The sequence below is a fragment of the Streptomyces sp. NPDC058086 genome, assembly GCF_042885015.1.
Lineage (GTDB): Bacteria > Actinomycetota > Actinomycetes > Streptomycetales > Streptomycetaceae > Streptomyces.
In genome coordinates this window covers 55,932-113,602 of the sequence record NZ_JBHVST010000008.1, presented here as the reverse complement: position 1 = coordinate 113,602, position 57,671 = coordinate 55,932, and the positions used below count along the sequence as shown (strand labels likewise).

47 protein-coding genes and 2 pseudogenes (2 of these 49 cut by a window edge) are annotated in these 57,671 nt (G+C 69.9%); 34 read left to right on the top strand and 15 right to left on the bottom strand.

The window, feature by feature from the left end:
• Window positions 1-732, top strand: partial view of a cytochrome P450 gene (locus tag ACFVWD_RS08905; protein ID WP_389594618.1) — the 3' portion only. Its footprint begins 441 nt before the window's first position; 732 of the gene's 1,173 nt are visible here — the last part of the coding sequence; its start codon lies off the left edge, out of view; it ends in the stop codon at window positions 730-732.
• 72 nt (window positions 733-804) lie between these two features.
• Here ACFVWD_RS08905 and ACFVWD_RS08900 read toward each other — a convergent pair whose 3' ends face one another.
• The gene (locus ACFVWD_RS08900; RefSeq protein WP_389594617.1) at window positions 805-1,815 is read right to left on the bottom strand and encodes a Gfo/Idh/MocA family oxidoreductase; all 1,011 of its coding nucleotides are present in this window, start codon (window positions 1,813-1,815) and stop codon (window positions 805-807) included.
• Between the two features lie 127 nt (window positions 1,816-1,942).
• Here ACFVWD_RS08900 and ACFVWD_RS08895 point away from each other — a divergent pair, with 127 nt between their 5' ends.
• From ACFVWD_RS08895 to ACFVWD_RS08850, 10 genes and pseudogenes are all read left to right on the top strand, one after another.
• Window positions 1,943-2,680 (top strand): GntR family transcriptional regulator, encoded by a 738-nt coding sequence (locus tag ACFVWD_RS08895; protein ID WP_351429909.1) that lies wholly within the window; start codon window positions 1,943-1,945, stop codon window positions 2,678-2,680.
• 169 nt (window positions 2,681-2,849) lie between these two features.
• Window positions 2,850-2,960 (top strand): annotated as a pseudogene (locus ACFVWD_RS08890) (sugar ABC transporter substrate-binding protein); the annotation flags it as partial.
• A 271-nt stretch (window positions 2,961-3,231) separates the two neighbouring features.
• A complete protein-coding gene (locus ACFVWD_RS08885) occupies window positions 3,232-4,236 on the top strand; it encodes a sugar ABC transporter substrate-binding protein (RefSeq protein WP_389594616.1) in 1,005 nt (334 codons plus the stop codon).
• A complete protein-coding gene (locus ACFVWD_RS08880) occupies window positions 4,233-5,294 on the top strand; it encodes an ABC transporter permease (protein WP_389594615.1) in 1,062 nt (353 codons plus the stop codon). The genes ACFVWD_RS08885 and ACFVWD_RS08880 overlap by 4 nt, the downstream gene beginning before the upstream one ends.
• A 17-nt stretch (window positions 5,295-5,311) precedes the next feature.
• Window positions 5,312-6,136 (top strand): ATP-binding cassette domain-containing protein, encoded by an 825-nt coding sequence (locus ACFVWD_RS08875; protein ID WP_389594696.1) that lies wholly within the window; start codon window positions 5,312-5,314, stop codon window positions 6,134-6,136.
• 173 nt (window positions 6,137-6,309) lie between these two features.
• Window positions 6,310-7,455: an ROK family glucokinase gene (locus ACFVWD_RS08870; protein ID WP_075032911.1), complete on the top strand. Its 1,146-nt coding sequence runs from the start codon at window positions 6,310-6,312 to the stop codon at window positions 7,453-7,455.
• Entirely contained in the window at window positions 7,452-8,033 is a 582-nt protein-coding gene (locus ACFVWD_RS08865; protein ID WP_389594614.1) for a sugar kinase, read from the top strand. The genes ACFVWD_RS08870 and ACFVWD_RS08865 overlap by 4 nt, the downstream gene beginning before the upstream one ends.
• 106 nt (window positions 8,034-8,139) lie before the next feature.
• Complete coding sequence (locus tag ACFVWD_RS08860; RefSeq protein WP_389594695.1) at window positions 8,140-10,998, top strand: SNF2-related protein; 2,859 nt, start codon at window positions 8,140-8,142, stop codon at window positions 10,996-10,998.
• A 44-nt stretch (window positions 10,999-11,042) separates the two neighbouring features.
• Complete coding sequence (locus tag ACFVWD_RS08855) at window positions 11,043-13,163, top strand: SWIM zinc finger family protein (RefSeq protein WP_389594694.1); 2,121 nt, start codon at window positions 11,043-11,045, stop codon at window positions 13,161-13,163.
• Between the two features lie 486 nt (window positions 13,164-13,649).
• Window positions 13,650-13,881: pseudogene (locus ACFVWD_RS08850) on the top strand (transposase); the annotation flags it as partial.
• A 136-nt stretch (window positions 13,882-14,017) separates the two neighbouring features.
• Here ACFVWD_RS08850 and ACFVWD_RS08845 read toward each other — a convergent pair.
• The 11 genes from ACFVWD_RS08845 to ACFVWD_RS08795 form a co-directional block, all read right to left on the bottom strand.
• Window positions 14,018-15,193 carry a TfuA-like protein gene (locus ACFVWD_RS08845; protein WP_389594613.1) on the bottom strand — a complete coding sequence of 392 codons (1,176 nt, stop codon included), beginning with the start codon at window positions 15,191-15,193 and terminating at the stop codon, window positions 14,018-14,020.
• Window positions 15,194-15,196: 3 nt separating this feature from the next.
• Entirely contained in the window at window positions 15,197-16,447 is a 1,251-nt protein-coding gene (locus tag ACFVWD_RS08840; RefSeq protein ID WP_389594612.1) for a YcaO-like family protein, read from the bottom strand.
• Between the two features lie 179 nt (window positions 16,448-16,626).
• Window positions 16,627-17,820 carry a cytochrome P450 gene (locus tag ACFVWD_RS08835; RefSeq protein ID WP_389594611.1) on the bottom strand — a complete coding sequence of 398 codons (1,194 nt, stop codon included), beginning with the start codon at window positions 17,818-17,820 and terminating at the stop codon, window positions 16,627-16,629.
• A gap of 60 nt (window positions 17,821-17,880) precedes the next feature.
• Complete coding sequence (locus ACFVWD_RS08830) at window positions 17,881-18,567, bottom strand: phytanoyl-CoA dioxygenase family protein (RefSeq protein ID WP_079174205.1); 687 nt, start codon at window positions 18,565-18,567, stop codon at window positions 17,881-17,883.
• Window positions 18,564-19,247, bottom strand: a complete 684-nt coding sequence (locus tag ACFVWD_RS08825; protein WP_075029620.1) for a phytanoyl-CoA dioxygenase family protein — start codon at window positions 19,245-19,247, stop codon at window positions 18,564-18,566. The genes ACFVWD_RS08830 and ACFVWD_RS08825 overlap by 4 nt, the downstream gene beginning before the upstream one ends.
• Complete coding sequence (locus ACFVWD_RS08820) at window positions 19,234-20,043, bottom strand: aldo/keto reductase family protein (RefSeq protein ID WP_389594610.1); 810 nt, start codon at window positions 20,041-20,043, stop codon at window positions 19,234-19,236. Before ACFVWD_RS08820 ends, ACFVWD_RS08825 begins: the two co-directional genes overlap by 14 nt.
• Window positions 20,044-20,050: 7 nt before the next feature.
• Complete coding sequence (locus ACFVWD_RS08815) at window positions 20,051-20,911, bottom strand: radical SAM protein (RefSeq protein WP_389594609.1); 861 nt, start codon at window positions 20,909-20,911, stop codon at window positions 20,051-20,053.
• Entirely contained in the window at window positions 20,908-22,089 is a 1,182-nt protein-coding gene (locus tag ACFVWD_RS08810; protein ID WP_266640849.1) for a radical SAM protein, read from the bottom strand. Before ACFVWD_RS08810 ends, ACFVWD_RS08815 begins: the two co-directional genes overlap by 4 nt.
• 226 nt (window positions 22,090-22,315) lie before the next feature.
• A complete protein-coding gene (locus ACFVWD_RS08805; RefSeq protein WP_351428660.1) occupies window positions 22,316-22,666 on the bottom strand; it encodes a hypothetical protein in 351 nt (116 codons plus the stop codon).
• A 247-nt stretch (window positions 22,667-22,913) separates the two neighbouring features.
• On the bottom strand, window positions 22,914-25,901 hold the full coding sequence (locus ACFVWD_RS08800) for a BTAD domain-containing putative transcriptional regulator (protein ID WP_389594608.1): 2,988 nt from the start codon (window positions 25,899-25,901) through the stop codon (window positions 22,914-22,916).
• Window positions 25,902-26,194: 293 nt separating this feature from the next.
• Window positions 26,195-29,227 (bottom strand): glycine--tRNA ligase, encoded by a 3,033-nt coding sequence (locus ACFVWD_RS08795; RefSeq protein ID WP_389594693.1) that lies wholly within the window; start codon window positions 29,225-29,227, stop codon window positions 26,195-26,197.
• A 984-nt stretch (window positions 29,228-30,211) separates the two neighbouring features.
• Here ACFVWD_RS08795 and ACFVWD_RS08790 point away from each other — a divergent pair.
• From ACFVWD_RS08790 to ACFVWD_RS08710, 17 genes are all read left to right on the top strand, one after another.
• Window positions 30,212-32,407 carry a peptidase domain-containing ABC transporter gene (locus tag ACFVWD_RS08790; RefSeq protein WP_389594607.1) on the top strand — a complete coding sequence of 732 codons (2,196 nt, stop codon included), beginning with the start codon at window positions 30,212-30,214 and terminating at the stop codon, window positions 32,405-32,407.
• A complete protein-coding gene (locus ACFVWD_RS08785; protein ID WP_389594606.1) occupies window positions 32,395-33,723 on the top strand; it encodes a condensation domain-containing protein in 1,329 nt (442 codons plus the stop codon). The genes ACFVWD_RS08790 and ACFVWD_RS08785 overlap by 13 nt, the downstream gene beginning before the upstream one ends.
• A 78-nt stretch (window positions 33,724-33,801) precedes the next feature.
• Window positions 33,802-34,050, top strand: coding sequence for an acyl carrier protein (locus tag ACFVWD_RS08780; protein WP_075029626.1), 249 nt, complete (start codon window positions 33,802-33,804; stop codon window positions 34,048-34,050).
• A 6-nt stretch (window positions 34,051-34,056) separates the two neighbouring features.
• Window positions 34,057-35,469 (top strand): class I adenylate-forming enzyme family protein, encoded by a 1,413-nt coding sequence (locus ACFVWD_RS08775; RefSeq protein WP_389594605.1) that lies wholly within the window; start codon window positions 34,057-34,059, stop codon window positions 35,467-35,469.
• The gene (locus ACFVWD_RS08770; RefSeq protein WP_389594604.1) at window positions 35,456-37,201 is read left to right on the top strand and encodes an AMP-binding protein; all 1,746 of its coding nucleotides are present in this window, start codon (window positions 35,456-35,458) and stop codon (window positions 37,199-37,201) included. The genes ACFVWD_RS08775 and ACFVWD_RS08770 overlap by 14 nt, the downstream gene beginning before the upstream one ends.
• Window positions 37,198-38,133: a JmjC domain-containing protein gene (locus ACFVWD_RS08765; protein WP_389594603.1), complete on the top strand. Its 936-nt coding sequence runs from the start codon at window positions 37,198-37,200 to the stop codon at window positions 38,131-38,133. Before ACFVWD_RS08770 ends, ACFVWD_RS08765 begins: the two co-directional genes overlap by 4 nt.
• Window positions 38,134-38,360: 227 nt before the next feature.
• On the top strand, window positions 38,361-39,092 hold the full coding sequence (locus ACFVWD_RS08760; protein ID WP_389594602.1) for a LuxR C-terminal-related transcriptional regulator: 732 nt from the start codon (window positions 38,361-38,363) through the stop codon (window positions 39,090-39,092).
• 114 nt (window positions 39,093-39,206) lie between these two features.
• A complete protein-coding gene (locus tag ACFVWD_RS08755) occupies window positions 39,207-40,064 on the top strand; it encodes a BTAD domain-containing putative transcriptional regulator (RefSeq protein ID WP_389594601.1) in 858 nt (285 codons plus the stop codon).
• 187 nt (window positions 40,065-40,251) lie between these two features.
• Window positions 40,252-40,464, top strand: a complete 213-nt coding sequence (locus ACFVWD_RS08750; protein ID WP_389594600.1) for a hypothetical protein — start codon at window positions 40,252-40,254, stop codon at window positions 40,462-40,464.
• A gap of 524 nt (window positions 40,465-40,988) precedes the next feature.
• On the top strand, window positions 40,989-42,284 hold the full coding sequence (gene pcaC, locus ACFVWD_RS08745) for a 4-carboxymuconolactone decarboxylase (RefSeq protein WP_389594599.1): 1,296 nt from the start codon (window positions 40,989-40,991) through the stop codon (window positions 42,282-42,284).
• A gap of 70 nt (window positions 42,285-42,354) precedes the next feature.
• A complete protein-coding gene (locus tag ACFVWD_RS08740; protein WP_389594598.1) occupies window positions 42,355-42,990 on the top strand; it encodes an MBL fold metallo-hydrolase in 636 nt (211 codons plus the stop codon).
• Window positions 42,991-43,060: 70 nt separating this feature from the next.
• Complete coding sequence (locus ACFVWD_RS08735; protein WP_143628782.1) at window positions 43,061-43,840, top strand: exodeoxyribonuclease III; 780 nt, start codon at window positions 43,061-43,063, stop codon at window positions 43,838-43,840.
• Between the two features lie 55 nt (window positions 43,841-43,895).
• Window positions 43,896-44,336 (top strand): DUF6278 family protein, encoded by a 441-nt coding sequence (locus ACFVWD_RS08730; RefSeq protein ID WP_067362458.1) that lies wholly within the window; start codon window positions 43,896-43,898, stop codon window positions 44,334-44,336.
• A gap of 140 nt (window positions 44,337-44,476) precedes the next feature.
• Window positions 44,477-45,220, top strand: a complete 744-nt coding sequence (locus ACFVWD_RS08725) for an amino acid ABC transporter ATP-binding protein (RefSeq protein WP_389594597.1) — start codon at window positions 44,477-44,479, stop codon at window positions 45,218-45,220.
• Between the two features lie 16 nt (window positions 45,221-45,236).
• Window positions 45,237-46,154, top strand: a complete 918-nt coding sequence (locus ACFVWD_RS08720) for a glutamate ABC transporter substrate-binding protein (RefSeq protein ID WP_389594596.1) — start codon at window positions 45,237-45,239, stop codon at window positions 46,152-46,154.
• 11 nt (window positions 46,155-46,165) lie between these two features.
• Window positions 46,166-46,810, top strand: a complete 645-nt coding sequence (locus tag ACFVWD_RS08715; RefSeq protein WP_168497270.1) for an amino acid ABC transporter permease — start codon at window positions 46,166-46,168, stop codon at window positions 46,808-46,810.
• Complete coding sequence (locus tag ACFVWD_RS08710; protein WP_389594595.1) at window positions 46,807-47,697, top strand: amino acid ABC transporter permease; 891 nt, start codon at window positions 46,807-46,809, stop codon at window positions 47,695-47,697. Before ACFVWD_RS08715 ends, ACFVWD_RS08710 begins: the two co-directional genes overlap by 4 nt.
• Window positions 47,698-47,748: 51 nt before the next feature.
• Here the strand turns inward: ACFVWD_RS08710 and ACFVWD_RS08705 are convergent, their stop codons facing one another.
• Together ACFVWD_RS08705 and ACFVWD_RS08700 are read right to left on the bottom strand one after the other, a co-directional pair.
• Window positions 47,749-49,317, bottom strand: coding sequence for a CocE/NonD family hydrolase (locus ACFVWD_RS08705; protein WP_389594594.1), 1,569 nt, complete (start codon window positions 49,315-49,317; stop codon window positions 47,749-47,751).
• 116 nt (window positions 49,318-49,433) lie between these two features.
• Window positions 49,434-50,192 carry a hypothetical protein gene (locus ACFVWD_RS08700; protein WP_180362160.1) on the bottom strand — a complete coding sequence of 253 codons (759 nt, stop codon included), beginning with the start codon at window positions 50,190-50,192 and terminating at the stop codon, window positions 49,434-49,436.
• A 104-nt stretch (window positions 50,193-50,296) separates the two neighbouring features.
• On the opposite strand from ACFVWD_RS08700, the gene ggt reads away from it, so the two are divergent.
• On the top strand, window positions 50,297-52,108 hold the full coding sequence (ggt, locus tag ACFVWD_RS08695; RefSeq protein ID WP_389594593.1) for a gamma-glutamyltransferase: 1,812 nt from the start codon (window positions 50,297-50,299) through the stop codon (window positions 52,106-52,108).
• Between the two features lie 45 nt (window positions 52,109-52,153).
• Here the strand turns inward: ggt and map are convergent, their stop codons facing one another.
• Entirely contained in the window at window positions 52,154-52,921 is a 768-nt protein-coding gene (gene map, locus ACFVWD_RS08690) for a type I methionyl aminopeptidase (RefSeq protein ID WP_389594592.1), read from the bottom strand.
• 32 nt (window positions 52,922-52,953) lie between these two features.
• On the opposite strand from map, the gene ACFVWD_RS08685 reads away from it, so the two are divergent.
• The 5 genes from ACFVWD_RS08685 to ACFVWD_RS08665 all read left to right on the top strand — a co-directional run.
• Window positions 52,954-53,226: a helix-turn-helix domain-containing protein gene (locus ACFVWD_RS08685; protein WP_067362435.1), complete on the top strand. Its 273-nt coding sequence runs from the start codon at window positions 52,954-52,956 to the stop codon at window positions 53,224-53,226.
• 56 nt (window positions 53,227-53,282) lie between these two features.
• Complete coding sequence (locus ACFVWD_RS08680; RefSeq protein WP_389594591.1) at window positions 53,283-54,914, top strand: hypothetical protein; 1,632 nt, start codon at window positions 53,283-53,285, stop codon at window positions 54,912-54,914.
• 308 nt (window positions 54,915-55,222) lie between these two features.
• Window positions 55,223-56,065, top strand: coding sequence for a nitrilase-related carbon-nitrogen hydrolase (locus tag ACFVWD_RS08675; RefSeq protein WP_389594590.1), 843 nt, complete (start codon window positions 55,223-55,225; stop codon window positions 56,063-56,065).
• Window positions 56,062-57,345, top strand: a complete 1,284-nt coding sequence (locus tag ACFVWD_RS08670; protein WP_389594589.1) for an aspartate aminotransferase family protein — start codon at window positions 56,062-56,064, stop codon at window positions 57,343-57,345. Before ACFVWD_RS08675 ends, ACFVWD_RS08670 begins: the two co-directional genes overlap by 4 nt.
• A 25-nt stretch (window positions 57,346-57,370) precedes the next feature.
• On the top strand, window positions 57,371-57,671 hold the beginning of the coding sequence (locus tag ACFVWD_RS08665; protein WP_389594588.1) for a PucR family transcriptional regulator. 1,262 nt of this gene lie beyond the right edge of the window; 301 of the gene's 1,563 nt are visible here — the first part of the coding sequence; it begins with the start codon at window positions 57,371-57,373; the stop codon falls past the right edge of the window.

Below are 57,671 nucleotides of genomic sequence, written 5' to 3'. Positions count from 1 at the left end.
GGCGTTCCGGACATCGACCGGGTGACGTTCCGCGCGCTGTCGAACGAGATCGTGACGCCGACCGATGGAGATTCCGAGCTGGCCGCCGTCCGGCAGCTGGCCGCCTATCTCGATGAGCTGATCGAGGACAAGCGGTGCACGGCACCTGGCGACGACCTGCTCAGCGACCTCATCCGCACCCGGGCCGAGGACGGCGACCGGCTCTCCCGGGACGAGTTGCGCGGGATGGCGTTCATCCTGCTGGTCGCGGGCCACGAGACCACGGTCAATTTGATCACGAACGGCGTGCATGCTCTGCTCACCCACCCCGGCCAACTCGCCGCGCTGCGGGCCGACATGACGCTCCTCGACGGCGCGGTGGAGGAGGTGCTGCGCTTCGAGGGACCGGTCGAGACGGCGACGTACCGCTATGCGGCGGAGCCGTTGGAGATCGGTGGCAGGGCCATCGCGGCCGGTGACTCGGTGATGATCGGGCTCGATGCCGCCAACCGTGACGCGGCGCGCTGCCCGGATCCGGACCGCTTCGACATCCACCGCGCCCCGCAGGGCCATCTCTCCTTCGGGCACGGCATCCACTACTGCTTGGGTGCGCCGCTGGCCCGTCTCGAAGCCCGGGTCGCGCTGCGCTCCCTGCTGGAGAGATGCCCGGACCTCGCGCTGGACGGGCCCCCTGGTGACTGGCTCTCCGGCATGCTGATGCGCGGTCTGCGCAGCCTGCCGGTGCGCTGGTGAGTGGTGGTGCGTGGGGGAGTCGGGGGTGACGATGGTGTGGCTTCGGGTGGGGAGGGGCACCGACGTGCTCGCTCAGTCCCGTCTGCCGGGGATCTCCGCCAGGTACACCGGGCGTCTCTCCAGCCGCGACAGCTCGCAGGCCTCGGCGATGCGCAGTGCGTGCAGGGCCTCCTGCCCGTCGCAGGGGTTGGCGCGTTCGCCGCGCACGACGTCGACGAAGGCGGCGAGCTCGGCCTCGTAGGCGGGGCCGAAGCGCTCCAGGAAGCCGGTCCACGGCTTGTCGGCGGCCGGCGGTCCGGCCGGTTCGGTGGAGGCGATCGGCGTACGGTCGTCCAGGCCGACGCCGATCTGGTCCAGCTCGCCGGCCAGCTCCATGCGCACGTCGTAGCCCGCGCCGTTCAGCCGGGTCGCCGTCGTCGTGGCGAGTGTGCCGTCGTCCAGGGTGAGGACGGCGGCGGCCGTGTCGATGTCATGAGCCTCACGGAACATCGAGGGCCCGGCGTCGGAGCCCATCGCGTACACCTCGACGACCTCGTGGCCGGTGATCCAGCGCAGCATGTCGAAGTCGTGGACGAGGCAGTCGCGGTACATGCCGCCGGAGATCGGGAGGTACGCGGCCGGGGGCGGCGACTGGTCTGAGGTCATCGCACGGATCGTGTGCAGCCGGCCGAGCCGTCCCGAGCGCACCGCCTCGCGCGCGGTCGTGTAGCCCGTGTCGAAGCGGCGCTGGAAACCCAGCTGCAGGACCGTGCCGGCCGCGTCGACCTCGGCAAGCGCGGACAGCGTGCCCGGCAGATCGACCGCGATGGGCTTCTCGCAGAACACCGGGAGCCCCAGGCGCGCTGCCCGACCGATCAGTTCGCCGTGCGCCGAGGTGGCCGCCGTGATGACCACGGCGTCCACGCCCCAGGTGAAGATCTCGTCCACGCTGGGCGCCGCCGTCGCGCCCAGCCGGTCCGCGACCGCATGCGCCCTCACCGTGTCCGCGTCCGTGACGATGAGGGAGCCGACCTCGCGGTGGCGGTTGAGAACGGTCGCGTGAAATGTGCCGATACGACCCGTTCCGATAAGTCCGATGCGCATGGGAACAAAGTGAGGCCCACCAGGCACGCTGTCAATGCTTTGTCCGGACAATCGAACTACACAACTTCCCGTCAACATCTCCCAGAGCTACGCTCGGCCCGTGCCGAAACCAGATGAGGATCCGACCGTGTCGCTCCAGCTCAGCGTCGACCGCAGCAGTCCGGTCCCGCTGTACTTCCAGCTGTCCCAACAGCTGGAGGCCGCGATCGAGCACGGGACCCTGACCCCGGGCAGCCTTCTCGGCAACGAGATCGAGCTCGCGGGGCGGCTCGGGCTGTCCCGGCCCACGGTCCGCCAGGCCATCCAGTCCCTCGTCGACAAGGGCCTGCTGGTGCGCCGCCGCGGCGTCGGCACCCAGGTCGTGCACAGCCAGGTCAAGCGGCCCCTGGAGCTCAGCAGCCTGTACGACGACCTGGAGGCGGCCGGGCAGCGCCCCGCGACCCGGGTGCTCGTCAACACCGTCGTACCGGCGTCCGCCGAGGTCGCGGCCGCTCTGGGCGTGGCCGAGGGTAGTGACGTACACCGGGTGGAGCGGCTGCGGCTCGCCCACGGGGAGCCGATGGCGTACCTCTGCAACTACCTGCCCCCGGAGCTGTTGGAGCTGGACAGCGAGCAGATGGAGGCCACCGGTCTGTACCGGCTGATGCGGGCCGCGGGCATCACGCTGCACAGCGCCCGCCAGTCCATCGGCGCCCGCGCGGCCACCGCGGAGGAGGGGGAGCGGCTCGGTGAGCCCGAGGGGGCACCGCTGCTCACGATGCAGCGCACCACCTTCGACGACACCGGACGCGCGGTGGAGTTCGGCAGCCACATGTACCGTGCCGCGCGCTACTCCTTCGAATTCCAGCTCCTCGTACGGCCGTGAAGCGGTCGTGAAGGGGTGGTGAATCGACTTCGGCGAGGCCGAATTTGAATCGTAAGAATGTTCTAAAAAGTCCATTGACTGGTGTGCGGGCGCAAAGCTGGAACTCCCCTCAGCCGCAAAGGAGCGGCGGAAAAGAGGGCGTTCCGACCAGGCGTACAGCCCGAACGGCAGCGGCGGCAAGGCCGCGAGTACGCCCCGTCTGAAGACCGCGATGGTGACGCACTCGGGCGAGGGTGACACCTTCCGGGACATCGTGCAGAGCGGCGCCAAGCAGGCGGCGAGTGTGGGGGAACGCCCAAGACCAACGGCGACATCCTCGGCGGCGGCAAGACGGTCCTGACCAGCCCGGCCATCATCACCGAGAAGGACGCCTCGACCCTCGAGAAGTACACCGCGCGCGGGACCCGCTGATGGGGTGCACGATCCCAGTGTTCGATACTTGGGCGTTTGGGGCCGGCGAGATGTCGGCCCCCGGGGCCTGCGGAACGGCCCGCCGGGCCGCTTCGCGGGCCCCGGCGCACCAAAGAACACAGCAAGAAGGGCACGGCCTCGTGGCACGGACTCGGACCTGGGTAAGCATCGCGCTCGCAGGGGCGCTGGGGGTGTCCCTCGCGGGATGCAGCAGCACCGGCGGGAAGCGGGCCGAGGATGCCCGTAAGGCGGCCGCGGCCCAGGGCAGGGCCGCGGTGAACACGCCCAAGTGGACCTTCGCGATGATCACCCATTCGGGCGATGGCGACACGTTCTGGGACATCGTGCAGAACGGCGCCAAGCAGGCCGCGGTCAAGGACAACATCAACTTCCTGTACTCGCACAACGCCGAGGCGCAGCAGCAGGCGCAGCTCGTCGACGCCGCCGTGGACAAGCAGGTCGACGGCATCATCGTCACGCTGGCCAAGCCGGACGCGATGAAGGCCGCCGTCGCGCGCGCCGAGAAGGCCGGCATTCCCGTGATCACGGTGAACTCCGGCTCCGAGCAGTCCAAGGCGTTCGGCGCGCTCGCCCACATCGGGCAGGACGAGACGATCGCCGGCGAGGCGGTCGGCGAGGAACTGAACAAGCGGGGCCGCAAGAAGGCCCTGTGCATCCTGCATGAGCAGGGCAACGTCGGCCACGAGCAGCGCTGCGCGGGTGTGAAGAACACCTTCCACGGCACCGTGCAGAACCTCTACGTCCAGGGCACCAGCATGCCGGACGTGCAGTCGTCCATCGGCGCCAAGCTGCAGGCCGACAAGTCCATCGACACGGTCGTCACGCTCGGCGCCCCGTACGCGGACACCGCGGTGAAGGCGAAGGCCGACGCGGGCAGCAAGGCGGAGATCGACACCTTCGACCTGAACGCGAAGGTGGCCGCGGAGCTCAAGGACGGCACACTCGGCTTCGCGGTCGACCAGCAGCCCTACCTCCAGGGTTACGAGGCCGTGGACCTGCTGTGGCTCTACAGGTACAACGCCGATGTCCTCGGCGGCGGCAAGCCGGTCCTCACCGGCCCGCAGATCATCACCAAGGATCAGGCCGCCGCGCTCGAGGAGTACACCAAGCGGGGTACCCGATGAGCGCCACCGCGCCTGCACCCGCGCCGTCGCCCGACACCGAGGTCGACGAGCGCCTCCTGAAGACCTCGCCACTGCGCAGACTCATGGGCCGGCCCGAGCTCGGCTCCGTGGTCGGCGCGATCGCGGTCTTCCTCTTCTTCGCGATCTTCGCGGACAGCTTCGTACGGGCCGCGAGCCTCAGCACGGTGCTGTACGCCTCCTCGACGATCGGCATCATGGCCGTACCGGTCGCGCTGCTGATGATCGGCGGCGAGTTCGACCTCTCCGCGGGCGTCATGGTGACCAGCTCCGCGCTGATCTCCTCGATGTTCAGCTACCAGATGACCGCGAACGTCTGGGTCGGCGTCATCGTCTCGCTGGTCGTCACGCTGGCGATCGGCGTCTTCAACGGCGTCATGCTGACCCGTACGGACCCGCCGAGCTTCATCATCACGCTCGGCACCTTCCTGATGCTGACCGGCATGAACCTCGGCTTCACCAAGCTGATCAGCGGCACGGTGTCCACGAAGTCGATCTCCGACATGCAGGGCTTCTCCTCGGCCAGGGACGTCTTCGCCTCGACGTTCACCATCGGCGGCGTCGACTTCAAGATCACCATCCTGTGGTGGCTGGCCCTGGTCGTCGTCGCCACCTGGATCCTGCTGCGCACCCGCTTCGGCAACTGGATCTACGCCGTCGGCGGCGGCGAGGACGCGGCCCGCGCGGTCGGCGTCCCAGTCAACAAGACGAAGATCGGCCTCTACATGGGTGTCGCCTTCGGCGCCTGGATCTCCGGGCAGCACCTGCTGTTCTCGTTCGACGTCGTGCAGTCCGGCGAGGGCGTGGGCAACGAGCTGATCTACATCATCGCGGCCGTCATCGGCGGCTGTCTGATCACCGGCGGCTACGGCTCCGCGGTCGGCGCGGCGGTCGGCGCGCTGATCTTCGGCATGGTGAGCAAGGGCATCGTGTTCGCCGAGTGGAACCCGGACTGGTTCAAGTTCTTCCTGGGAGTGATGCTGCTCCTGGCGACCCTGCTCAACCACTGGGTCCGCAAGCGCGCGGAGGCGACGGCATGACGACGGACGGCGACGGCATGACGACGGACGCGGGAAAGACGACCGGCGCGGCCGCCACGGAACGCACGGCGCTCGTCGAACTCGACGACGTCAGCAAGTACTACGGCAACATCCGCGCCCTCGAAGGCGTCTCGCTGGTGGTGCACGCGGGGGAGATCTCGTGTGTGCTCGGCGACAACGGCGCGGGCAAGTCCACACTGATCAAGATCATCGCGGGTTTGCACCAGCACGACGCCGGCACCCTGAGCATCGAGGGCGAGGAGACCCGGCTCACCTCCCCGCGCGGGGCCCTGGACCGGGGCATCGCCACCGTCTACCAGGACCTCGCCGTGGTCCCGCTGATGCCGGTGTGGCGGAACTTCTTCCTCGGCTCCGAGCTGTCGAGGGGCACGGGCCCCTTCAAGCGCATGGACGTCGACCGCATGCGCCGGACCACTCACGCGGAGCTGCTGCGCATGGGCATCGACCTGCGTGACGTCGACCAGCCCATCGGCACCCTCTCCGGCGGTGAGCGCCAGTGCGTGGCGATCGCCCGCGCGGTCCACTTCGGCGCGAAGGTCCTCGTCCTCGACGAGCCCACCGCCGCGCTCGGCGTGAAGCAGTCCGGCGTGGTCCTCAAGTACGTGGCCGCCGCGCGGGACGCCGGTCTCGGCGTGGTCCTCATCACCCACAACCCGCACCACGCGTACCTGGTGGGCGACCGTTTCGTCCTCCTGAAGCGCGGCGCCATGTTCGGCAGCCACACCCGCGACGAGATCACCCTCGACGAGCTGACCCGCCAGATGGCGGGCGGCAGCGAGCTGGACGACCTCCGTCACGAGCTGGAGCGGAGCGCCTCTTAAGGGGCGCGGGGCTGTGAAATGTCCGACTCCGCTGCGTTGGCGCGACCAGCCACATACAGCCCACGGTTCACATACGGCCCAAGGCTCTTCGGGACGCTCCGGCGGAGCGTCCCGAAGAGCGCGGTGGGACTCCGCCATGCGCTCCCATGGCACGGTGAGGCAGAATCGGCCCGATGAGCACCTACCGCGACCTCGCACACCGCGGCTCCGCGCGGGCCACTGTCCTGCGGACCGTAGGGACGCGTGAACGCCGTTCCCACCTGACGGCGCCCCGCGTCCCCACCGTCGGTATCGACATCGGCGGCACGAAGGTGATGGCGGGCGTCGTCGACGCCGACGGCAACATCCTGGAGAAGCTCCGCGCCGAGACGCCGGACAAGTCCAAGAGCCCCAAGGTCGTCGAGGACACCATCGTGGAGCTGGTCCTGGACCTCTCCGACCGGCACGACGTGCACGCAGTCGGCATCGGTGCGGCCGGCTGGGTCGACGCCGAGCGCAACCGCGTCCTCTTCGCCCCCCACCTGTCCTGGCGCAACGAGCCGCTGCGCGACCGCCTCGCCGGACGGCTCGCCGTCCCGGTTCTGGTCGACAACGACGCCAACGCCGCCGCCTGGGCGGAGTGGCGGTTCGGCGCGGGGCGTGGCGAGGACAACCTCGTCATGATCACGCTCGGCACCGGCATCGGCGGCGCGCTGCTGGAGGACGGCCAGGTCAAGCGCGGCAAGTTCGGCGTCGCGGGCGAGTTCGGTCACATGCAGGTGGTCCCCGGCGGCCACCGCTGTCCGTGCGGCAACCGCGGCTGCTGGGAGCAGTACAGCTCCGGCAACGCGCTGGTCCGTGAGGCCCGCGAACTCGCCGCCGCGGACTCCCCGGTCGCGTACGGGATCATCGAGCACGTCAAGGGCAACATCGGCGACATCACCGGCCCGATGATCACCGAGCTCGCCCGCGAGGGCGACGCCATGTGCATCGAGCTGCTCCAGGACATCGGCCAGTGGCTCGGCGTCGGCATCGCCAACCTGGCGGCGGCCCTGGACCCCTCCTGCTTCGTCATCGGCGGCGGCGTCAGCGCGGCCGACGACCTCCTCATCGGGCCCGCGCGCGACGCCTTCCGCCGCCACCTGACCGGCCGCGGCTACCGCCCCGAGGCCCGTATCGCCCGCGCCCAGCTCGGCCCCGAGGCGGGGATGGTCGGCGCCGCCGACCTCGCCCGCCTCGTCGCCCGCCGCTTCCGCCGCGCCAAGCGCCGCCGTGTGGAGCGCTACGAGCGGTACGAGCGCTACTCCGAGTCCCGCCGTACGACCCAGGGGACGCTGTGACGGCCTCGCTGCCGCGCCAGGCCTCACCTCCGGACGAGCCCCAGCGCCCGCCGGAGGACCCGCGCCGCAAGTTCCGCCGCCGTGCCCTGACGCTGCTGATCATCGTGCTGCTCATCGGCGTCCCGGCGGGCTACCTGGTCATCTCCGCCAACCAGAGCCGCGACAGCGGCAAGCAGAAGGAGGAGAAGTACTCGGCGACCGGCCTCACCGTGGGCTGGCCCTCGCGCGTCCAGCGCCGCCTCTACCAGGTGCCGATCCCGCTGAACGCCGTCGCCGTCGCCTCCTACGAGACGAACAACTGGAAGACCAGCCGCTTCTACGTACAGTTCGCCACCAACGGCCCGGGCCTGGAGCAGTTCCTCGCGGAGATCGGCACCAGCCGGGACAAACTGCGCAAGAACGACATCGCCATCAGTACCCGCGACCAGAAGGTCGTCGGCTGGAAGTTCACGGGCCCCGGCTCGTGGTGGGGCCTCGTCCACGAACAGAAGGACCCGGCGCCCACCCAGGACATCGTCGTGAACTGGCCCCGGCCCGGGCGCGCCATGGTCTACGTCGTCTCCCGCACGGTCCCCTGAGCCGCCCCGGCCCCGCGCCGGCGCCACCGTCGGGACCGATTGTCAGAGCCCGCCCGTAGAGTCGAAGACAACTGATTCGGCCGAGGGGCGGGAGGTGACCGGACGTATGGGCGACGAGGCCGTGAGGACCGATACGGCCGTGCCGGTGCGGCTTGCCGCCGTCTTCCTGCCCGCACCCGTGCCCCGTCAGGGGCGCGTCGCCTTCTGGGACCCGGAGGGCGGGCCGCTGCCGTCCGGCGACGGCGCCGGGAGCGTGCCGCCCGCCGAGAGCACGACGTCCGCCGAGCCGACCGAGCTGACGGTGGTACGACCGCACGGCTCCGGAGCCCGCCGCGGCACCGTCCCCGCGCTGACCCTGCCGATCGCCGAGGCGCTCCCGCTGCTCGCCGGGGCCCGCCACGACCGCGCAGCGCATCCGGCCACGACCTGCTGGGGCGCGGCCGCGCTGCACGCGCTGCGGCTCGTCGCGCGGGGCCGGTTGCTGCCCGGGCTCACCCCCGAGGGCCACGACGCCTGGCGCGCGGGCCCACTGGACCCGGACGACATCGCCCACCTGCGGGCCGTGGCCGCCGCCCTCCCGTACGAAGGGCATGCCGTCCCGCTCCCCGGCAAGGGCCCCCTCCGGCTGCCCGACCCGGAAGCGCTGATGCGCTCCTTCCTGGACGCGGTCGCCGACACCCTGCCGCGCACCCCCGCCGCTCCCCACACCTCAGGGAAACCCTTCGCGGCCAGCGAGCCGCAGAGGCTGCCCGGAGCCCACGACTGGGCCGCCGAGGTCGCCGCGGGCATGGACGCGGGCGTACGGATCTCGCTCCGCCTGGACCTGTCGGCGTACCAGCTCTTCGACGACGGCGAGGACGCGCACCGCGCGGGCGCCGCCGTCGTCCAGGTGCACAGCCTCGCCGACCCCACCCTCGTCGTCGACGCCGCGGCCCTGTGGTCGGGCGACGCCGACACGGCCTTCGGCCCCCGCGCGCGCGTGGACGCGGCGCTCGCCGTGCGCCGCGCGGCCCGCGTCTGGCCGCCCCTGGACCGCCTGTCCGAACAGGATGCGCCCGACGTCCTCGCACTCTCCGAAGAGGAGCTCTCCGACCTGCTGGGCATCGCCGCGACCCGCCTCGGCGCGGCCGGAGTCGCCGTCCACTGGCCCCGCGACCTCGCCCACGACCTCAGCGCCGCCGCGGTGGTGCGCCCCGCGCCCGGCTCGGCCACGGACGGCACCGGATTCTTCGAGAGCGAGGAACTGCTCCAGTTCCGCTGGCAGTTGGCCCTCGGCGGTGACCCGCTCACCGAGGCCGAGATGGACGCCCTCGCCGAGGCCCACCGCCCGGTCGTCCGGCTGCGCGATCAGTGGGTCCTCGTCGACCCCGCGCTCGTCCGCAAGGCCCGCAAGCGGGAGCTGGGCCTGCTCGACCCGGTCGACGCCCTGTCCGTGGCGCTCACCGGCACCGCGGAGGTCGACGGCGAGACGGTCGAGGCGGTGCCGGTCGGCGCCCTCGCCACGCTGCGCGACCGCCTGACGGCCGGCATCACCCCCGTGGACCCGCCCCCGGGTCTCCAGGCCCGGCTGCGGGACTACCAGCTGCGGGGCCTCGCCTGGCTCGACCTCATGACCTCGCTCGGCCTCGGCGGCTGCCTCGCCGACGACATGGGCCTCGGCAAGACCATCACCGTCATCGCCCTGCATCTGCGCCGGGACCGCGGCGAACCCACCCTGGTCGTCTGCCCGGCATCGCTCATGGGTAACTGGCAGCGGGAGATCACCCGCTTCGCGCCCGGCGTCCCCGTCCGCCGCTTCCACGGCCCCGACCGCACCCTGGAGGACCTCGACGGCGGTTTCGTCCTCACCACCTACGGCACGATGCGCTCGGCCGCGCCCCGGCTCGCCCAGCAGACGTGGGGCATGGTCGTCGCGGACGAGGCCCAGCACGTCAAGAACCCCTACTCGGCGACGGCGAAGGCCCTACGGACGATCCCGTCACCCGCGCGCGTGGCCCTCACCGGCACCCCCGTGGAGAACAACCTCTCCGAGCTGTGGGCCCTGCTCGACTGGACGACCCCCGGCCTGCTCGGCCCCCTCAAGTCCTTCCGGGCCCGACACGCGCGCGCCGTGGAGAACGGCGAGGACGAGGAGGCGGTCGCCCGCCTCGCCCGGCTGATCCGCCCCTTCCTGCTCCGCCGCAAGAAGTCCGACCCCGGGATCGTCCCCGAGCTCCCGCCCAAGACGGAGACGGACCACCCGGTCCCCCTGACCCGCGAGCAGGCCTCCCTCTACGAGGCCGTGGTCCGCGAGTCGATGCTCGCCATCGAGACGACCGAGGGCATCGCCCGCCGCGGCCTGGTCCTGAAGCTCCTCACCTCCCTCAAGCAGATCTGCAACCACCCGGCGCTGTTCCTGAAGGAGGACGCCCGGGCGGCCGCCCACGGACCTTCCGCCCGCTCCGGCAAGCTCGCCCTGCTCGACGAGCTGCTGGACACACTGCTCGCCGAGGACGGCTCGGCGCTGGTCTTCACCCAGTACGTGGGGATGGCCCGACTGATCACCGCCCACCTGGCCGCGCGCGCCGTCCCGGTGGAGCTCCTGCACGGCGGCACCCCGGTCGCCGAACGCGAGCACATGGTGGACCGCTTCCAGAGCGGGGCCACCCCGATCCTGGTTCTGTCCCTCAAGGCCGCGGGCACCGGCCTGAACCTCACCCGGGCGGGCCACGTCGTCCACTTCGACCGCTGGTGGAACCCGGCCGTCGAGGAACAGGCCACCGACCGCGCCTACCGCATCGGGCAGACCCAGCCCGTCCAGGTCCACCGCCTCATCACCGAGGGCACGGTCGAGGACCGCATCGCCGAGATGCTCGAAGCGAAGCGGGCGCTCGCCGACGCCATCCTGGGCTCCGGAGAGGCGTCCCTGACCGAACTGACCGACCGCGAGCTGTCGGACCTGGTGTCACTGCGGAGGCCGTCGTGAGCGGTGCCGAGGAGGAGACGCGACCGGTGACCGGGGGCGTGGACGTGCCGGACGCCGAGCCGTCACGTCCGGCGGCCGGGCCGCGCCCCGCCGACGTGGCGCGTCGCGCGCTGCGAGCCGCGCGGGAGCGCGACACCCGGGCGGCGGCGGCAGGCGACGAGCAGGGTTCGCGGTCCGACGGCGTGACCTCCCCGGCGGCCCGACCGGGCGACGTGGCCAGGCAGGCCCTGCGCCGGGCCGCCACGCGGGGGAGCGATCCGCACCCGGGCCCGAGTTCGGGTGCGGTCACCGTCCCGGATCCGGAGACCGACTCAGGTGCCGAACCCGGCCCGGTACGGCCTCCCGCCCGAGCGGAGACGGCGGAGGCCCCGTCCGCCGACGTGCCCGCAACCGGCACGCGTCCTGGTGACATCGCCCGCGAGGCACTGCGCGCGGCGCGCACGGAGGCCAGACAGGCGCGGACGGCGGCGGAAATCAAGGGAGTCGAGAGCGCGCACCGGTCCGCCGACCGCGCGTCGGATGCTTCGCGAGCCCGGCGCGACCGACGGGACCACGACCGGGGAGGCCGGGTCCGGGACGTACGAGAGGTGCTCGCGGAGGCCTTCGACCTGCCCGGCTCCGAAACGCCGCGCGAGGCAACCGCCACCGGACGTCCGGCGCACGTCGACACCGAGCCCGATACCAAGACCGACACCGAGCCCGATACCAAGACCGACACCGAGCCCGACGCCAAGACCGACACCGAGCCCGACGCCAAGACCGACACCGACACCGGCACCGGCACCGAGCCCTACGCCGAGAAGGGGCACCGCAGGTCGACGCACCCGACGCACCCGACGCACCCCCGGCTCGGCGAGCCGAGCATGCTCCCGTCGGCCGCCGCCCTGCCACGCTCCATGGCCTCCCCGCGCCGTGACGGCGAGCTGCGCCGCACGTTCGAAGCGCTCCCCGCCCGCACCTCGCACGCGGACGCGCATACCTTCGCGGAGACCTGGTGGGGCAACGCCTGGGTGAGCGCCCTCGAAGAGGGAGCCCTGGACGCGGCGCGGCTGGCGCGCGGACGGGCGTACGCCGACCAGGGGCACGTCGACGCCATCACCGTCACACCGGGACTCGTGCTGGCCTATGTCCACGGGAGCCGCCCGCGGCCGTACCGCGTCCAGGTCCGGCTGCGGACGCTGGGCGACGGCGACTGGGACCGGTTCCTCGACGCGGCCGCCGAGCGCCCCGGGCACATCGCGGCGCTCCTCGACAAGGAGATGCCCAAGTCGCTCGCGGACTGCGGAGTCGACCTGCTCCCCGGCCCCGGCGACCTCGCACCCCAGTGCAGCTGCCCCGACTACGGCCACCCCTGCAAACACGCCGCCGCCCTCTGCTACCAGACGGCACGTCTGCTCGACGAGGACCCCTTCGTACTGCTTCTGCTGCGCGGCAGGGGCGAGCGCGACCTGCTGGACGCGCTGTCCCGCCGCAACGCCACCCGCGCGGCCCGCGCCGCCCAGGAACACCAGTCGGCGCCGCTGCCCGGTGTACGGGCCCGTGACGCCCTCGCGCGCCGGGCGCTGCCGCCCCTCCCGGCGCCGCTGCCCGGCCCCGCGCACCCCGAACAGCCGCCGACGTACCCGGGCGCGCCGGGCGGCCCCGACCCGTTCGCACTGGACCAGCTCGCCACGGACGCGGCCGCCCGCGCGCACGCGCTGCTCACCACGGGCCGCGACCCGGTCGCGGAGCTGACGCTCTGGCAGGACGCGGTACGGCTGGCCGCCGCCCGCCCAGGTTCCGGCCTCACCGGCGCGACCCGCGCCCTGTACTCCTCGCTGGCCTCCGCCGCCGGCCGCACCCCGGCCGACCTGGCACGCGCGGTCGCCGCCTGGCGGCAGGGCGGCCTCGAAGGGCTGACCGTCCTCGAAGAACCCTGGGACCCGCCCGCGGGCCGCTTCGACCGCGCCCGCCCCCTCCTCCTCGCCGCCGACCTCCCCGCCTTCCGCCCCTGGCGCAACCACCTCACCCACCCCCGCGGCCACGCCCAGCTCCGCCTGGGCCACGACGGCCTCTGGTACGCCTACGAATCGGAACCGGGCCACGAGGACTGGTGGCCCCGGGGCACCCCCGACCTCGACCCGGTCGGCGCCCTGACCGGCCTCGGCGCACCGGGCGAGCTCTGACCCGCCCGCCCGCGCCGACCGAGTCACACGGCACCCCGGTCAGTCACCACAGGCAGGCTGACCACGTTCGTGAACATGTGACGGGCCGGTGTGGGCGGAGTGGACACCCGGGGCCCATGTCCGCGCCCACAGCCGCGGTGTTGTAAAGACCGTCCAGGGGCGTATACGTCAGTCCGGTGCGGGCATGAAACCACAGGTCAGGGCCTCCTGGTCCCGGAAGGCATGCCCAGTTGGTGATGGCTGTGTGACAGGCGGGTGATACGGCGAGGCCCCGCCGAGGACCATCCTGGTGGGGCCGGTGCGGCTTCGTCGTGAGATCGGCTGCGCTGTCGGGCACGATGCGGTCGGCGCCTCATGCGGTCCGTGTCCCTGTGACGCTCTCGGGGTGCGCCTGCTTTGCGATTGCACTCGCCTACGCGTCCAAGACCGTGTCCTACATGGTCAGTTGATTGTTGGGCTGGGCACGGGGAGGGGCGTTGGGGATGGATCGTTCCGGACGGTCTGTGGGTGTTGGCGAGGCCGCCTGCTCGTCAGCGGTTGCGCCTGGCGGACCTTGCCACCGTGCTTCGGAGTATCGAAGTCGACCGTGCACCGCCGCTTCGCCATCCGGTCCCGCGCCGGGGTCTGGGGCCGGCTGCACCAGAAAGTTCTCCAGCTCCTGGACGAGGAGGACCTGGTCGACCTGTCCCGTGCGGTCCTCGACCCATCTCACGTCCGCTGGTGGCTCAGAGGCACCTCCGACCTGGATCCGGTGGGCGCGCTGACCGGACTCGGGGCGGCGGGCGACCTCCAGAGGTCCGCGCTTTCCTGTCGCCGGCCTCCGTCGGTGTCGCCGCCCGGCGGTTTTGGGGGTGTCAGGACCTGGCGAGAGTCAAGTCGTGACAGGCTTCCTCGATCCAGTCGAGGGGGACCCCGCTGGGCAGAGCGTCGTCACGCAAGTCGGTTGTCAGCGCGTCCCAGTTGTCATAGCCGTGGGCCTTCGCTATCGAGTCCCTGACCTTGGTCTGATGCGGGGGTGTCACCTCCGTGCGGCTCGTCTTGTGATCCTTCAGCCGGTGAACCGCATGCCACAGCATCACTTCCGTCTCGAACTGCCTGAAATGATGAATCTTGTCCATCAGGTTTGCGGACAGTGACGGAATGTCCAGGAAGAGGCCCGCGAGAGCCGGCTCGACCGAGGAATTCCGGGACAGCTTCGACTCGCTCCCGGTGGTCAGTCCTGCGAAATCGAGCTGTCCGGCCAGCAGGAACCGGATGTATTTCTGATACCGGCCGGTTCCGAATATGAACGGAGGGAGTGACAGATCGAGTTCTTCACGGCTGTGGCCGAGAAGCGGGTCGTGCGAGGAGTATCGCGGCCCTTGGCTGAATCGGCGGTCGGTTCCATCGGCAGGTGCCCCGTCGGGCAGGAGCGAAAGAAAGCGAACAGCCCTCAGTGCGTCCACCCTCTTGATGTCGACAGAGGCTGCGACTTCACCTATCACGCCACTCGGGTCGTCGATCCCGGCCTTCTTGAACAGAAGCCGCCAGACCCGGTCGGGATAGTACGATTCGGCGGCGACCCGGTGAAGCTCCACACCCTGGGACCGGGTGATCAGCTTGAGACCGTACAGCTTTCTGATCGCCGCGCGGATATTGACCAGGGCGACGCTCACCGCCGAGTGGTCGTCGTCGGGATCCGTCGCGACCACCACGGGGTCGTCCGAATCGAAGAGGCCGGACCGGTACATCCTGTAGACGGCTCCGACACCGTGGACGCCGACGGGCCAGCATTCCGCGGCCCGTATGGCCCCCATACTGGACGCCCCGACGATCTGAGCGCCGTCGCGAGCCACCTCGACGACCTCTCGCGGTGACACCGGGAGCACCTGCGAAAACGATCCGTCGATGATGAGGATCCGGGAGCTTCCGCTTTCTCTGGCCCGGTAGACGTCGCCGCGTTTCGCGGGGGGAAGGACGTGCGCCTGCGGCAGAAGGGCCCGTGCCTCGCCCGGCGGCAGGGATGGCCCGGTGAATATGGTGGTTCTCATGGCTCAGATCACCGATTCCAGCAGGCGGAGGGTAGGGGTGCGCGAACTCTCACCGTAGGGAGACGCGAGGCCCGGAACCAGGACACGAACCACCGGCACGCCGAGATCCTCGCGGGTAAGTTCTGTCACCAGGCACTTTTCGTGTCCTGCGTCCCGCAGCCGGCCGACGACCGTGTGTATGTTCTGCAGGATGCTGCCGCTGCCGTCCTTGGCCTGTGGGAACGCCAGGGAGCCGGGGTTCCGGTAAAGAGAGCCGAGCCGCTTCAGCTCGGCCGGCCTGCGCCGCGCGCGCCCGGTCTCGAACACCTCTCGCGCACCCGTGGCGAAGCTGGCGTGACCTTGGCACGCCTCGGTGAGAGCGCGAAGCAGCGCCCGTTCGGGCTGGAGGTCGGCCCCGTACCCGGGGAAGTAGGTCACCTTGCCCTCCTGCCCGAAGTAGCCGTCGTCGAAAAGGACGACCCGGATGACCGGAATATCGATCACGTTGGTCAGATCCTGTATCCGGACAACCAGACCCTGACCGGTCAGCGCGTCGATGAGCTCCTTCGCGGTTCCGGCTGGAACCGACTCCGGAGATATGACCCTCAAAGGTCGACGAGGAGAGAAAACCGGGTCGTGGTGAGCGGAGTAGAACGCTTCCTCCGACACCGCGTCGCGCTCGACAAGCTCACCGACCGCGTGGAGGACCGCCTCTGAATACGTATTTCCGGAGGCGAGTCCGTTGGTCTCGATCCGAGCCGTCATGCCTTCCGTGGAGGGATTGAGGACGAGGTCGGTCGGCACCAGATGATGGCCCCCCTGCGCCAGGTCGTACGCTCCCGTCCAGGAGAAAACGGCGTCGGGCCGGTACGTCGTGTCCTGCGGCAGGCTGAAGTCCTCCGGGTCGACCGCAGCGGCGGGAGCGAGTTCCTCGTAGGAACCCCTGACGATCCGGCGGGCCGGAATCTCCTCGGCCGAGACGCGCTCGATCGCCTCCATGACGGCGCTGAGCTTCGCCGCGATCGGCGTCGCCCCCTTTCCCGCGCTCACCATCAGGTCTTTGGCCAGAGGGGTCACGGCCGACCACACGGGGGAGCTGATGTAATCCAGGGGGGTGGTGTCGTACACGCGCGTGACGGGGACGCGGGGCAGTAGTGGTTTCAGGAAGTCCCACGTCTCCTCGAAACTTCTGGCGTGTCCGGCCTCCGAGCTTTCCGCATCAGGCTGAAAGCTGTCCGGGCGCAGGGCTGTCAGGCTGTTCGGTTCGACCATCATCGCGATGCCTTATCTGGAAGCGGGGATCGACGGGAACGCGGACCGCCGCGTCGCTGCGGTTCAGGAGCCGGCGGAGCGGGCCGACGAGGGGGCGACGGTCGCCGGTCCACACGGCCCTGCCGGCGCTCGTCACGGCACAGAGGACCGCGACGGCCCGGTCCGCGCCCCTGGGGCCTGCCTCAGGCGTCCCGCGTGACCACGAGGTCGTCGGCGAAACGCGCCCCGAAGTCCCCCTTCCACACCGCGGTCAGCCGAGGCAGCTCCTCCAACAGGCCGGTCGACGCGAGTTGCAGCATCATCTCCCTCATGACCTGCCGCGTGAGTCCGGCGGCCAGACACGCGTGCCGGCCCCGCCCGAAGGCGACATGGCGAGCCCCGGTCCTGTCCGCACGGAAGGTGCCCGGGTCGGCGAACCGCCTCGGGTCGCGGTTGGCCGCCACGAGTACGAGGACCACGCGCGACTCGGCCCGTACGGTGTGACCGTGCAGGGTCAGATCGGACAGCGCGCGCCTGGTGGCCAAGTGGAAGGGTGTGACCAGCCGCAGCGCCTCGTCCACGGCCCCGTCGACGTCTTCCTTCAGGTCGACGGCGGCGCTCTCCGGGCCGGTCAACGCCTCCAACAGGCGTGCGACAGCCGCCGCGGTGGGTTCCAGCGCGCCACTCACCAGCTGGGCGTATATCGCGGTCGCGTCCAGAAGATCCAACGTCCCGTCGGACAGAGCGCGGCTCAGCGCCGAGGCGAGGACCCCCCGGGGAGCCGCGCAGCGCTGCGCGACGAGCCCGGTCAGCTCGTCCAGGGCCTCTTCCGCGAGCCGCCCGATGCCGGGGTCGTACGTCTCGATCGGCCCTACGGCCAGGATCCGGGTGGCGCAGTCCGCGAGCTGTGCCAGGCCGTCCGGCTCCTCGTCCAGGAGATCGCTCAGGCCGGCTGCCAGAGCCGGCCTGACGACATCGGCGAACAGCCTGTCAGGCGTCACCGTGGGACTCGTCGCCGCGACGGAATCTGTCATCGCGGCGACCATCTGCCGAACGGCGGCGGGCGTGAACAGCGGCAGGAGCAGACGCCGCATACCGGTGTGCCGCGGCGGATCGGAGAACACGGGCCAGCGGTCGATGAACTCCGTCACCCGCCAGTAGGTGTTCTCCTGCTCTTCCGTCAGCGAGGGCGGGCAGTAGGTTTCCACCTGGGCGCCGAGCCGGGGATCAGGCAGAAGGTCGTACACGTCGTCGTATCGCGTCACGTACCACGTGTTCGTGTTCTCGTCCCAGTGCACACCGTGCGACTCACGCAGTTCGTCGAACCACTTGACCGGTTCCGCTTCCCGGTCCGTCGGGATCTGCGGCACCGTGGTCTCCGCCGTTACGTTGTCCATCACAAACCAACCCGTTCAATTCACGCGCTTCATAAGCCTGACGGAGTACCGGGGGAGGGGCTACAGGAGCGATCGGTCGGCGAGCAGATAGCTCGTCAGCTCCTGACGCGCTTCGGCCGACTCCGGCACGGCCGCATACGTTGTGGTGATCTGCCGCCGCTTGTCGGCACCGCCGAACGACGCATGGTAGGAGTGCGGATCGAAGGCGATGAGGTCACCGGGGGAGGAGTCGACGGTGAAGGCCGGCACCTCCTCGGGCCGCATCCCGAGGCGACGCATCGGGTTCTCCATCTCCGCGGCGAACGAGTCCCAGCTCCCGCCTCTGCGGTGGGTGCCGGGAATGAACCGCAGCGCTCCGGTGTCGCCGTCGAGCGGCTCCAGATACTGGACGATCTTGAGGAGCCGCAGAGCGCGGTGGTTCCCGTCCCGGTGCCAGTAGGTGGCACCGTCGTAGCGGACTCCGTCGCCGCCGACGTAGACGACATCCGTGCCCAGCAGCCGACGTGCCACCTGAGGACACCGGTCGTCGGCCAGGAGCACCTTCTGGAGCACCTCGCTGCGCTCGGCGATCCGGGCGACGCCCGCACGCCCCTGTCGGCCGACCTGCGGGAAGTTCTCGAAGACGTCTTCGAAGGCGTCGGCGACGGCCGGCACGACGTCGTTCTGCACACCGCGCAGGTGGAGGAACCCGAACGTCCTGAAGCGGGTGACCTCGGCGTCGGTCACCGACAAAGAGGTGAGTCTCATCCGATTGACACCGATCCGGAGACGTAGCGGTTGAGGAAGTAGCGACGCGTGTCGCGCTGCTCGGTCTCGGTCACTGGGTCACCGACACAGTTGAACGCCAGCTGCCGTCGTATGTCGCCGTGCCATGCCGAGTGCAGGACGTTCGTGTCGAAGACGATGACGTCGCCGGGCTCGGACTCGACGACCACCGCCGGAACGTCGCCACCGGTGAGACCGAGGTCCTCCCCGTGCCTGATGACGTGCTGGGTCGGTTCCCCGAGCCAGCCGTTGTCGGCTCGATGTGAACCGGGAAGGAAACGCAGGGCACCCGTGTCGTGCGCGGTGGCGTCCAGGTACAGAACGAAACGCAGGAACGGCGTGGTGTAGAAACCGTCCGAGTGCCAGTACGAGTCGCCGACGAGCGCGTTGGCATCGCTGGTGATGACCTGGTGGTTGCGTTCGAAGAACGCCCCGCAGATCGCGCCCACCCACGCCGATCCGGAGATCAGCCCCAGCTCGGGCATCTCGTTGAGGGCGTCGAACCTGGTGACTCTCTCGTTCGGCGTACCGTCCGCCGGCAGATCGATCAGCCGGCCGAAAGCACGCTGCAGTTCCTCCACGGTGTCCGCGGCGGCCCCCCGGAGGCGGGCGAATCCGAACACCCGCAGCTGCTGCGCGACCTCCGCCTCATCGAGTGACATGGGACCGCCCGGGTGCGGAGTGCCGAGCAGCGGACGTGAGCCAGGCCGGCCCCGCCTCGTAGTCATCCAGCTGCTCCTTGGTCCGAGGGCCGATGACCACGGCTTCGGGGCGGTAGATCTCGTGGATCTCGGAGATCCTGGCGGCGATCTCCTCCGCCCTGCGCTCGGGCGGTACCGCCCGCAGCCGAGAGCCGCCCGAGAAGAGACTGCGGACCACGAGACGGTAGTCGGCGAGGAGGCGCGTCACGTTCGTGTCCTGCGGATCCAGCTGGTCCGCCTCGCACATGACCACGCTGCCGGCGGGCAGCCTGCCGGCGATCTGCGGCAGACTCACGTCCGGCAGCAGCACACTGACGCCCACCAGATCCGCCTGCCCCGTCCGTGAGCAGTGCCTGGCGAACCCGGCGAAGTCGATGTCCGACACCCGCCTCGGCTCCGGATTGTGCACGAAGGCGACCTCGACGTGGTCCCGCCCGAGCCGCTTCAGGCTTCCCTGCAGCGACTTGGCCATTCCTTCGAGGCTGTAGTCCAGGGTGGGCAGGGGAGTGGTGGTGTCGATCCCGACCTTGGTCCAGACCGACGCGTCGCCGGGAAGGTGCGCGCCGAGGTCCTCCTCCGCTCTCCCGCGGGCATACACGGGCGAGGTGTCGAACGTGGTGAAGCCCTGGGCGATCGCACCCTCGACGAACTCCCGGCCCTCGTCCGCGTCGCGGCCCAGCACCATCAGGCCGTTGAAGGACCCCGAGCAGCGCATGGTGCCGATCACCACGGACGGCTGATCCTGCATCGTGTTCATGGACAACTCACCCTTCGTGGGATTCCGTACGGCAGATCGCCATGCAGGCCAGACCGGTGGTCGGTGGTTCGCAGAACGACTGCTCGAGCGCCTCGCCGATCTCCTGCCGCGTCGCGAAGACCGACACCTGCTGAGAGCTGTCGTAGGGGCAGCGGCGCAGGAAGCCGTCCGCGGACAGGTACAGCCGCGCGGACTGGCAGGATCGGACGACCGGGCCGCGCAGCCACTCGTGGTAGTCCGACACCACTGTCCTCAGCTGCTCCGACATGCCGAAGAAGGTGTCGATCAACGCCAGGTCGCGCTTGAGGTGGGGATTCTCGAAACGGAACGTCGGCGACGGCAGCAGCGGGCTGACCTCCACCGGGACATCGGCCGTCTCGACCACCGAGACGATGGCCTTCAGGTCGTCTTCGTCCAGCTCGTATGCGGTGACATGCAGGCTCGCCCGATGGTGTCCCAACGCCTCGAAGACCTTCGGCGTCGAGGAGATCGTGCGGCCGGTGCGGCCGATTTCGTCCGCTCTACGGCTGTCGGCGGAGACGGTGACGTGACTGAGCATGCCGGCGACACCGGCGAGGGCATCGAGTCGCGGGCCGGTCCTGGCGGCGGTGACCACCGAGGTGCGGAAGCCGAACTGAAGCGCGACGCGCACGAGTTGACGGAACTCCGGGTGGTCGGTCGGCTCGCCGCCGGACAAGCACAGCTCGTCAACGCCGAGTTCGTGGAGCCGCGACAGTGCCCGGGCGTACGTGTTGAGGCTCAGGACGTCGCGTCCGACATCGGCCCGGAAGCAGAACCGGCAGTTCACTTCGCAGTTGTCGGCGGTCGACACGAGCACTCCGCGGAGTGCTCCGAGGCTGTCGGTCACTGCAACCCCGTCTGGTCGGTCAGGGCGAGTTCGAGACCCACCTGGAAGAAGTCGCACATCTGCGGATCGGGCTCGGGGTTGTTCCGGAGCGAGACGTCGTTGCGGGACGGACCACCGCAGACGGCGGCGGCGGGGCACTCTCCGCACTGCTTCGCCGGCAGGAGGTTCTTGGCGGCTCCCGCCAGCAGCTCAGGCTGCTCCCGAAGCTGACTGATCGGGAAGACGAACGAGTCGTCGCGCCAGTTCAGGTCGAGGATGGAGATGCGCCCGCGGGACAGCAGAGCCGCGTTCAGGCCGCCGTCCTGCTGGATGTGCTCGTACATCTTCGGCAGGCGGGTGTCCAGGGCCTGATAGATGCGGTCGAGCGAGGAGAACAGCATGGCACCGCGGGACAGCGCCAGAAGCCGCGAACGGAACACCGCGCGGCACAGCGCCTCGCCGTCGACGTGCCAGCGGCCGGAGATCGGAATGGGGGTGTTGACGTAGATGAAGTTGATGCCGAGGGACAGCACGTACTCGACGGTGTCCGGCAGGTTGCTCACATTGATCGGCGTGGGGGTGAGGTTGCAGCCCACGTGCACCCCGGCATCGATCAGCCGCTGGATGTTCCGGTGGATCCGCTGGTCCGCAGGCTTGCCCGACAGCAGGAACCGCTCGACCTTGTTGTCGTCCGGAGCCCCGTCGAAGGAGACGCCCACGCCGTACTTGAACTTCTTGAAGTGCTCGATCATGGGGTCCTTGATCAGGACACCGTTGGTGACGACGGTGAACTGCACACGCCCCACGCCGTGCTTCTCGGCGAGTTCGAGAGCGTACTCGTCTCCGTACTGCATGAGGTCGAACCGGGTGGTCGGCTCACCGCCGAACCACTGAATGGTGACCTCCTCCTGGCCGGCGTTCTGCTCGAAGAGGTACTCGAGCCCTTCGCGGAGGTCGGGGATGGTGATGTCGTCGGCGCCCGTGTTGGTGTCCACGAAGCAGTACGTGCAGGTCATGTTGCAGCGGTCGGTCACCACGATGCGGTATCCGCTGATCCGCGGCGGCTTTCCGGTCATCCCCAGCCCGTTGAGCCGGTCGAAGATGAGATCACGCTGAGGTGCGGCCGGCGGCTCGGAAGTGAAGCCCAGCTGTTTCATCTCCGCCAGGATCTGGGGCTCGTCGTCGCGGATCCGCTTCATCTCATCGGCGGTGAGACTCGCGCTCCCCAGGGAGACGGGATCAAAAACAATACCCTCCGCCCCCTGAGCGACAAGCAAATACTTGTTCCAGAGTCGATCGGCATCGTTCGTCACGGTGAACTCCTAAAGAAACGGAACCAGCCATGCGTCGGAACGAACCGCACAGCGAGAAGCCCGCTGCGGTGCCACCGTCGCTTGCCGATGACACCGCAGCAGGATGGATCGATCAGTCTTCTTGCGCGATGTTCGCGTCCTTCAGGACACCCTGAACGATCTCGGTGTAGTGCTTCTTGAGATGCTCGGTGTTCTCGGACGTCGCACCGTCGGCGAGGACGATGATGCCGGGCAGCGACGGGTTGGGCGCCATGAGAACGATGCCGGGCGGGTCAAGGCTGATCGCCATGACGGCGTCCTCGACCGGCACCCACTCGATCCGCTCCTTGACGGCGTCCATCACGCTGACCTGCTTGGTCTTGAAGTCTTCGCGCTCGCCGAACCACACGCCCGACTTACCGCGCGACCCCACGGCGTCGGCGTAGATGAGGTGGTTGTCCTTCTGTTCGCGAGGTTTGGGCATTCAAACGCCTCCTAAGAAAGGGCCGAATTCGGTCCGCGCTGCCCCGGAGCTGAATTACTGATTGCTCCACGGCTTTTTGTGCGCATATTGAGACCGCTGGCGCTCACTCTCGCACGCCGGGGAATATACGTAGTTCATCCCTGGTATATTCGACGTGCGCCTCGCCTTTTCGGTATTCCCGCTCCATCGCGAGGGGGATTTTAGTGACGTGACGCGATGTGGCGATATGGGCTGGCGACCGGTACCGTCACGGTTCGTCCGTCGGTGCGGAGCCGCCCGGCAGATGATCGAGGATCTGGCTGACATCGTTGGCATCGGGCAGGCCGAGACCGGTGAAGAGCTCGTGCGCCTTGCCGAGCTGGACACGGGCGGTGTCGATGCCGCCGCGATCGGCCTCGGCCCGGCCCAGGACCATCAACGCGTAGGCGTGGTCCCGTACGGCTCCGATCTGTTCGCACCGGGCCACGGCCTCGGTGGCGTACCGCACCGCCTCGTCGTACCGCCCTGTCCTGCGGAGGGTTTCGGCGAGCCGGTACAGGGCGTGGGCCTCACGCCCCCGGATGCCGGCGGACCGGCAGACCGCGAGGCACTCGGTGTAGCGGGCGATGGCGTCGTCGAACCGCTCGTGTTCGTGCAGCGCCAGAGCCAGCACGTACAACGCGTAGGCGATCCCCGGGAGGTCGCCCATGGAACGCAGGGTCACCAGCGTCGTCTCGCAGGCCGGGATCGCCTCGGCGGCCCGGCCGCTGCGCACGCGGGCGAGCGCCGCGTTGATGGTGGTCGCCGCCTCGCCGGACCTGTGGCCGAGGACACGGGCGAGTGCGATCGCCTCGTCGAAGCACTCCACCGCCTCGTCGTATCGATGCAGAAACATGACCGCCACACCGAGGTTGTTGAGCGCCTGCCGGAGGATGACCGTGTCCTTCGTGTTCCTCGACGCCGTGACGGCCAGGCGCGCGTGCTCCTCGGTGTCGGACGGGCGGGCGGCCTGCAGGGCGATGCTGCAGCACAGCAACTGTGCCCGGCCCAGAACCCGTTGGTCGCCCCTTAGCTCGGCCTCCCGCGCGAGCTCCAGTGCGGCGGACCGCAGCCCCTCGAACCGGACGTCGGCGCAGAAGGGGCTGACCGCGATGAGCAGGTCGACGGCGGTCCGCAACTGGCCGTCGTAGGGCTCCGTCCGCCGTCCGACGGTGTGCAGCGCGGCCGCCGTCACCAGTCCGATCTCGCCGGTGATCCAGGAACGCGCCGTGTGGACGTCGCCGAAGTGCAGCCCCTGGGACCGCAGCGGGCCGAGGGAGTTCGCCACCGGGTCTCCGGGCACGGCCTGCGCGAAGGCGTTGCACGCGGTGGCCAGCAGGTAGTCGAGCAGTCTGCCGAAGGCCTGCCGGGTGTCGTCCTGGTGTTCCGGCTCCGCGCACTGGGCGAAGGCGCGGAGCAGGTCGTGGTAGCGGTAGCGGCCCGGTTCGGGGGACTCCAGCATGGCGGCGTCCACCAGGGCTTCCAGCAGTTCCTCCGCCGTCTCCTCGTCCGTCGCGAGTGCGGCCGCGGCCACCGGCAGACCGAAGTCCAGGGCCCCCGGGACGGCGAGCAGCCGGAAGGCGCGGGCCTGCTCGGGCGGCAGTTGCCGGTAGCCGAGTTCGAAGACCGCGTGGATCGACACGTCACCCACGCGCAGTTCCTCGATGCGTCGCTGCTCGTTGGCGAGCCGGGCGGTCAGTGTCGCGATGGCCCACCGCGGCCGGGACGCCAGCCTGGTGGCCACGATCCGGATGGCCAGCGGCAGGAATCCGCACAGCCGGAGCAGTTCGAGCGCCTGTTCCCGTTCCGCGTCGAGCCGTTCGTGCCCGATGACCGCGCCGAGCAGCGAGAGGGCCTCCTCGGGCCTGAAGGTGTCTATGCTGAGCTGTTTGGTGACCGGCAGACCGAAGAGGCGGGACCTGCCGGTGATGATGACTCCGCAGCCGACCGATCCGGGCATCAGGTCCAGGACCTGCGACGCGTCACGTGCGTTGTCCAGGACGATCAGCACCCTGTGGCCGTCCAGCATCGAACGGAAGAGTTTGCAACGGTCTTCGAGGGTCTCTGGTACGGCCTCGGCGGCGACGCCCAGCGACAGCAGGAACCCCGTCAGGACGCCGGCGGGCTCGGCGGGGTTGTCGTCCGCTCCACGCAGATCGGCGTAGAGCTGCCCGTCCGGGTAGGCGTGCCGTACGCCGTGGGCCGTGAACAAGGCCAGTGAGGTCTTCCCGCTGCCGCCCATCCCGGCTATCGCCACGACGGTCGGTGCTCGCCGTCCGGGCGTCGTCAGCAGGGTGTGCATGTCGCTGACGGCGTCGGTGCGGCCGGCGAAGTCGGGAAGCAGCGGCGGAAGCTGTGCCGGAACGGGCAGCGGTTCCCGGTCCCGGGCGGCCGCGGGGAGGGGCTCGGCCGGCTTCGGTTCGTTGGGCACCGCGGGTTCCTCGACGGCCGCTATGGAGAGGGCCGGATCGTTCTCCAGGACCTGCCGGTAGACGGCGGTCAGCTCAGGCCCGGGATCGATGCCCTGCTCCTCCAGCAGCAGCTTTCTGACACCGCTGAACACCGCGAGCGCGTCGGCCTGTCTGCCCGCCCCGTAGAGCGCGCGCATCAACAGGCCGTACGGACGCTCGCGCAGGGGGTGTATGGCCGTGAGGTCCGCCAGGTCGGGAATGACCTGGCGATGGCGGCCGAGGGCCAGGTCGACGTCGAAACGTTCCTCCAGCAGAGCGATGCGTAATTCCTCGAGCCGGTCACGCTGCCGCATGGCGAAGGGGCCGGGCACTCCGGCCAGAGTCTCTCCCTGCCACAGGTCGAGTGCGCGGACCAGCCTGTCGCTCGCCCCCTCCAGCCGGCCCGAGGCACGTGCCTGCGCCGCCTCACGAGTGAGCGTTTCGGCCTGCCCCACGTCGAGCGAGGACGGGGGGACGACCAGGCGGTAGCCGTCGCCGACCGACACGAGCACGCTCGGCGTGGAGCGGTCCGGTTCCAGGAGTCTGCGCAACTGCCAGGCGTAGGTGCGGATCGTGGTGGTGGCCTTGCTGGGGGGCGTGGGACCCCACAACGCGTCCACCAGCTGTGTCTTCGACGCGGTGTGCCCCGGTCGCAGGAGCAGGACCGCCAGCATGGCCCGGAGCTGGGGCGGACCGAGGTGCAGTTCCGCGTCGCCCCGGTATGCACGAACCGCCCCGAGAACGGCGAAGAGCAGTTCTTCCGTCACCTCGCCAAGGCCCTCCTTGCCCGACCACTCCGAACGCCGTCGTCACCACCATGGTCACGAACTCACCGTGGGGATCGGCTCACGCTTGGATCGATCACCTGTGCGCTGAAGTGGCCAGCCGACCGCCGTCGGCTGGCAACCAGCCTATCAGTCGCGTCGATTCATCCTCGAAAATGTGTATACAACGTGAGGCCGCCCGGATTGCGGGGCAGGGGAGACCGGCTCCGGGGAACACATGAGCGGGTGCCCGTACGGGCACCCGCTCATGAACCGTCAGTGGTCGGCCGGACCTCTCAGACCAGTGACTCCCAGTCGACGATGCCCTCCGCGAGGTCGCGCACTCCGGCGAGCAGGCCCAGCCTGTTGGCCCGGACTGCGGGGTCCTCGGACATCACCAGGACGTCGTCGAAGAAGATGTTCACCGCGTCGACCAGCTCGCCCGTCTCCGCGTTGAAGCGGACGAGCGAGGTCTCCCCGTCGAGGACCTGCCGGCACTTGACCAGGGCGGCGTGCAGAGCCTGCTCGGCGGGCTCATGGAGCTGCTCCGGGTCGTACACCGCCTCCAGCCCGGCCGGCACGATGCGCCGTACCCGCTGGAACGCCGCGAGAACGGTGGCGAACCGGTCGTCACCCTGCAGGCCTTCCAGCTCCTCCAGAGTCCGCGTGGCCAGCCGCGGCGAGTCGCCGCGCACCAGCACCGCGCGGACGTCGGTGGTGGAGTGCCCCAGCTCGATCAGCTGTTGCTCGAAGCGGCGCAGCACGAACTGGGCCGCGTCCTCCAGATGCTTCTGCTCGACCGTGACGGCCTGGTGCTCCGCCGCGACGGCCAGCGCCTGGCCGAGCCTGATCGCGGCCAGGTCGCTCCTGCTGAGGAGGATGTTGACCACGCCCAGCGCGGAGCGGCGCAGCCCGAACGCGTCCGAGCTGCCCGTGGGTTCGGCCCCGATCGCGAAGAGTCCGACCAGCAGATCGAGCCGGTCCGCCAGGGCCAGCAGGGCCCCCGGCAGGGTTTCGGGCAACGCGTCGCCGGCGAAACGCGGCAGTTCGTTCTCGTAGAGGGCCTGCGCCACCGCCTGGCTCTCGCCCGCGCGCACGGCGTATTCGCGCGCCATGATGCCCGCGAGGCTGGACAGTTCGGTGACCATCTGGGAGCCGAGGTCGAACTTGGTCAGGGCCGCGGCCCGTTCCAGGACGTCGTGGTCCGTGCCGGACAGGCCGATGACCTTCGCCAGCCGGCGGGCGATGGCCGAGATGCGGTCGGCGCGGTCCGCCATGGAGCCGAGACGCTCCTCGAACGTGAGGAGGTGCGTCTTCTCTCTCATCTCGCTCAGCGGGGTCTCCAGATCCGCCTTCCAGAAGAAGGAGGCGTCCTCGTACCGGGCGCGCAGCACCGCCTCGTTGCCGTGGCGGACGACGTCGTGGTCGCACGTTCCGTTGGCCACCGCGACGAAGTGGGGCAGCATGCTGTTGTCGGCGTCCACCACGGGAAGGTAGCGCTGGTGCTTGCGCATCACGGTGACGAGGATGTCCGCGGGCAGCGTGAGGTACTTCGGGTCGAAGTTCCCGAGGATCGGGGTGGGGGACTCGACCAGGTTGGTGATCTCGTCGATCAGGGCGCTGTACTGCTCCGTCTGGATGTGTCCGCCCACGGCCTCGGCGAGTCGCGCCGCGCCGTCCACCACGAGGCGCCGCCGCTCCGCGGCGTCCGCGAGGATTCCGTGCTCCTTCAGAAAGGGCAGGTACCCGTCGGCCGTCGGCACCTCCGCCGTGGGAGGCACCGCGTCACGGTGAACCTGCGTCGTACGTCCCGACGTCAGGCTGGACACCGTGAAAGGGACGACCCGCTCTCCCAGCAGAGCCATGATCCAGCGGATCGGACGGGTGAAGGAGAGCCGCGGAGCGTTCCACCGCATGTTCTTCTCGGAGCGAAGTCCGGTCACGACCTCCGAGAGGAGAGCGGAGAGGACGTCCTCTGCCGAGCGCCCGACGACCTGCCGGGTGAGCGCGACATGCTCGTTGGCCCCGACGGTGACGCGACCGAGGTCCGCCGGTTCGGCGCCGTTGCTCCTGGCGAAGCCGATGGCCGCCTTGGTGGGGTTTCCCTCCGCGTCGAACGCCGCCGAGACCCGGGGCCCGCGCACGGTCTGTTCGTAGTCGGCCTCGCGGGGTTCCACGCCGAGGACGGTGGCCACCACGCGTCGGGGGCTGGCGTCGACCCTGATCTCACCGTGTCCCAGCCGGGTTGCGCCCAGTTTCTCCGTCAACGCGGTGCGCACCGCCTGCGAGGTCCGGGTGACCTCGGCCGGCGGCATCTCCTCCACGCCGATCTCGACCACGAGGGTGGCCGGCCCCGGTTCGGCCGGCGGGGTCACCGTGCCCTGCTCGGCCCCGACGGGTTCCGCGGCCGCCGCCGGGCCCGGAGCCTCGCTCACCGCGGTGTCGGCCGGGGCGGAGTCGCTGCTCGACACGCGGCCCAGGGGGAAACCGAGTTCCTCGCGCCGCGCGACCCACAACTCGGCGACCTCGTGGGCCAACCCGCGCATCCGGGCGAAGGAACGTGCCCGCTCCGTGGTGGAGATGGCGCCCCGCGCGTCGAGCACGTTGAACGCGTGCGAGCACTTGAGGACGAAGGAGTACGCGGGAACGGGAAGGCGCGCGTCGAGCATGCGGCGCGCCTCGCCCGCGTAGGCCTCGAAAAGGCTCCGCTGGGTCTCCAGGTCGGCCTCGTCGAGGTAGTAGCGGCTCATCTCGTACTCGGCCTGGCCGAACGCCTCGCCGTAGGTGACACCCGGCGCGTACTTGAGGTCCTTGAAGTGATTGACGCCCTGAAGCGCCATCAGGATGCGTTCCATGCCGTAGGTGATCTCGACGGACACCGGGTCGAGGGTGATGCCGCCTGCCTGCTGAAAGTATGTGAACTGGGTGATCTCCAGACCATCGAGCCATACTTCCCAGCCGAGCCCCCAGGCGCCCAGCGCCGGGGACGCCCAGTTGTCCTCGACGAAGCGAATGTCATGTGCGGCCGTGTCGATGCCCAATGCCTGCAGACTGCCCAGGAAAAGCTCCTGCGCGTTTCCGGGCTCGGGCTTGAGGATTACCTGGTACTGCGTGTGGGTCTGCAGCCGATTCGGGTTCTCGCCGTAACGTGAGTCGTCGGGCCGGACGCTCGGTTCCACGTATGCGACACGCCACGGCTCCGGTCCCTGGACCCGCAGGAACGTAGCGGGGTTGAGCGTGCCCGCACCCACCTCGGTGTTCATGGGCTGAACGACCAGACACCCGTGTTCGGTCCAGTACTTGTTCAGCACCAGCAGTGCTTCTTGCATCGTCAACACCGAGATCATTCCTCCACGAATACGGCACATGCTCAGAGCATCTCCCGGCTGAGGCTCAGGAGACCATGGCCTGCGGGAGTCTACCAATCAGGGCGTTTCCGCTCGGCATCGCCGGGGAGCCAACGGGCGCCACGTCCGGGCCAATTGCGACCGGCCGAGCGGGCCGGCCGGCGTTCCCCCCAGTGGCCGAGACCTGTCGGCGGCCGTCGCCACGGCCCCGTCACCTCCGGCCGCGTCCCGCGGCCGGAGGTGCGCGTGCCCGGCGCCCGAACGGGGCGGGGAACTCGAAGATCTAGGGAATCCACTAGTCTTTCCGGGCCGCCGTTCTTCCAGTCGATTTTCATGCGACCATGAGTGTGGACGTTTATGCGGAACCTTTCCCTTCCTGCCCAGCCTATTCAGTTCATAGTGTCGGGGGACGGGAAATCGAGGCTTGACTGATCGAATGTTGCTCTCTACGGTTCAGTCGTTCGGTCATCCGGACGTGAAGTGAACGCATTACATCCCCTGTGCTTCCTCTCGCCAGGTGGTTCGGTGCCTGTACTGGATTTCGTCCGGGCATCGCTTCTCGGTGATTTCTTGGTGTGGCTCGACACAGTTCTCTGGTTACAGAATCCGATCCACGGATGCGAAGAAGCCCCTGCGAAAGAGAGAAGTCATGGAAAACTTCGACGACATCGACATTTCCGACCTGTCGGAAGAGGAGCTGGACGACATCGTCGGCGGCCAGTTCGGGATTTCCCTCACCTGCGTCATCTGACGATCTGAAGTCCGCGGTCCGTCCGCCGAGGGGGCCTGCGCTTCTTCGGCGGACGGGCCGACGGCTCACGTCCGGACGTCCTGTTGCGGGCAGACAGGCCAGTGACTCACAACGGGAAGGGACTCATGCCTGGCGATTCGCGTTTCAACGCCGAGGCGCTCGAACACCATCGCAGGAGCGATGGCCTTGGACCGGTCTTCGGTCACGCTCCTGCCGTGACCCGGCCCAAGGGAGCAGCCGAGCGGATCACGGCGGTCCGCGAGCGGTTCAGACGACGCACACGCGGAGCGCGGCTGCAGGTCTGCTTCCAAACCCAGGTCAGCGACTGCGGTCCCGCCGCTCTCGTGACCGTGCTGCGCCACCACGGCGTGGACGTGTCCCTCGACGAGATCCGCGCGCGTGCGGGTTCCGGACGCAATGGCGCATCGGCCCGCACCCTCCTGGAGATCGCCCGCGAATACGGCGTCAAGGGCCGCGGCGTACGCGTCGGCACGGAAGCCCTGGCGCGGCTGTCCCCCGGTTCGATCCTGTTCTGGAACTTCAACCACTTCGTCGTCCTGGAGGGAGCCGGCAAAGACCATGTGGATGTCGTCGACCCTGTCCATGGACGCCGCAGGCTCACCATGGCAACGGTCGCCGAGTCCTTCACGGGCGTGGCCCTGGAGTTCGAGCAGCCGCTCGAAGCCGGCTCCGGCCGGCGCCGACGCGGCAGTGAACTCCCCGGCCCCTGGTACCGCTTGCGGCAGTTTCTGCCGCACGGCCGGGAACTGGCGCTGATCCTCGCCTCCTCCGCCGGACTCATGGCCTTCGAACTCGCCCTGCCGCTCACCGCCGGATTCCTGGTCGAACGCGTCCTCGGCAACCGGTCCACCGGCGGAGCGTGGACGGCCTGCGCCATCCTGGCCGGTCTGGTCGTCCTCTATTTCTCCCTGTCAGTGGCGCGATCGTTTCTGGTCACCAGGCGCCAGGCCGTCATCGAGAAACGGCTCACCCTGGGCATCGTCGGGCATATGGCGGACCTGCCCTACGACTTCTTCACCGTGCGCAACTCCGGTGATCTCGCGCTACGGGTCCGCACCAGCAACGTGCTCGTCCAGGTCCTGAGCCTCACCGCGGTCTCGGCCCTCTTCGACAGCCTGCTCATCGTCGTCTATCTGATCGCCATTGCCGTCGCGAACCCGCTCCTGTCGCTTCTCGTCACCGTGCTGGTCGTCGTGCAGACCGCCATCCTCGTGCTGACCTGGCGCCGGCAGACCGGACTGAGCCAAGAAGTCCTCGATCGCCAGACCAAGGCCCAGGAGGAACTGGTGGAGATGCTGGAGAGCATCACCACCCTCAAGGCCGCCGGCATGGACGGCCGGGCGGTGGAGCGCTGGTCGCACACCTTGGTCCATGAGGTCAACAAGCGTCTGAGCGCCCGCCGCAACCTCGCCCTGTTCGCGTCCCTCAGCCGCACGCTGCAGTTCGCCGCGCCCCTGATCGTGCTGGTCGCCGGAATCTGGCTGGTCCTGAGCCACCGCTACTCGCTCGGCGAGGCCATGGGCTTCATGACACTGACGATCGCCCTGTTCATCCCGCTGGAAGGCCTCTTCGACGCCGGCTCCCAGCTGGCCGCGGTCCGGCCCACCCTCGCCAAACTCGACGACGTCCTGCGAGCGGCCCCCGAACCGCGGGGCGCCTTCGCCGGGACCGGCGTGGCCAGACCTGGCCGGATCAAGGCCGAAGCGGTCGGCTTCCGCTATCCGGGAGCTCCGCGGCCCACCCTCGACGGCGTCAGTTTCGAACTCGAACCAGGGCAGTTCATGGCCGTCATCGGCCGTTCGGGCTCCGGGAAGTCCACCCTCGGAATGCTGCTGGCCGGACTGTACACACCCACCGGCGGCACCCTGACCGTCGACGGCACCGACCTGGCCGAACTCGACCGGCCCACCTACCGGCGGCGCATCGGCTACGTCAACCAGAACGCGCACCTCTTCGGCGGCACCATCCGGGACAACATCCTCTTCGGCGGCGATGACATCAGCAAGTCGGATCTGATCACGGCGGTCGGGCTGGCGCACATCCACGAGGAGATCGAAGCCATGCCCATGGGGTACAACACCCTCGTCGCCCCCGGCGGCCACGGGCTGTCGGGCGGACAACGCCAGCGGATCGTGCTGGCCCGGGCGCTGGCGAAGAAGCCCGAACTGGTCATCCTGGACGAGGCGACCAGCGCCCTCGACCCGGCTCTCGAGGAATCCATCATGCGGGGGCTGCTGGACGCGGGAATCACCGTCGTCGTCATAGCCCACCGCCTGACGGTGATGGACGAGGCGGACCAGATCGTCGTCATGCGCGACGGACGCATCGTCGAGGCGGGTTCCCCCGCCGTCCTCAAGGAGAGCGGAACGGAGTACCTGTGCCTCGCCTGACGGCCTCACGGGTGCGTACCCCGTTCCCCCTGACCCACGAGCAGGAGTGGTTCCACACCAAGACCCTCTCCAGCGGCTGGTCCCACAAGAACACTCAGCTCGCGTTCGAGATCCTGGGCGGCCTCGACACGGACGCCCTCGCCGCGGCCGTACGCGCCTTCGTGGTCCGGCACGACGCCCTGCACCTCCAGATGGATCCGGTGCCGGGCCCGCACCCGTTGCAGTGGACCCGGGGCATCGAGGCCGAGGAGGAAGTCGTCCGACGGGTGAAGGTGAAGGCCGACTCGCCCGCACAGTTCTCCCACTACGCCTCGGTCCTGCTGTCCCGCGACTGCGTCACCCCGTGGTCGTACGGCACACAACGGCCGTTCGTCATCAGGCTGCTGCGCTACGACGAGAACCACCACGCGCTGCTGGCCACCTTCCAGAACCTCGTCTTCGACGGCCGGGCCCATCACCTCTTCGGGCATGAGGTCTGGCGCGACTACCAGACCCTGCGCGACGGCGGGTCCCCGCCGGACACCGCCCCCTCGTTCGCCGACGCGGCGGTCCGGCAGCGGGAGCGGACGAGCGAGCGGCTGCGCGAGCAGGCGCAGGCGAACTGGCGGGAACGCCTGGCCTTCATGACCCGCGTTTCCTGGCCCCGGACCGGCCCCGCCGAGGCCGACACCGCGGAAGGAGGCATGGTGAGCGCGGAACTGCCGGCTGCGACGGTCACGGCGCTGCGTGGTCTGTGCGCCGAGTTCCGCTTCACCGTCCTGCAGTCGGCGGTCGGGTTGTTCGTCACCGCACTGGCCACTCGAACCGGCATGTCCGAAGTGGGACTGTGGACCTCGATGGACTCGCGTGCGTCCCGGGACATGGACGTGGTGGGCATGTTCGCCGGCTCCTGCCCGCTGACCTTGCGCGACGCCGGCGCCGACGCCTTCTCCGTGCGGACACAGGTGCGTGATCAACTGCTCAACGGGCTCCGGCACCAGAGGCTCGACGCCGAGGACCTCACCGCGCTGACCCGGGAGGCGGAGGAGACCGGCGGCGCACCCGTCAGCCGCGACATCTACGTCAACCTGCGCCGGTTCGAAGGGAACTCCGCGGTCGCGGACGACGTCGGCGGTCTGCGCATCACGGCTGACGCCTACCCGCTGCACAGGATCACCTTTCATGACACCTTCGCACTTCACCTCCGGTGCACCGAGTTCCGCGACCGCCTGTGCGTCGACCTCCTCTACGACGGGCACCGGGCCGACCGCCGGCTGGCACGGTCGGTCCTGGACGACATGCTCGCCGGCCTGGCGGCCACCGTGCCCGCCGGATGACCGGGCAGGAGCCGTGAGGGCCGTCCGCCTCCCCGCCGTACCCGATTCCGACCCACGCCCCCCAGCAGAGAAGGCGCCATGTCCGACACGCCGATCGACGAGGTACTGACCGCCGTGAGCGAGGTGTTCGGCAGGCCGGTCGTGCCCGAGGACGATTTCTTCGCCCTCGGCGGCGACTCCATCACTGCGGTCGAACTGAGCCTCCGTCTGGAGGAGAGCCTGGGCGTCGAGGTCGATGTCGAACTGGTCGTCAGCCTCCCCGACCTCGCGGCACTCGCCGCCGCGCTCGCGCAGCCCTCTCCCGCCTCGTCGACAGCCAAGCACTGAGGAATCATGAAGCCTTATCTCTGGGACCCCTGGGCCACCGCGCGGACCCACCCGGACCGCGTGGCCGTGATCGCCGACGGCGAGCAGAACACCTACGGCGATCTCACCGGCCGCGCGGACGCCCTGGCCCGGGGGCTGCGCGCCCACGGGATCCCGGACGGCGCGGTCGTGTCGACCGACATTCCCACCGGACCGGCCTTCTTCGCGCTGGCCCTGGCCGCGCTGCGACACGGCTTCGGTCTCTTCCCCATCGACCGTGAGCTGCTCGGGATTCCCATGGGACCATCCCTGCTCGCTTCGGTGTCCACCGCCGTACACATCAGTGCGCGGCCCTGGGCCGACGGACCCGCCCTGCCCTGCCCGGTCGTGACCGACACGCAGCTGACGGCCCGGACGGACGGCCCCGCCACGCCCGCGACGCCGCCGGCCGCGGGCCGCCTCGTGTTCGCCACCTCCGGTACCACCGGACTGCCGCAGGCCGTGGCGCGGACACGTCCACGCAGGCCGTACCGCGGGGTCGCGGTCGTCGAACGCTACGGCGCCGGAGTCGGCCGGGGCCCGCACCTGATGGCCAACCCCACCTACCACTTGGGCACTCTCGGCCCCGCCCTGTACGCGCTGCAGGCGGGCAGCACGGTCGTCGTCCAGCAAAGCTGGTCCTGCGACGCCTTCACGGAACTGGCGGACCGTCACCGTGCGGACAGCGCCATGCTCAGCCCCGACCGCCTGACCGACCTCGTCGAGGCCGGCGCGGCACCGAGCCACCCCTTCCAGGTCGTCTTCCACGGCGGAGCCGCCTGCCCACCCGGGGTCAAGCGCGCGGCCATCGACCTGTTCGGGCCGGTCCTGCACGAGTACTACGGCACGTCCCACGGTGTCATCACCGAGATCACCACGGCGGAGTGGCTGGCCAGGCCCGGATCCGTCGGACGGCCCCTGCCGGGGATCCGCGTCGAGATCTCGCGGGAGGGCCGGCCCGTGCCCGCGGGCGAGACCGGGGACATAGACATCCGGCTGCGGGCGGCCGACCGGGATCCGACCGACACCGGCGTGCTGAAGACCGGGGACGTGGGCCATCTCGACGACGAGGGATATCTGTTCGTCCTCGGCCGGGCCGAGAGCCCGCGGGAGATACGGATGGCGCGACTGGAGCACGACATCCGGTTGCTGCCCGGAGTCACCGACGCCGCCGCCCTCGACGGCGCCGGCGACCGACCGGTGTGCTTCGTGGAACACGGTCACGGTGCCGACTTCCAGGACCCGGTGCCTGCCATCGAGGCCACGGCGGAAGAACTGGACCTGCCCTGTCCGCGCGTCGTGCTCGCGGTTTCGGGCTCCCTGCCCCGTACGCCCAGCGGCAAGCTGAGGCGGGCCGATCTCGGCGTCCAGGCCCGGAGCGCTCCGCGTGGCCCCCGGTAGCGGAGGACCGGCCCACGACTCCGTCACAGCCACCGGATGGCTCCGGCACCACGCCCGGCAGCGGCCGGAAGCCATCGCCCTGACCAGCTGGGACGAAGGGGAGATCCGGCGGCGTACGACCTTCGGGGAACTGGACCGGCTGGTGGACACCGTCGCCCGCGCGCTGCGGGGCCTGGACGCCGAACCCGGACAACGGGTGGTCCTGGTGCTGCCGAACGACGAGACGTTCGCCGCCGTCCTGCTGGCCGTGATCGGCACCGGACTCGTCGCGGTTCCCGCCCCGGGCCCGCGCACGATGCGCGCGGAGGCGTTCGAGCAGCGACTGCGTGCCATCGTTCGGGACTGCTGCCCGGCTCTCGTGATCACCACGGAAGCGTGGCGGGACACGGTGCGCCCCGCGCTGGAGGACTCCGCCACGCGGGTCAGGATCCGCACCTGGGAGGAGCTGCCGGCGGTCGCCGCCGCCGTGCCGGAGCGCGGCGGCGCGCCCGACGTACGGGTGAGCCCGCGAACACCCGCCTTTCTCCAGTACACCTCCGGATCGACCGGCTCTCCCAAGGGCGTCGTCATCGATCACCGTGCCCTGCGGTCGAGTTGCCGCCAGGCGGCCGTCTGCTACCGCGAGAGCCCGGCCGACGTCGCCGTGACATGGGTGCCGCTCAGCCACGACATGGGTCTGATCACCGGAATCCTCAGGCCGCTGTTCAGCGGATACGAGTCCGTGCTCCTGCCGACCGAGCGCTTCGCCCGCCGTCCGGCGGAATGGCTCTCCGCTCTCACCGTCTGTCGCGGCACGCTGTCCAGCGCTCCCGACTTCGCGTACGACCTGTGCGCGCGCAAGACCACCGACGACGAGATGGCCACCCTGGACCTGCGTGCCTGGCGGGTCGCGCGCAGCGCGGGTGAGGTGGTCCGCACCGCCACCGCCGAGCGGTTCGCCGCCCGGTTCGCGGCAGCGGGGTTCCGGGCCGAGGTCCTGTGTCCCTCGTACGGGATGGCGGAGGCGACCCTCACGGTCACCGCCACCACCCCCGAACTCCCGTCGCTCCGCCTCGCCGTCAGCACCGAAGCACTGCGTGCGGGCCGCGCGGTCCGCGCCGCGCGGGGAACCCCCTCCACCACCCTGCTCTCCTCGGGCGTCCCGCTGCCGGGAACCCGGGTACGCATCGGCGACGGCCGCCAGGACCCGCACCGCGTGGGAGAGATCCACATCCGGGGCCCGCAACTCTTCAGCGGCTACTGGCGCAAGCCGGTCCGGCGATCCCGTTGGCATCCCACCAGGGACCTCGGGTTCCTCGACGGCGGCCAGCTGTTCGTCCTCGGACGGACGGACGACGTACTCGTGCACCGCGGCCGCAACTTCCACCCGGCGGACATCGCCGCGGCCTGTGCCGCCGTACCGGGCCTCAGACCGGGGCGGTGCGCCGCCTTCACCGTCGAGGACGAGGCGGCCGGCGAACTCCTGTGCCTGGTGTCGGAAGTGACCGGCGGCTCCGGCGCACCGTCCCCTGCGCAGGTGGCCGCCCAGGTACGGCGCCGGCTCGCCCAGGTCCTCGACCTGTACGTCTCCGAGGTCGCCCTGCTGCCCGCCGGCGGCCTTCCCGTGACGACCAGCGGCAAGGTGCGGATCTCCGAGACGAAACAGCGCTTCGAGCGGGGCGACCTGCCCGTTCTCCGGCCCCACGTGCCCCGGCGCACATCGTCCGAGCACAGAGAGGAACGCACGACATGACCATTGCGCACTCCACGACACTGTCCCGGTGGGTCGGCGACCCGGCGGCCTTCGCCGCCGACCACTGGCGCCGCCGTCCCGGTGTCTTCACTCCCGACGGCTCCCTCGTCAGTCCCTTCACGCCGGCCGACGTGGACGACGCCCTCGCCAGCGGCTTCCTGCACGAGCCCTACCTGGAGATGACCGGCGCCGAGGGTCCCCTGCCCACCGACACCTACTTCTCGGCACGTTCGGTCCGAGGCGTCTCCCACCCGGGGTTCGCCGACCAGAAGAAGATACGGGGACTGATCGAGCAGGGCGCGACCCTGCTCATGCACCGGGTCGACCAGTGGCACCGCCCCACCCGCGATCTGCTAGGCCGCCTCTCGGCCGAACTCCAGCGGCCGGTGGAGGCGTTCTGCTTCGTCACCCCGCCCGGCGCCCAGGGAGCTCCACTGCATCGCGACGACGCCGATGTGCTCGTTCTCCAACTGGCCGGCAGCAAGGACTGGCGTGTCTACGAGGGACCGGCGAACGGTGAATGGCGCGAGGGGAGTGTGGAAGGGGAGAAGCCGGCGGAGGTGCTGCGCGCCACCGTGCACGCCGGGGACGTCCTGTACATCCCACGCGCCTTCGCCCACGAGGCAGTCGGCAGCGGCGGCCTGTCCGTGCACCTGTCACTGACGATCCGTGAGGTCCACAAGGGCGATCTGTTCCGCAGCCTCCAGAAGCTCACGGCCAGGGCGATGAACGTCGAAGCGCGTCCCCTGGACGACGAAGCCGTCCTCGCCGCCGCCACCGCCATGCTCGAGCACGTGAGCAAGGCACTGGCCGGTCTGACCCCTCAGGACCTGGTGGACCACGCGAGGCGGACCAGGCTTGCCGCCCTGCCCGATCCCGGTGCACCGGTCTCGCTCGGTGACCTGGCCGCCGGATACGCCGATCCGCGGTGATCCCGCGCGTCCCGACGCCGGAGGCCGCACCGGTCGCCACCGGGCGTCCGGAGCCGTGCTGACACCGGGCACCGGTCCGAGGACCCCGGCCGGCCCGTCGTCGTAGCGGCCCGGGGACCGGACGGTCCGCCGGCGCCCGGTGCCGCTCCGCTCGCTGCACCCGGGTGCGGGCGGCGCCCGCACTCATCGATTCCGCACTGATCGTGCGCTGATCGCCGTGAGCCAGTATGGCCGTAACCGAACAGGTCGGGCGCGTGCAGCGCTCCATGCCCAGCGGCGCCTACGACAGGTCTGCCCTGCCAGTCGCCGTCGATCGGGCCGGCAGGGTGCAGTCGAAAGCCACAGGAGCACGAATGGGTCATTCTGCGCTGACAACGGACAGAGAGGTCTTGGTTTTTCTCGACCGCCAGCACCAGATGCAGTACGGGAGTCCGGAATTCTTCCGACAGTTCGGCGGGTCGGGCGAGGAACTGTATGGAAAGCCGTTTCGCTACCTCATAGAATCGGACCTCCGCGAGGCTCTCGACCGCGACCTGAACCAGCTGCTCGTCGGAGACCGGGACCAGTTCAGTCACCGCATAGCACTGCGGCGACGGTCTGCCACACCGCTCAGGGCCGTGCTCACGGCGACAGCCCTGTGGGGTAGTTCGCCGAACAGGGCCGTGGTCATACAGCTCTTCCACCCCACGGACCCCGCCGGGCCGAAGACCGTCAGCGAGAGTCTGGTCATCGGTGAGATGGCGGCGAAAATCCTCGAAGGAACCGCGGCAGGACTGACATCAGAATTCCTGGCCTCACGTTTATTCATCAGCCCCAAGACCGTCGATTACCACATCTCGCGCATGCTCCGGCAGTTCGGCACACCGAATCGGGTGGCGCTGATCGCGCTCGCCTACTCGACGGGAATACTGCGAATCAATTCGTGGCCGCCCCGGGTCGCCGATGAGTTCATAAAATAGGAATCCGGATGAGTCTATGCCCTGCCCCTCGTCTGACACGCGGCCCGTCATCAGGACGCGTCGCCATTTCCCCGGATGGTCCTTGTTTCTCGTAAGGGGGTAGGAGTGGAGCTCATGCGCAGAGCGTGGCAGGGCGGCGGAACGTCCCGTTCGGACGCCGACCCGGACGCGGGGGTCGAGACCGGCCCCACTCAGCTGAATCTCTTAGGGCCGCTCGAGATCCTCGTGTCCGGTGTCACCGTGTCCCCGGGAGGAGCGAAGCCGCAGATCCTCTTCGCCTACCTGTGTCTCCATGCCAACCGGCACGTCTCGGTCGACAACATCATCGAGGCCGTCTGGGGAGAGGCACCACCCTCGAGCGCCAAGAAGAACATCCAACTGTACGTGAGCCGCCTGCGCCGGCAGTTCGCCTACGCGACCGGCGTCCGTCTGATCACGACCAGCGACGGGTACCAGCTCACGGCCGAGTCCGATCAGGTCGACCTGGAGCGGTGCCAGCAACTGTGGCAGCTCGGCCAGGAAAGCCTCCACAACGGTGCGACCAAGGAGGCCGGCAGGCTGCTGCGCGAGGCGATCCGGCTGTGGCGGGGCAAGCCTCTGAGCGGCCTCACCCACACTCTGGTCATGCAGGCCGAGGCGGCCAGGCTGGAACAGTTCCGGCTCGGACTGCTGATGAAGTACTTCCAGGCGCAGCTCGCGGACGGTCAGCACTTCGAGATAATTCCCGAACTCCTCGCCACGGTCGCTGATCATCCGCACCAGGAACGACTGCGCGCGGATCTCATGATGGCCCTGTGGCGGTCCGGCCAACGCCACGCCGCGCTGGCCACCTATCGCGAGGCGTACCAGCTGCTCGCCGACGACCTGGGAATCTTCCCCGGACGGCAGTTGCATGCGCTGCACCAGGCGATCCTGGCCGACGACGCGGACATCATGGATGGCCTGACGACGGACCGGAGCGTCGCTCCATGACGTCGTTCACGGCCCGCGGGAAGGCGCTCCCGTCGCGGAGGCGGCCGTCGCGGCATTGGGCACAGCAGCCACCGATTCACCGCCCGACCTGCACATTGATCACCCGTTGATCACGGCCTGCCAGCATGGCCAATCGCTGCGGGCCCGGTGGCACGCGGCGCAGAACTCACCAGAACGGATACATAAAGTGAAGCGATGCAAATCCGGCGTTCCGCTGCGTCAGTCCCTGCTTGCCGCCGTCCTGGCGCTGCCGTTCATCCTGGCCGCCGTCATCGTCGGTTCCCCCGTCGGCGGAGTGGCGAACCACCAGTCGTCCGGCACGGTGAACCACCACTACCGGGCCGAGTGCCTGGAGAAGTGGAACGGCACGGGGTCGAGCTACCACGGGCCCTCCTCGTGACCGGCCGGCGACGGGCGGTCGACGCCGGCGATCGCCAGGGGTGACCGTCGGCCGGGGGCGGCGTGACGCAGCCGGGGGCGGGGCGCGGACTCACCCCAGGGGTGTGCGGCGACCACCGCATCCTCACAACCGTGGCACCACGTTCACAGCCGCCGCGTCCACCGGGCCGGACCCCCGATGACCGCCGGCCGGGACCGGACCCGTCCGCACGCCACGTGACGCCCCCGGCGTGGCCCGATTCCGCGCTGCCGATCCGCCGCACTCACCCGTGGACCCCTTGCTCACCTGGGCCTGCGGCGACCCGTCGCATCCGCCCTGCGGCTCCGCGGTCCGGGTGGGACACCGCGCCGCACGCGGCACACCGAGCGGCGGGAGTGCCGGCACGAACATGTGTCCATGCGGAGGACGTGTACCCGTTTCCCGAGGGCTCCGGAGGTACCGCACCGGCCGTGGAGAGAGGGGGAAGAGGCCCTGGGCCGGAACCGGTCATGTGTCATCTCGTGAGAGATGAGAGAGTCGGGCGGGTGAGCGAGAAACCAGCAAACACCCTGCAATACCGCTTTGACGGGCCAGAAGACGCTCCTGTCCTGATTCTGGGCCCCTCGCTGGGAACCACCTGGCACATGTGGGACCGGCAGATACCGGAGCTGTCCAAGAACTGGCGGATCTTCCGGTTCGACCTGCCGGGCCACGGCGGCGCCCCCGCCTACCCGGCGGGTTCCGTCACCGAACTCGCGGGGCGGCTGCTCGCCACCCTCGACGGGCTCGGCGTGCAGCGCTTCGGTTACGCGGGCTGCGCGTTCAGCGGGGCCATCGGCATCGAGCTGGCCCTGCGTCACCCGGAGCGGATCGCCTCGCTCGCCGTGATCGCCGCCTCGCCCCGCTTCGGTTCGGCCGACGAGTTCCGGCAGCGCGGGGTGATCGTGCGAAGCAACGGGCTCGACCCGATCGCGCGATCCTCGCCCGAGCGCTGGTTCACGACCGGCTTCGCCGCCGCGCAGCCCGCGATCACCGAGTGGGCCGTGCAGATGGTGCGCACCACCGACCCCGGCTGCTACATCGCCGCCTGCGAGGCGCTCGCCGCGTTCGACGTACGCGCCGAACTGGGCCGCATCGGCGTCCCCACCCTCGTCCTCGTCGGCTCCGACGACCAGGTCACAGGACCCGCCGAGGCCCGCACGCTGGTCGCCGGGATACCGGACGCCCGCCTCGCCGTCGTACCCGGCGCCTCGCACCTGGTCCCCGTGGAGCAGCCGGCCGCGGTCACCGACCTGCTGGTACGGCACTTCTCCACCGCCTGGCAGCCCGCCTACGACTCGACCACAGGCCAGATGGCCATCCCGGCGGCGCCGGTCAAGCCGGCGCTCGCGGCACCCCCGCCGGTCGGCCCCGTCGCCGAGATCGCCCCGGCCGTCGTACAGCCCGCGGGCCTGGGCAGGCCCGACCCCTACGACGCCGGGATCAAGGTGCGCCGCGAGGTGCTGGGCGACGCGCATGTGGACCGGGCGCTGGCCTTGGCGGACGAGTTCTCCGGGGACTTCCAGGAGTTCATCACGCGCTACGCGTGGGGCGAGATCTGGGACCGGCCGGGCCTCGACCGGCGTTCGCGCAGCTGTGTCACGCTCACCGCGCTGGTGGCGGGCGGTCACCTCGACGAGCTGGCCTTCCACACCCGCGCCGCTCTCCGTAACGGCCTCACCCCGGACGAGATCAAGGAGGTGCTCCTCCAGGCGGCCGTCTACTGCGGTGTCCCGGCCGCCAACAGCGCCTTCAAGGTGGCGCAGCAGGTCATCCGGGAGGAGACCACCCCCCAGGAGTGATCTTGAGCCTGGTAGTGGGAGCACCTGTCTCGGCAGCCCTCCCTGGCACCGGGAGGGGGAGGATGGACCCATGAAGCTCACGAAGAAGTCGCATGCCTGCATCCGTCTCGAGAAGGACGGGCGTGCGCTCGTCATCGACCCGGGGACCTTCACCGAGGAGGACGCGGCCATCGGCGCGGAAGCGATCCTGGTCACGCACGAGCACCTCGACCACTTCAACGAGGACCGGCTGCGGGCCGGCCTGGAGTCCAACCCGGCGGCCGAGATCTGGACCCTGAAGTCGGTCGCGGAGAAGATCTCCGCGGCCTTCCCGGGCCGTGTCCACACCGTCGGTCACGGCGACACGTTCAGCGCCGCGGGCTTCGACGTCCAGGTGCACGGCGAACTGCACGCCGTGATCCACCCGGACATCCCGCGTATCACGAACGTCGGCTATCTCATCGACGGCGGCCGCGTCTTCCACCCGGGCGACGCCCTCACCGTCCCCGAGCAGGCGGTCGAGACGCTGATGCTCCCGGTCATGGCCCCGTGGAACAAGATCGCCGAGGTCATCGACTACGTCCGCGAGGTGAAGCCGCAGCGCGCGTACGACATCCACGACGCGCTCCTGACGGACCTCGCGCGCCCGATCTACGACCACCAGATCGGCTCCCTGGGCGGCTCCGAGCACCTGCGGCTCACGCCGGGGGCGTCGGCGGAGGTCTGAGCACCCGCAGGCGGGGGCGCCGGGCGGGCGCGGAGACCCGTTGTCGTACCCGCCCGGTAGGTTGTGAGGCATGCGCATCGCGACCTGGAACGTGAACTCGATCACCGCTCGCCTCCCGAGGCTGCTGGCCTGGCTGGAGAGCAGCGGCACGGACGTGCTGTGCCTCCAGGAGGCCAAGGTCGCCGCCGAACAGTTCCCCGTCGACGAGCTGCGTGAGCTGGGCTACGAGGCGGCGGTGCACGCGACCGGGCGGTGGAACGGCGTGGCGGTGCTCTCCCGCGTCGGCCTGGAGGACGTGGTCAAGGGACTGCCCGGCGACCCCGGTTACGAGGGCGTCGAGGAGCCCCGGGCCGTCTCCGCGACCTGCGGCCCGCTCCGCGTCTGGTCGGTGTACGTGCCGAACGGACGCGAGGTGGACCACCCCCACTACGCCTACAAGATCCAGTGGTTCGAGGCCCTCAAGGCCGCGGTCGCGGGCGACGCGGCGGGCAGCCGCCCCTTCGCCGTGCTGGGTGACTACAACGTGGCGCCGACGGACGACGACGTCTGGGACATCTCCCTCTTCGAGGGGGCCACCCACGTCACCCCGGCCGAGCGGGCCGCCCTCGCAGCGCTGCGCGAGTCGGGCCTGTCGGACGTGGTCCCGCGGCCCCTGAAGTACGACCACCCGTTCACGTACTGGGACTACCGCCAGCTCGGCTTCCCCAAGAACCGAGGCATGCGCATCGACCTGGTCTACGGCAACGAGCCGTTCGCCAAGGCGGTCACCGACTCCTATGTGGACCGCGAGGAGCGCAAGGGCAAGGGCGCGTCGGACCACGCGCCCGTCGTGGTGGACCTCGACGTGTGAGTGCCCCGGGGCGCGCCTGTGGTGCGACCCGGAGTGTGAATGTCACGCTGGGCGTATGAACATCCCTTTCCTCGGCACCTGGCGCAAGAAGCACGGTCCCGCCTTCGGCGTCGCGGTGTTCTCCGACGGTGATCATGACTCCGAGGGCGTCGCCGAACTCCTCTCCGAGTGCGAGCTGCTGCGCTCGCAGGCACATCAGGCGGGCGTCGAACTCGACGACTCCGTCGCCTCGTTGGAAGCGCTGGACCAGCTGCTGCCGCGCTGGCGCGACGACGAGGAGAGCCTGCCGTGGCTCGGCAACGACGCGGGGCTCTATCTCGGCTCGGTCATCGTGCGCACGGTGCCCGGCGCCCGCTGGGAGGTCTGGCCCAACGGCCACCCGGCGGTGCGGCTGGCCTCCGGCCGGGAGATCGATGTCGTCGCCTCCGGTCACACCTGGGCGTCCAGCGGCGCCCCCGAACTCTCCCAGCTGTACGCCGAGGTGTCGGAGGGGTAGCCCGTCCCGCCGTGACGCCGCAAATCAGAAACTTCATAAATACGGCTAATGCCCGAAAAGTGCGTGTCGCGTATGGGGGGCCACCCTGCCCGGATAGTTTGCGGCTTCTGCGACACAGCTGAGAGTGGGTAGGGCAGGGCATGGCTGTCGATCCTCTGATCGAACTGCAGGACGTGAACAAGCACTTCGGCGAGTTGCATGTCCTCCAGGACATCAACCTCACCGTCGGCAAGGGGGAGGTGGTCGTGATCATCGGCCCCTCGGGGTCGGGCAAGTCAACCCTGTGCAGGGCGATCAACCGGCTGGAGACCATCGAGTCCGGTGCCATCAGGCTCGAAGGACAGCCGTTGCCGGACGAGGGCAAGGCGCTCGCCAGGCTCCGCGCCGAGGTCGGGATGGTCTTCCAGTCCTTCAACCTCTTCGCCCACAAGACGATCCTGCAGAATGTCTCGCTGGCCCAGATCAAGGTCCGTGGCCGCAAGAAGGAGGAGGCCGACCGGCGCTCCCTCGAACTCCTGGACCGCGTGGGCCTCGCCTCCCAGGCCCCGAAATACCCGGCGCAGCTCTCCGGCGGCCAGCAGCAGCGCGTGGCCATCGCCCGCGCCCTCGCGATGGACCCCAAGGTCCTGCTGTTCGACGAGCCGACCTCGGCACTCGACCCCGAGATGATCAACGAGGTCCTCGAAGTCATGCAGCAGCTCGCGCGCGACGGCATGACCATGGTCGTCGTCACCCACGAGATGGGCTTCGCACGCTCCGCGGCCAACCGCGTCGTGTTCATGGCCGACGGCCGCGTCGTCGAGGACCGCAACCCCGAGGAGTTCTTCACCAATCCGCGCAGTGACCGTGCCAAGGACTTCCTCTCCAAGATCCTCAAGCACTAGGCGGGGGAGTACGACCATGATCCGTACGACACGTGCGCGCCTCGCCGTGGCCGCCCTCGTGTGCATCGCGTTGCTGACGGCCGCCTGCGGCAAGGAAGGCAGTCCGCCCACCAAGGGACCGGCCGCCGGTAAACTGCCCCACTACCAGGTGGCACAGGGCTTCGAGCTCCCCTCCTCGCCCACCTGGGAGAGGGCCAGAAAGCGCGGCTACCTCAACATCGGCGTCAAGGAGGACCAGCCGTACCTGGGCCAGAAGGACCCGGCGAGCGGCACCTACTCCGGCTTCGACATCGAGATCGCCAGGATGATGTCCGCCTCGCTCGGCTTCGACCCGAGCACCATCCGCTTCAAGACGATCGCCTCGGCCAACCGCGAAACCGCCCTGCAGAACGGCCAGATCGACTTCTACGTCGGCACCTACACCATCAACGACAACCGCAAGAAGCTCGTCGGCTTCGCGGGCCCCTACTACATGGCCGGTCAGTCGCTGCTCGTGCGCAAGAACGAGAAGGACATCCACGGCCCCCAGGACCTCGCCGGCAAACGCGTCTGCTCGGCGGCCGGTTCGACGCCGTACCAGCGCATCCAGACCGACTACCCGAAGGCGACGCTCGTCGCCTACGACACCTACTCGGTCTGCGTCGACAACCTGCTCACCTACCAGGTCGACGCCGTCACCACCGACGACGCGATCCTGATCGGCTACGCGGCGAAGGTGCCCGACGAACTCAAGGTCGTCGGCAAGCCGTTCTCGAAGGAGCCGTACGGCATCGGCGTGCCGCGCGACGACAACGCGCTGCGGTTCGCGCTCGACGACGCGTTGGAGGCCCGCGAGACGAACGGTGACTGGAAGAGGGCGTACGAGGCGACGCTCGGGCTCTCCGGAGTGCCGGCGCCCACCCCGCCCGCCATCGACCGCTACCCGGCGAGCTGAGCGAGGCCGATGTGAACGTACTGATCGACAACTTCCACACCTTCGCCCAGGGATTCCTCGGCACGGTCGAACTCACCGTCTACGCGAGCGTGCTGGCGCTCGTGCTCGGCTTCCTGATGGCGTCGTTCCGGGTCGCGCCGGTCGGCTCCCTGCGGGCCTTCGGCACGGTGTGGGTGACCGTGCTGCGCAACACCCCGCTCACCCTGCTGTTCTTCGCCGTGCTGCTCGGGCTGCCCCGGTTCGGACTCGTGCTGCCCTTCAAGGTGTTCGCGGTCCTGGCGCTCGGCTGCTACACCTCCGCGTTCATCTGCGAGGCGCTGCGCTCGGGCATCAACACCGTGCCCAAGGGACAGGGCGAGGCCGCCCGCAGCCTCGGCATGACCTTCAGCCAGACGCTGTCCGTGGTCGTCCTGCCACAGGCGTTCCGGTCCGTGATCCCGCCCATCGGCTCGACGCTCATCGCCCTCGCCAAGAACTCGGCGATCGCCGGGGCGTTCAGCGTCAACGAACTGCTCGGGACCTACAAGACGCTGAGCGAGCTCGGCTACAACATCGTCTGGACCTTCATCTGGATCGCCGTCGGCTATCTGATCATCACCCTCACCATCAGCGCGATCTTCAACTACCTCGAACAGCGCTGGGGAGTCGCCCGATGACCACCACCGCCCCCGAATCCACCGCCCTGTACGACGTTCCCGGACCCAGGACCCGCCAACGGCACCGGCTCTACGCCGCCGTGTCCACCGCCCTGATCCTCGCCCTGGTCGGCTGGATCCTCTATCTCCTCTTCGACACCGACCAGTTCACGTACACGAAGTGGATGCCGTTCGAGTACAAGGGCATCCAGGAACTGCTGCTGCGGGGACTGGGCAACACGCTGAAGGCCTTCGCGATGGCCGCGGTGCTCTCGCTGGCGCTGGGCACCGTGCTCGCGACAGGACGCCTGTCCGACCACCGTCCGGTGCGCTGGGTCTCCGCGCTGGTCGTCGAGTTCTTCCGCGCCATGCCCGTACTGGTGATGATCTTCTTCATCTTCGTGGCGCTGAAGGTGCAGCCGCTGCCCGCGCTGGTCGCGGGGCTGACCCTCTACAACGGCTCGGTGCTCGCCGAGGTCTTCCGCTCCGGCGTCAACTCCGTCGAACGCGGCCAGCGGGAGGCCGCGTTCGCGCTCGGCATGCGCAAGACCCAGGTCATGACGTACGTCCTCGTCCCGCAGGCCGTGCGGGCCATGCTGCCCGCCATCATCAGCCAACTCGTGGTGGCCCTTAAGGACACCTCGCTCGGATATCTCATCACCTACGAGGAGTTTCTCCACGCCGGGAAACTGATCGCCTCGAACCTCGACTACGATTTGCCGTTCATCCCCGTGGTGATGGTGATCTCGCCGATCTACATCGGGATGTGCATGCTGCTCTCCTGGTTCGCCCAGTGGGTGTCCCGGCGGGAGCAGCGCAGTCCCAAGACCGAGGCCGTGCATGTGGCACCGGCCGAACCAGGGACGCTGCTGCCGGGTGGGGGTCCCCCCACAGCCCCGCGACCGTAGGGGGAGCAGCAGCTCACAGGGCCAGACCCGACCGGCGCCAGCAGCCGGAGATCACTGCTCGCGCAGGGGAACGGACACGTAGGACGGGTCGTTCGCCGGTGAGGAGAAGGTCAGCTGCGCGCCGGACGGGTTGTGCTCGATGTAGAGCGGGTCGACCGTGTCGACGACCAGGGCGAGCCGATGCCCTGCCGGGACGTCGTAGGCCGTGGAGTACAGCTCCAGGTCGACGCCGAACGGCTCTCCGGGCGTCTGCCCGTGGAAGGTGTACGGCGCGTTGCTGACCAGCTTGCCGAGGCCGAGCGGGCCCACGTCGTAGAGGTAGGCGACGAGGGTGCCGCTCTCCTTGGTCGGAGTGAGCGTGGTGTGCAGCGTGGTGGTTCCTCGCACTTGCTGGACGCTCGCGTACTTCTCCGACTGCCAGACGGCCGCCCAGCGGCGCGGCAGCAGCGGGATCGACGCCATCGGGGGCACCTGGGCGATCTGGTCGAGGATGCTGGAGAGGAAGATGATCCCGCCGTCCGCGCCCGAGTCGACGTTGGTGTGGATCGTGGTGGTGCCCGCGAGGGCGATCTTCTTCCTGGTCGCGCCGACCGACTTCCAGTCCGGGTAGCCCTCGTAGGCGCCGGTGGTGCGGGGCTTGAGCTGGACGGGCTGCTCACGGTCGATGCCGTTGTCGACGCCCCTGAGGTAGTGGTCGAACCAGCGGCCGGTGTCCGTCCACACGTCGTTGGGGAGCCCGAACAGACCGGTGATCTCGGCGGTGGCGTGGTCGCCGGGGCGGAACTCCAGACGCTTGGGGCCGGTCAGCTCCTCGTAGAACTTGGCGTACTGGTTGGGTGGGAAGATCGTGTCGCCCCAGCCGTTGGCCATGAAGACGGCCGCGCCGTTCTTGTTGAGCTGGTCGACGTAGGTCTCGGGGGAACGTTTCTTCCCCCAGGCGATCATCTCCTGCTCCTTCGACAGGTTCGAGGCGAAGAAGTCCTTGAGCGTCTGCTGGAGTTCGGCGCTCGGGCGCCCGGTGATACTCCCCGCGACACCGAGCAGGGCGGTGGCCTGGGAGTGCTGGGTGCGGCCCGAGTAGATCGAGTCGATGAGGTCGGCCCAGCCGCTCATGGCGGAGACCGCCTTGATCCTCTTGTCGTGCGCGGCGGCGAGCAGACTGATCCCGGCGCCGTACGAGACGCCCGCCATGCCGACCTTCTGGGCGTCGGCCGGGGTGTTCGCCAGTGCCCAGTCGATCACCTTGGAGGCGTCGGCCACGTCGGGCGGTCCCGCCACTTCTATCTCGCCGCCGGACTGCCAGAAGCCGCGCACGTTGTACGTGAGCACCACATAGCCGGAGTCGGCGAGCTTCTGGGCCTGTGCGAGGTACTCGACCTGGGGCAGGCCCCAGCTCGTCGGCATGACGAGGAGCGGGTACCTGCGGCTGCCGTCGGCGCCCGCGGGGGTGACGACATTGGCCTTGAGGACCGTGCCGCCGTCTCCGGTGATGTCGACGAAGCGGACGCCGGCGGAGGCGGCCTGGGCGGTGGGGGCGAGCCCGAGGGCGGTACCGGCGATCAGGGCCGCGGATACGGCACCGACGGCGGACGTGCGCAGGGCATGACGATGGTGTCCCACGGGCCACTCCTCACTCGTGTCAGTAGAATGTGACCCGACGGTAACCTCGCTGCCTTACCGGAAGTAACCCGTCGGTAAGTTACGCACGGGTAAAGATTGTTGGATGGCCGTGAAATCTACGATGCGCGGTGGGAGTTGCGGGCCGGCGCGGGTGTGGGCAGCGGGGTCTGGGCGGCCCGGGTCACGTCCGCGACAAGCTCGACGACATCGGGCCCGTACGCGTGCGAGTTCACCACCTTCAGCAGTAGTACGAAGGAGTTGCCGCCGTGCTTGCGTGCCAGCCGTTCGTGGTTGCGGGCGAGATAGCGGGTCGCCGCCTGGTTGGTGATCGCGCGCTGCCCGCAGAAGAGGAAGACGGGCCGCGTCCCGCGCTCCTGTCCCGCGATCAGCCGGGCGAGGATCACGTACTCGCCCTTCCCCGACTCCAGGAGGTAGCGCTCGCTGCCGATCTGGAAGGCGCCGCGGTCCGGGCCCGGTTCGGCGTCGGTGTTGACCTGGATGCCCGGGAGCAGGCTGTGAAGGTGCGCGGCCATGCGGCGATTCGACGCCGGCCCGCCCACGCAGAACTCGGTCCGCTCCCCGAACCCCTGCTGCGCGGCGTCGTGCGCGACGACCTGGGCGTGCGCGCCGCAGTCCTTGATCAGCGCGGCGAGTTCGAGCAGTGCGAACACGTCGAAGCGCATCACCGTGAGCTCCGGGCCGCCCGCCTCGCGGTTCACCACCAGGAGCGACTCGGAGTTGTCGGGCAGCCCGAAGAACGCCTGCTTGCGCCGGAGTCTGCGCTTCCAGAGGTAGGTCCGGGCGAGCCAGCCGAGCGCGGCGCTGATGGCGGCGGCGACCACGCCGAGGACGATGTTGCGCACGTCGTCATTCATGGGCGCGCATGGTATCGGGAGTGCGGACCGGTGTTCGAGGGGGTCCTGACGGGAGGGGCGCGGTGAAGTTACGCTGCGCGGACGGCTGTTGACTGGAGGTACGGATGCGTCGCCCTGTTGCGCGGAATCTGGCGGTCTTGGCGGTTTCGGCCGCGGTGGTGTCGGTCGGCGCGGTGGCGCCACCCACCGCCGGGGCGGCTTCCTCCGGTACGACCCCGGCGAAGGTGCCGGTCGCCGTCGGCTACGGCGGTGCCGTGGCCAGTGTCGACGCCGACGCCTCCGCCGCCGGGATCGAGGTCCTGAAGAAGGGCGGCAACGCGGTGGACGCGGCGGTCGCGACCGCGGCGGCCCTCGGCGTCACCGAGCCGTACTCCTCCGGCGTCGGCGGGGGCGGCTACTTCGTCTACTACGACGCCAAGTCCCGTACGGTGCATACGATCGACGGCCGTGAGACCGCGCCGCTGACCGCCGACTCGGGGCTCTTCCTGGAGAACGGCCGGCCGCTCGCCTTCGCGGACGCCGTCACCAGCGGGCTGAGCGTGGGTACACCGGGTACGCCCGCCACCTGGCAGACGGCGCTGGACAGCTGGGGCAGCAAGCGGCTCGGGAGCGTACTGAAGCCTGCCGAGCGGATCGCACGCGACGGGTTCACGGTCGACGCGACCTTCCGCTCGCAGACCGAGTCCAACCAGGCCCGCTTCAAGAACTTCCCCGACACCGCGAAGCTGTTCCTGCCCGGCGGCTCGCTCCCCGTGGTCGGATCGACCTTCACCAACCCCGATCTCGCCGGCACGTACGAGGAGTTGGGCAAGAAAGGCGTCGGCGCGATCTACCACGGCGACCTGGGCAAGGACATCGTCGCCACCGTGAACAAGCCCCCGGTGGAACCGGGTTCGGGCTACAACGCCCGCCCGGGCAAGCTGTCGTCGAAGGACCTGGCGGCCTACCTGGCGAAGCGACAGGCGCCGACGCAGACGTCGTACCGCGGACTGAAGGTCTACTCGATCGCCCCCTCCTCCTCCGGTGGCACCACGGTCGGCGAGGCCCTCAACATCCTTGAGAAGACGGACCTTTCGAAGGCGAGCGAGGTCCAGTACCTGCACCACTACATCGAGGCCAGCCGGATCGCGTTCGCGGACCGGGGGCGCTGGGTGGGCGATCCCGCCTTCGAGGACGTCCCCACGAAGGAACTCCTCTCGCAGAAGTACGCCGACTCGCGCGCCTGCCTGATCAAGGACGACGCGGTCCTGACGAGCCCGCTCGCACCGGGCGACCCGCGCCACCCTGCGGCCTGCTCCACCGGCGGCAGGGCCGCCCCGACGACGTACGAGGGCGAGAACACCACCCACCTCACAGTGGCCGACAAGTGGGGCAACGTCGTCTCCTACACCCTCACCATCGAGCAGACCGGCGGCAGCGGGATCACCGTCCCGGGGCGCGGATTCCTCCTCAACAACGAGCTGACCGACTTCTCCTTCACCCCGGCCAACCCGGCCGTCCACGACCCGAACCTGCCCGGCCCCGGCAAGCGCCCGCGTTCGTCGATCTCCCCGACGATCGTTCTGGACCGGCACAACCAGCCCGTGGTGGCGCTCGGCTCGCCCGGTGGCGCGACCATCATCACCACCGTCCTGCAGACCCTGACGGAGTTCCTGGACCGGGGTCTGCCGCTGGTGGACGCCATCGCCGCACCGCGCGCCAGCCAGCGCAACGCGGCCCAGACCGAACTCGAACCCGGCCTGTACGACAGCGCCCTGCGGACCCGGCTCGAATCCCTCGGGCACTCGTTCAAGCTCAACCCCGAGATCGGCGCGGCGACGGGCGTCCAGCGCCTCCCGGGCGGCCAGTGGCTGGCAGCGGCCGAGAAGGTACGGCGCGGTGGCGGCTCGGCGATGGTGGTGCGACCGGCGTCGTAGCGAGCGGCGCCCTCGCGCCCGTCGACGTCAGCGCACCGGTGGGGATCAGCGAGCCGTCAGGATGCGTGGGCCCGCGTGGGTGATGGCTACCGTGTGTTCCGTGTGGGCCGCGCGGGAGCCGTCGTCGGTGCGCAGCGTCCAGCCGTCGGGGGCCGCGTGGAAGCCGTCGGTGCCGCCGCCGATGAGCATGGGCTCGATCGCGAGGACCATGCCGTGGCGGAGGGGGAGGCCGCGGCCCGGGCGGCCCTCGTTCGGGACGGGCGGGTCCTCGTGCATACGGTGGCCCACGCCGTGGCCTCCGAAGCCGTCCGGGATGCCGTACCCCGCCGCGCGGCACACCGTGCCGATGGCGTGCGCGATGTCCCCGATCCGGTTGCCGACGACGGCTGCCTCGATGCCCGCCGCGAGGGCCCGCTCGGCGGTCTCCACGAGCCGCACGTCGGCCACGCGCGGCTCGCCCACGATGAAGCTGATCGCCGAGTCGCCGACCCAGCCGTCCAGTTCGGCCCCGAAGTCGATGGAGACCAGGTCGCCGTCCCGCAACCGGTAGCCGGTCGGGATGCCGTGCACGATCGCGTCGTTCACCGAGGCGCAGATGACCGCCGGGAAGGGGGTGGGCGCGAACGAGGGCCGGTAGCCGAGGAAGGGGGAGCCGGCGCCCGCCTCACGCAGTACCTGGTGGGCGACCTCGTCCAGCTCCAGCAACGAGACCCCCACGCCCGCCGCCTCGCGCACCGCCGTGAGCGCCCGGCCCACGACCTGCCCCGCCTCGTACATCTCGTCGATCGACGTGTCCGTCTTGAGTTCCACCATGCCAATTACTATACCGGTATTAGAATGGGGCCATGGTGCGTAACCCCCTGACCCCCGAAGAGCGCGAACGCGGCGAGCGGCTCGGGCAGTTGCTGCGCGAGGCCCGCGGTGGCCGCAGCATGGTGGAGGTCGCGGCGACCGCCGGGATCTCGGCCGAGACCCTGCGCAAGATCGAGACCGGACGGGCCCCCACCCCCGCCTTCTTCACCGTGGCGGCGCTGGCGCGGGCGCTCGGACTGTCCATGGACGACATTGATCACAGGACTCTGCGCCCAGTCCGAAAACTCCCCGTAGCCGTCCCGTAACACGAAGGGTGTTTCCTACCGGACCGGAGTACTCCAGTCGGGCGGGGAGTCGTGTGATGGCTGTAGAACAACTCCCGGGTCAAGTACGGGAGTTCGCGAGTTACCTGAGCGGGCTGATGAAACGGCTCGATCAGGACGTCGGCTGGTGCGCAGTGTTCTGGCAGCGCGACCCCGACGGCATGCGGGCCTGCCTGGACGGCTGGGAAGTGCCTCCGTGGGATGTCGTGGAGGCGCTCCTTCAGGACCTCGCCGCGGAGCAGGGTCCCCAGGTCGCGGCCCAGGAGGCCCAGCGCGCCCGTTCCCTGCACGGCGCCTCCCTCGCCTCCTACGACGGCCGGCCCGGCGGCCGGGACGCCCTCGGCGACCGTCTCGACGTCATGCTCCGCGAACAGCGCTACGCCGCGGAGCGCCAGGCCGAACTGAGCCGGGAGTTCCACGCGGCCACCACCCAGGAGGAGGCCGACACCGTCCGGCTCGACCTCGCCTGGGCCCACGACGACCACGAACGGGCCACCGCCCGATGCGTCGAACTCCGCCACCGGATGGAGAACCTGGACCGCCGCGCCCTGCGTACCCACGTATCGGGCGCGTTCGACTTTTCGGGGGGCGCGGGCGGGGATGTCGTCCGGGTGGGGGAGCCGACGGCCCAGCGCCGCCCGGCGATCCCGGAGCGGTCCGGCCCGCGCTTCGCGGACCCGGCGGCGACCGACCACTCCGCCCCCGCCCCGGCTCCCGTGGCGCCGCGCGACCCGGCGACCCCCGGTTCCGGGCCGTACGATCCGGCGGCCGCCCGTTCGGCCCGTAGCGATTCGGCGGCAGCCCGTACCGGCCCGTACGACCAGGCCGGTACCAGTGCCGGTTCCGGTACTCCCGGCACCAGTGCCCGTACCACCCCCAGCCCGGGTACCACCCCGAGCCCGGGTTCCGCCCCCACCCCGAGTGCCGCCCCCCTCCCCAAACAGCGCTCCAAGCGGCGCCCCCGCGGCAGCGCCCGCTTCGCCGGGATGATGGAGGCCGAGGCTGCCCCTGTGGCCGCCCCGCAGACCGCGGTGCCGCCCGTGTCCGCCCCGGCCGCGCCGAGCGGCCGTACCCCCCGTGGAGCCCGTTTCGCGGGTGCCGCCGAGGCGCCGGCGCCGGCGCGGACCGAGGCGCCGGACGAGGACGCGCGGCGGGCCACCGCCGAGACCGTCCAGACCCTGACCCGGCTGCGCCGCGAGGGCCGCAGCGGCGAGGCGCACGCCCTGCTCGTGGAGGTCGCCCACTGGCCCGCCGCCCGCTTCCCGCTGCTCGCCGCCGAACTGCACCGGGCCGGCCTCGACGCGGACTGGGCCACCCTGCTGTGGGAGGCCGCCTCGCTCCCCGCGGACCGGCTGGTCGGCGCCGCGGACGCGCTCGCCGCGGCGGGCCGCAGCGCCGACGGCAGGCAGATGCTGCGCCAGGGCGTCGCCCGCCCCGCTCCCGAGATCGGGACCGCCGTGCTGAGCCTGGCCGACCAGGGGCGGCAGCGCGAGATCCGGGCGCTGCTCGACGCCTACGTCCGCGTCCGCACCCCGGAGGAGGCGGCCCGCAGCGCGGAGGCGGACCCGGGACGTCTCGTGCCGCTGCTGCTGGCGGCCGCCAAGGGCGTCTCGGAGGAGCGCCACTGGGACCTGGTGCACGCGCTGAGGGTGGCCGGCTTCACGGCCTGAGAACGTGGCCGGCCGCACGGCCCGAGAGCGTGGCCGGCCGCACGGCCCGAGAGCGTGGCCGGCCGCACGGCCCGAGAGCGTGGCCGGTTTCGCCGCCCGAGCGATCCGGGAAGGCATTCCTGAGCCCGTCGAGCCGAGCCGCCGCGGACCGGATCGACCGCTCACCCACAGGGGTGCGAAACGTGATCGACTCAGCGGGTTAACGGCGATGGTCTTGGCAAGGCTGTCCGCTGGGCTTACTTTCGAGCCTCTACCGCCTTTGTCTACGGGCGTAGAGGCTCTCTGACGTCCCGTCGAAGGAGCAGCTCATGGCCAACGTCGTACGCGCCGCTCTGGTCCAGGCGACCTGGACCGGCGACACCGCATCCATGGTCGCCAAGCACGAGGAGCACGCCCGCGAGGCGGCCCGGCAGGGCGCCAAGGTGATCGGATTCCAGGAAGTCTTCAACGCCCCCTACTTCTGCCAGGTCCAGGAGCCCGAGCACTACGGCTGGGCGGAGCCGGTGCCCGACGGGCCCACCGTCATTCGTATGCAGGAGCTCGCACGCGAGACCGGCATGGTCATCGTCGTGCCCGTGTTCGAGGTCGAGCAGTCCGGCTTCTACTTCAACACCGCGGCCGTGATCGACGCGGACGGCTCGTACCTCGGCAAGTACCGCAAGCACCACATCCCGCAGGTGAAGGGCTTCTGGGAGAAGTACTACTTCAAACCGGGCAACCTGGGCTGGCCGGTCTTCGACACCGCGGTCGGCAGGATCGGCGTGTACATCTGCTACGACCGCCACTTCCCGGAGGGCTGGCGGCAGCTCGGCCTGAACGGCGCCCAGCTCGTCTACAACCCCTCCGCGACCTCCCGCGGCCTCTCCGCCTACCTCTGGCAGCTGGAGCAGCCCGCCGCGGCCGTCGCCAACGAGTACTTCATCGCCGCGATCAACCGGGTCGGGCAGGAGGAATACGGCGACAACGACTTCTACGGGACCTCGTACTTCGTCGACCCGCGCGGACAGTTCGTGGGGGAGACGGCCAGTGACAAGACCGAGGAGCTGATCGTCCGCGACCTCGACTTCGACCTGATCGAGGAGGTCCGCCAGCAGTGGGCGTTCTACCGCGACCGGCGGCCCGACGCCTACGAGGGGCTGGTGCAGCCGTGAGCGACCTGTACGCACGCCACAAGGCCGTCCTGCCCGACTGGCTGGCCCTCTACTACGAGGACCCGATCGAGATCACCCACGGCGAGGGCCGCCACGTCTGGGACGCCCAGGGCAACAAGTACCTCGACTTCTTCGGCGGCATCCTGACGACGATGACCGCGCACGCCCTGCCCGAGGTGACGAAGGCCGTCAGCGAGCAGGCCGGGCGGATCATCCACACCTCCACGCTCTACCTCAACCGGCCGATGGTCGAACTCGCCGAGCGGATCGCCCAGCTGTCCGGCATCCCCGACGCCCGCGTCTTCTTCACCACCTCCGGCACCGAGGCCAACGACACGGCCCTGCTGCTCGCCACCGCCCACCGGCAGAGCAACCAGATCCTGGCGATGCGCAACAGCTACCACGGCCGCTCCTTCAGCGCGGTCGGCATCACCGGCAACAAGGGCTGGTCGCCGACCTCCCTCTCGCCGCTCCAGACGCTCTACGTCCACGGCGGCGTCCGCACCCGCGGCCCGTACGCCGATCTCGACGACGCCGAGTTCATCGCGGCCTGCGTCGACGACCTGAAGGACCTGCTCGGCCACGTCCGCCCGCCCGCCGCCCTCATCGCCGAACCCATCCAGGGCGTCGGCGGCTTCACCGCGCCGCCCGACGGCCTGTACGCGGCCTTCCGCGAGGTCCTGGACCAGCACGGCATCCTCTGGATCGCCGACGAGGTGCAGACCGGCTGGGGCCGCACCGGCGAGCACTTCTGGGGCTGGCAGGCGCACGCCGCAGCGGGCCCGCCGGACATGCTCACCTTCGCCAAGGGCATCGGCAACGGCATGTCCATCGGCGGCGTCGTCGCGCGCGCCGAGATCATGAACTGCCTCGACTCCAACTCCATCTCGACCTTCGGCGGCTCGCCGATCACGATGGCGGCGGGCCTGGCGAACCTCACGTACCTCCTCGAACACGACCTTCAGGGCAACGCCCGGCGCGTCGGCGGTCTGCTCGGCGAGCGGCTGCGGGCGATCTCCGTGCCGCTCGACCACGTACGGGAGGTGCGCGGGCGCGGGCTGATGATCGGCGTCGAGCTGGTCAAGCCCGGTACCGACGAGGCGTACCCCGAAGGTGCCGCGGCCGTGCTCGAAGCGGCCCGCCAGGACGGCCTGTTGATCGGCAAGGGCGGCGGTCACAACACCAGCGTGCTGCGCATCGCACCGCCGCTCTCCCTCACCGTCGCGGAGGCGGAGGAGGGCGCGGCGATTCTCGAGCACGCGCTGAGGTGTATCCAGTAAGAAGTACTGAGCAAGGGAACGTGCCATGACCACCGCCACCGCCTTGGAACCCGCCCTGTCGGTACGCCAGGTCCTCGCCCTGGACCGGGTGCTCGCCGGAGAGCCCGAGGTGGTGGCCGGCGCGGGCCACCTCGACCGGTCAGTGCGCTGGGTGCACGTCGCCGAGGCCGCCGACGTGGGCGTGATGCTCAGCGGCGGGGAAATGGTGCTCACCACCGGGGTGCTGCTCGCGGGCGACCCGGACGCGCAGGCCGAGTACATCCGTTCGCTGCACCGCGCGGAGGCCGCGGCCGTCGTCCTCGGACTCGGCCGGGCCTTCCCGACCC

What these genes read in the sequence shown, in the direction of transcription:
- ACFVWD_RS08900 (WP_389594617.1), bottom strand. Translation starts at nt 1,815, where the DNA reads ATGCGCATCGGACTTATCGGAACGGGTCGTATCGGCACATTTCACGCG.
- ACFVWD_RS08880 (WP_389594615.1), top strand. Translation starts at nt 4,233, where the DNA reads ATGAGCGCCACCGCGCCTGCACCCGCGCCGTCGCCCGACACCGAGGTC.
- ACFVWD_RS08875 (WP_389594696.1), top strand. Translation starts at nt 5,312, where the DNA reads ATGACGACGGACGCGGGAAAGACGACCGGCGCGGCCGCCACGGAACGC.
- ACFVWD_RS08870 (WP_075032911.1), top strand. Translation starts at nt 6,310, where the DNA reads ATGAGCACCTACCGCGACCTCGCACACCGCGGCTCCGCGCGGGCCACT.
- ACFVWD_RS08860 (WP_389594695.1), top strand. Translation starts at nt 8,140, where the DNA reads ATGGGCGACGAGGCCGTGAGGACCGATACGGCCGTGCCGGTGCGGCTT.
- ACFVWD_RS08845 (WP_389594613.1), bottom strand. Translation starts at nt 15,193, where the DNA reads ATGAGAACCACCATATTCACCGGGCCATCCCTGCCGCCGGGCGAGGCA.
- ACFVWD_RS08840 (WP_389594612.1), bottom strand. Translation starts at nt 16,447, where the DNA reads ATGATGGTCGAACCGAACAGCCTGACAGCCCTGCGCCCGGACAGCTTT.
- ACFVWD_RS08835 (WP_389594611.1), bottom strand. Translation starts at nt 17,820, where the DNA reads ATGGACAACGTAACGGCGGAGACCACGGTGCCGCAGATCCCGACGGAC.
- ACFVWD_RS08830 (WP_079174205.1), bottom strand. Translation starts at nt 18,567, where the DNA reads ATGAGACTCACCTCTTTGTCGGTGACCGACGCCGAGGTCACCCGCTTC.
- ACFVWD_RS08825 (WP_075029620.1), bottom strand. Translation starts at nt 19,247, where the DNA reads ATGTCACTCGATGAGGCGGAGGTCGCGCAGCAGCTGCGGGTGTTCGGA.
- ACFVWD_RS08820 (WP_389594610.1), bottom strand. Translation starts at nt 20,043, where the DNA reads ATGAACACGATGCAGGATCAGCCGTCCGTGGTGATCGGCACCATGCGC.
- ACFVWD_RS08810 (WP_266640849.1), bottom strand. Translation starts at nt 22,089, where the DNA reads ATGAAGCGGATCCGCGACGACGAGCCCCAGATCCTGGCGGAGATGAAA.
- ACFVWD_RS08805 (WP_351428660.1), bottom strand. Translation starts at nt 22,666, where the DNA reads ATGCCCAAACCTCGCGAACAGAAGGACAACCACCTCATCTACGCCGAC.
- ACFVWD_RS08795 (WP_389594693.1), bottom strand. Translation starts at nt 29,227, where the DNA reads ATGCAAGAAGCACTGCTGGTGCTGAACAAGTACTGGACCGAACACGGG.
- ACFVWD_RS08780 (WP_075029626.1), top strand. Translation starts at nt 33,802, where the DNA reads ATGTCCGACACGCCGATCGACGAGGTACTGACCGCCGTGAGCGAGGTG.
- ACFVWD_RS08775 (WP_389594605.1), top strand. Translation starts at nt 34,057, where the DNA reads ATGAAGCCTTATCTCTGGGACCCCTGGGCCACCGCGCGGACCCACCCG.
- ACFVWD_RS08765 (WP_389594603.1), top strand. Translation starts at nt 37,198, where the DNA reads ATGACCATTGCGCACTCCACGACACTGTCCCGGTGGGTCGGCGACCCG.
- ACFVWD_RS08760 (WP_389594602.1), top strand. Translation starts at nt 38,361, where the DNA reads ATGGCCGTAACCGAACAGGTCGGGCGCGTGCAGCGCTCCATGCCCAGC.
- ACFVWD_RS08755 (WP_389594601.1), top strand. Translation starts at nt 39,207, where the DNA reads ATGCGCAGAGCGTGGCAGGGCGGCGGAACGTCCCGTTCGGACGCCGAC.
- ACFVWD_RS08740 (WP_389594598.1), top strand. Translation starts at nt 42,355, where the DNA reads ATGAAGCTCACGAAGAAGTCGCATGCCTGCATCCGTCTCGAGAAGGAC.
- ACFVWD_RS08735 (WP_143628782.1), top strand. Translation starts at nt 43,061, where the DNA reads ATGCGCATCGCGACCTGGAACGTGAACTCGATCACCGCTCGCCTCCCG.
- ACFVWD_RS08730 (WP_067362458.1), top strand. Translation starts at nt 43,896, where the DNA reads ATGAACATCCCTTTCCTCGGCACCTGGCGCAAGAAGCACGGTCCCGCC.
- ACFVWD_RS08725 (WP_389594597.1), top strand. Translation starts at nt 44,477, where the DNA reads ATGGCTGTCGATCCTCTGATCGAACTGCAGGACGTGAACAAGCACTTC.
- ACFVWD_RS08720 (WP_389594596.1), top strand. Translation starts at nt 45,237, where the DNA reads ATGATCCGTACGACACGTGCGCGCCTCGCCGTGGCCGCCCTCGTGTGC.
- ACFVWD_RS08710 (WP_389594595.1), top strand. Translation starts at nt 46,807, where the DNA reads ATGACCACCACCGCCCCCGAATCCACCGCCCTGTACGACGTTCCCGGA.
- ACFVWD_RS08700 (WP_180362160.1), bottom strand. Translation starts at nt 50,192, where the DNA reads ATGAATGACGACGTGCGCAACATCGTCCTCGGCGTGGTCGCCGCCGCC.
- ggt (WP_389594593.1), top strand. Translation starts at nt 50,297, where the DNA reads ATGCGTCGCCCTGTTGCGCGGAATCTGGCGGTCTTGGCGGTTTCGGCC.
- map (WP_389594592.1), bottom strand. Translation starts at nt 52,921, where the DNA reads ATGGTGGAACTCAAGACGGACACGTCGATCGACGAGATGTACGAGGCG.
- ACFVWD_RS08685 (WP_067362435.1), top strand. Translation starts at nt 52,954, where the DNA reads ATGGTGCGTAACCCCCTGACCCCCGAAGAGCGCGAACGCGGCGAGCGG.
- ACFVWD_RS08680 (WP_389594591.1), top strand. Translation starts at nt 53,283, where the DNA reads ATGGCTGTAGAACAACTCCCGGGTCAAGTACGGGAGTTCGCGAGTTAC.
- ACFVWD_RS08675 (WP_389594590.1), top strand. Translation starts at nt 55,223, where the DNA reads ATGGCCAACGTCGTACGCGCCGCTCTGGTCCAGGCGACCTGGACCGGC.